Annotated in this window: 57 protein-coding genes, 1 pseudogene, 1 riboswitch and 1 other annotated feature (1 of these 60 running past the window's edge); of the genes and pseudogenes, 36 read left to right on the forward strand and 22 right to left on the reverse strand. The window is 37.4% G+C overall.

What is annotated here, in order from left to right; genetic code table 11:
* Window positions 1-61: 61 nt before the first annotated feature.
* From HMPREF2810_RS09515 to HMPREF2810_RS09535, 5 genes are all read right to left on the reverse strand, one after another.
* On the reverse strand, window positions 62-538 hold the full coding sequence (locus HMPREF2810_RS09515) for a hypothetical protein (protein ID WP_002383333.1): 477 nt from the start codon (window positions 536-538) through the stop codon (window positions 62-64).
* Window positions 539-559: 21 nt separating this feature from the next.
* The gene (locus tag HMPREF2810_RS09520) at window positions 560-1204 is read right to left on the reverse strand and encodes a hypothetical protein (protein ID WP_010715063.1); all 645 of its coding nucleotides are present in this window, start codon (window positions 1202-1204) and stop codon (window positions 560-562) included.
* A 351-nt stretch (window positions 1205-1555) separates the two neighbouring features.
* Window positions 1556-2707, reverse strand: a complete 1152-nt coding sequence (locus HMPREF2810_RS09525; protein WP_002383335.1) for a pyridoxal phosphate-dependent aminotransferase — start codon at window positions 2705-2707, stop codon at window positions 1556-1558.
* Between the two features lie 15 nt (window positions 2708-2722).
* The gene (locus tag HMPREF2810_RS09530; protein ID WP_002355769.1) at window positions 2723-3445 is read right to left on the reverse strand and encodes an amino acid ABC transporter ATP-binding protein; all 723 of its coding nucleotides are present in this window, start codon (window positions 3443-3445) and stop codon (window positions 2723-2725) included.
* Window positions 3438-4901, reverse strand: coding sequence for an ABC transporter substrate-binding protein/permease (locus tag HMPREF2810_RS09535; protein WP_002355770.1), 1464 nt, complete (start codon window positions 4899-4901; stop codon window positions 3438-3440). Before HMPREF2810_RS09535 ends, HMPREF2810_RS09530 begins: the two co-directional genes overlap by 8 nt.
* 170 nt (window positions 4902-5071) lie before the next feature.
* Between HMPREF2810_RS09535 and HMPREF2810_RS09540 the strand changes: the two genes are divergently transcribed.
* The 5 genes from HMPREF2810_RS09540 (at window position 5072) to adhE (ending at window position 11261) form a co-directional block, all read left to right on the forward strand.
* A complete protein-coding gene (locus tag HMPREF2810_RS09540; protein ID WP_002376081.1) occupies window positions 5072-6178 on the forward strand; it encodes an iron-containing alcohol dehydrogenase family protein in 1107 nt (368 codons plus the stop codon).
* Between the two features lie 158 nt (window positions 6179-6336).
* Window positions 6337-7482 (forward strand): tRNA guanosine(34) transglycosylase Tgt, encoded by a 1146-nt coding sequence (tgt, locus tag HMPREF2810_RS09545; protein ID WP_002355772.1) that lies wholly within the window; start codon window positions 6337-6339, stop codon window positions 7480-7482.
* Between the two features lie 60 nt (window positions 7483-7542).
* Window positions 7543-7941 carry a preprotein translocase subunit YajC gene (gene yajC, locus HMPREF2810_RS09550; protein ID WP_002383336.1) on the forward strand — a complete coding sequence of 133 codons (399 nt, stop codon included), beginning with the start codon at window positions 7543-7545 and terminating at the stop codon, window positions 7939-7941.
* A 261-nt stretch (window positions 7942-8202) separates the two neighbouring features.
* A complete protein-coding gene (locus HMPREF2810_RS09555; protein ID WP_002383337.1) occupies window positions 8203-8508 on the forward strand; it encodes a post-transcriptional regulator in 306 nt (101 codons plus the stop codon).
* Window positions 8509-8663: 155 nt separating this feature from the next.
* Complete coding sequence (adhE, locus tag HMPREF2810_RS09560) at window positions 8664-11261, forward strand: bifunctional acetaldehyde-CoA/alcohol dehydrogenase (protein ID WP_002388933.1); 2598 nt, start codon at window positions 8664-8666, stop codon at window positions 11259-11261.
* Window positions 11262-11305: 44 nt separating this feature from the next.
* On the opposite strand, the gene fni is transcribed toward adhE, so the two are convergent.
* The 6 genes from fni to HMPREF2810_RS09590 form a co-directional block, all read right to left on the reverse strand.
* A complete protein-coding gene (gene fni / locus HMPREF2810_RS09565; RefSeq protein ID WP_002383340.1) occupies window positions 11306-12349 on the reverse strand; it encodes a type 2 isopentenyl-diphosphate Delta-isomerase in 1044 nt (347 codons plus the stop codon).
* A complete protein-coding gene (locus HMPREF2810_RS09570; RefSeq protein ID WP_002355777.1) occupies window positions 12333-13439 on the reverse strand; it encodes a phosphomevalonate kinase in 1107 nt (368 codons plus the stop codon). The genes fni and HMPREF2810_RS09570 overlap by 17 nt, the downstream gene beginning before the upstream one ends.
* Before the next feature lie 2 nt (window positions 13440-13441).
* Entirely contained in the window at window positions 13442-14437 is a 996-nt protein-coding gene (mvaD, locus tag HMPREF2810_RS09575; protein ID WP_002355778.1) for a diphosphomevalonate decarboxylase, read from the reverse strand.
* The gene (mvk, locus tag HMPREF2810_RS09580; RefSeq protein ID WP_002383342.1) at window positions 14437-15381 is read right to left on the reverse strand and encodes a mevalonate kinase; all 945 of its coding nucleotides are present in this window, start codon (window positions 15379-15381) and stop codon (window positions 14437-14439) included. Before mvk ends, mvaD begins: the two co-directional genes overlap by 1 nt.
* A 269-nt stretch (window positions 15382-15650) precedes the next feature.
* Window positions 15651-16286, reverse strand: coding sequence for a pentapeptide repeat-containing protein (locus HMPREF2810_RS09585; RefSeq protein WP_002383343.1), 636 nt, complete (start codon window positions 16284-16286; stop codon window positions 15651-15653).
* Entirely contained in the window at window positions 16283-17356 is a 1074-nt protein-coding gene (locus HMPREF2810_RS09590) for an FUSC family protein (protein WP_002383344.1), read from the reverse strand. The genes HMPREF2810_RS09585 and HMPREF2810_RS09590 overlap by 4 nt, the downstream gene beginning before the upstream one ends.
* Window positions 17357-17599: 243 nt before the next feature.
* On the opposite strand from HMPREF2810_RS09590, the gene opp1A reads away from it, so the two are divergent.
* The gene (opp1A, locus tag HMPREF2810_RS09595; protein WP_002381303.1) at window positions 17600-19270 is read left to right on the forward strand and encodes an oligopeptide ABC transporter substrate-binding protein Opp1A; all 1671 of its coding nucleotides are present in this window, start codon (window positions 17600-17602) and stop codon (window positions 19268-19270) included.
* 78 nt (window positions 19271-19348) lie between these two features.
* On the opposite strand, the gene HMPREF2810_RS09600 is transcribed toward opp1A, so the two are convergent.
* On the reverse strand, window positions 19349-19699 hold the full coding sequence (locus HMPREF2810_RS09600; RefSeq protein WP_002355784.1) for a DUF3899 domain-containing protein: 351 nt from the start codon (window positions 19697-19699) through the stop codon (window positions 19349-19351).
* Window positions 19700-19789: 90 nt separating this feature from the next.
* Between HMPREF2810_RS09600 and opp1B the strand changes: the two genes are divergently transcribed.
* The 8 genes from opp1B (at window position 19790) to rplT (ending at window position 26572) form a co-directional block, all read left to right on the forward strand.
* Entirely contained in the window at window positions 19790-20731 is a 942-nt protein-coding gene (gene opp1B / locus HMPREF2810_RS09605; protein WP_002381304.1) for an oligopeptide ABC transporter permease Opp1B, read from the forward strand.
* The gene (opp1C, locus tag HMPREF2810_RS09610; protein ID WP_002355787.1) at window positions 20731-21783 is read left to right on the forward strand and encodes an oligopeptide ABC transporter permease Opp1C; all 1053 of its coding nucleotides are present in this window, start codon (window positions 20731-20733) and stop codon (window positions 21781-21783) included. Before opp1B ends, opp1C begins: the two co-directional genes overlap by 1 nt.
* A gap of 9 nt (window positions 21784-21792) precedes the next feature.
* Window positions 21793-22851: an oligopeptide ABC transporter ATP-binding protein Opp1D gene (gene opp1D / locus HMPREF2810_RS09615; protein ID WP_002355794.1), complete on the forward strand. Its 1059-nt coding sequence runs from the start codon at window positions 21793-21795 to the stop codon at window positions 22849-22851.
* Entirely contained in the window at window positions 22851-23807 is a 957-nt protein-coding gene (gene opp1F / locus HMPREF2810_RS09620; RefSeq protein ID WP_002355795.1) for an oligopeptide ABC transporter ATP-binding protein Opp1F, read from the forward strand. The genes opp1D and opp1F overlap by 1 nt, the downstream gene beginning before the upstream one ends.
* 40 nt (window positions 23808-23847) lie before the next feature.
* The gene (locus tag HMPREF2810_RS09625) at window positions 23848-24918 is read left to right on the forward strand and encodes an RNA-guided endonuclease TnpB family protein (RefSeq protein ID WP_002383347.1); all 1071 of its coding nucleotides are present in this window, start codon (window positions 23848-23850) and stop codon (window positions 24916-24918) included.
* A 212-nt stretch (window positions 24919-25130) separates the two neighbouring features.
* Window positions 25131-25262 (forward strand) — a sequence feature (ribosomal protein L20 leader region).
* Between the two features lie 54 nt (window positions 25263-25316).
* Complete coding sequence (infC, locus tag HMPREF2810_RS09630) at window positions 25317-25838, forward strand: translation initiation factor IF-3 (RefSeq protein ID WP_002355797.1); 522 nt, start codon at window positions 25317-25319, stop codon at window positions 25836-25838.
* Window positions 25839-25951: 113 nt separating this feature from the next.
* Entirely contained in the window at window positions 25952-26152 is a 201-nt protein-coding gene (rpmI, locus tag HMPREF2810_RS09635) for a 50S ribosomal protein L35 (RefSeq protein ID WP_002355798.1), read from the forward strand.
* Window positions 26153-26212: 60 nt separating this feature from the next.
* On the forward strand, window positions 26213-26572 hold the full coding sequence (gene rplT, locus HMPREF2810_RS09640) for a 50S ribosomal protein L20 (RefSeq protein ID WP_002355799.1): 360 nt from the start codon (window positions 26213-26215) through the stop codon (window positions 26570-26572).
* A 45-nt stretch (window positions 26573-26617) separates the two neighbouring features.
* Here the strand turns inward: rplT and HMPREF2810_RS16250 are convergent.
* A pseudogene (locus HMPREF2810_RS16250) lies at window positions 26618-26998 on the reverse strand (MmcQ/YjbR family DNA-binding protein).
* A 67-nt stretch (window positions 26999-27065) separates the two neighbouring features.
* On the opposite strand from HMPREF2810_RS16250, the gene HMPREF2810_RS09650 reads away from it, so the two are divergent.
* From HMPREF2810_RS09650 to HMPREF2810_RS09660, 3 genes are all read left to right on the forward strand, one after another.
* Window positions 27066-27425: a DUF1304 domain-containing protein gene (locus tag HMPREF2810_RS09650; protein ID WP_002370721.1), complete on the forward strand. Its 360-nt coding sequence runs from the start codon at window positions 27066-27068 to the stop codon at window positions 27423-27425.
* A 67-nt stretch (window positions 27426-27492) separates the two neighbouring features.
* Window positions 27493-27987, forward strand: coding sequence for a GNAT family N-acetyltransferase (locus tag HMPREF2810_RS09655; protein WP_048942391.1), 495 nt, complete (start codon window positions 27493-27495; stop codon window positions 27985-27987).
* A gap of 17 nt (window positions 27988-28004) precedes the next feature.
* Window positions 28005-28520: a GrpB family protein gene (locus tag HMPREF2810_RS09660; RefSeq protein ID WP_002361365.1), complete on the forward strand. Its 516-nt coding sequence runs from the start codon at window positions 28005-28007 to the stop codon at window positions 28518-28520.
* A gap of 15 nt (window positions 28521-28535) precedes the next feature.
* Here HMPREF2810_RS09660 and HMPREF2810_RS09665 read toward each other — a convergent pair whose 3' ends face one another.
* Window positions 28536-29711 carry a SulP family inorganic anion transporter gene (locus HMPREF2810_RS09665; RefSeq protein WP_002419366.1) on the reverse strand — a complete coding sequence of 392 codons (1176 nt, stop codon included), beginning with the start codon at window positions 29709-29711 and terminating at the stop codon, window positions 28536-28538.
* 93 nt (window positions 29712-29804) lie between these two features.
* Complete coding sequence (locus HMPREF2810_RS09670; protein ID WP_002383354.1) at window positions 29805-30833, reverse strand: YeiH family protein; 1029 nt, start codon at window positions 30831-30833, stop codon at window positions 29805-29807.
* A gap of 112 nt (window positions 30834-30945) precedes the next feature.
* On the opposite strand from HMPREF2810_RS09670, the gene HMPREF2810_RS09675 reads away from it, so the two are divergent.
* From HMPREF2810_RS09675 to HMPREF2810_RS09715, 9 genes are all read left to right on the forward strand, one after another.
* Window positions 30946-31776 (forward strand): LysR family transcriptional regulator, encoded by an 831-nt coding sequence (locus tag HMPREF2810_RS09675; RefSeq protein WP_002358839.1) that lies wholly within the window; start codon window positions 30946-30948, stop codon window positions 31774-31776.
* A 64-nt stretch (window positions 31777-31840) separates the two neighbouring features.
* Window positions 31841-32713 (forward strand): VOC family protein, encoded by an 873-nt coding sequence (locus HMPREF2810_RS09680; protein ID WP_002383355.1) that lies wholly within the window; start codon window positions 31841-31843, stop codon window positions 32711-32713.
* A gap of 275 nt (window positions 32714-32988) precedes the next feature.
* The gene (locus HMPREF2810_RS09685; RefSeq protein WP_002355808.1) at window positions 32989-33213 is read left to right on the forward strand and encodes a hypothetical protein; all 225 of its coding nucleotides are present in this window, start codon (window positions 32989-32991) and stop codon (window positions 33211-33213) included.
* A gap of 88 nt (window positions 33214-33301) precedes the next feature.
* Window positions 33302-33976: a two-component system response regulator SapR gene (sapR, locus tag HMPREF2810_RS09690; RefSeq protein WP_002355809.1), complete on the forward strand. Its 675-nt coding sequence runs from the start codon at window positions 33302-33304 to the stop codon at window positions 33974-33976.
* 13 nt (window positions 33977-33989) lie between these two features.
* Window positions 33990-35015: a two-component system sensor histidine kinase SapS gene (gene sapS, locus HMPREF2810_RS09695; protein ID WP_002358842.1), complete on the forward strand. Its 1026-nt coding sequence runs from the start codon at window positions 33990-33992 to the stop codon at window positions 35013-35015.
* 147 nt (window positions 35016-35162) lie between these two features.
* Window positions 35163-36026 carry a GRP family sugar transporter gene (locus tag HMPREF2810_RS09700; RefSeq protein ID WP_002383356.1) on the forward strand — a complete coding sequence of 288 codons (864 nt, stop codon included), beginning with the start codon at window positions 35163-35165 and terminating at the stop codon, window positions 36024-36026.
* Between the two features lie 40 nt (window positions 36027-36066).
* Window positions 36067-37458, forward strand: a complete 1392-nt coding sequence (locus HMPREF2810_RS09705) for an amino acid permease (protein WP_002383357.1) — start codon at window positions 36067-36069, stop codon at window positions 37456-37458.
* 187 nt (window positions 37459-37645) lie between these two features.
* Window positions 37646-39655, forward strand: a complete 2010-nt coding sequence (gene metG / locus HMPREF2810_RS09710) for a methionine--tRNA ligase (protein ID WP_002355813.1) — start codon at window positions 37646-37648, stop codon at window positions 39653-39655.
* A gap of 99 nt (window positions 39656-39754) precedes the next feature.
* On the forward strand, window positions 39755-39976 hold the full coding sequence (locus tag HMPREF2810_RS09715) for a hypothetical protein (protein WP_002366304.1): 222 nt from the start codon (window positions 39755-39757) through the stop codon (window positions 39974-39976).
* 57 nt (window positions 39977-40033) lie between these two features.
* On the opposite strand, the gene HMPREF2810_RS09720 is transcribed toward HMPREF2810_RS09715, so the two are convergent.
* A complete protein-coding gene (locus HMPREF2810_RS09720; RefSeq protein ID WP_002383359.1) occupies window positions 40034-40639 on the reverse strand; it encodes a hypothetical protein in 606 nt (201 codons plus the stop codon).
* Between the two features lie 120 nt (window positions 40640-40759).
* Complete coding sequence (locus HMPREF2810_RS09725; protein WP_002383360.1) at window positions 40760-42982, reverse strand: HelD family protein; 2223 nt, start codon at window positions 42980-42982, stop codon at window positions 40760-40762.
* Window positions 42983-43116: 134 nt separating this feature from the next.
* Here HMPREF2810_RS09725 and HMPREF2810_RS09730 point away from each other — a divergent pair, with 134 nt between their 5' ends.
* From HMPREF2810_RS09730 to HMPREF2810_RS09745, 4 genes are all read left to right on the forward strand, one after another.
* Window positions 43117-43887 carry a TatD family hydrolase gene (locus tag HMPREF2810_RS09730; protein ID WP_002358846.1) on the forward strand — a complete coding sequence of 257 codons (771 nt, stop codon included), beginning with the start codon at window positions 43117-43119 and terminating at the stop codon, window positions 43885-43887.
* The gene (gene rnmV, locus HMPREF2810_RS09735) at window positions 43884-44468 is read left to right on the forward strand and encodes a ribonuclease M5 (protein WP_002383361.1); all 585 of its coding nucleotides are present in this window, start codon (window positions 43884-43886) and stop codon (window positions 44466-44468) included. Before HMPREF2810_RS09730 ends, rnmV begins: the two co-directional genes overlap by 4 nt.
* 18 nt (window positions 44469-44486) lie before the next feature.
* Window positions 44487-45374, forward strand: a complete 888-nt coding sequence (gene rsmA, locus HMPREF2810_RS09740; protein ID WP_002358849.1) for a 16S rRNA (adenine(1518)-N(6)/adenine(1519)-N(6))-dimethyltransferase RsmA — start codon at window positions 44487-44489, stop codon at window positions 45372-45374.
* A gap of 126 nt (window positions 45375-45500) precedes the next feature.
* Entirely contained in the window at window positions 45501-46118 is a 618-nt protein-coding gene (locus HMPREF2810_RS09745; RefSeq protein ID WP_002355821.1) for a hypothetical protein, read from the forward strand.
* A 50-nt stretch (window positions 46119-46168) separates the two neighbouring features.
* Here the strand turns inward: HMPREF2810_RS09745 and HMPREF2810_RS09750 are convergent, their stop codons facing one another.
* Entirely contained in the window at window positions 46169-47272 is a 1104-nt protein-coding gene (locus tag HMPREF2810_RS09750) for an ABC transporter ATP-binding protein (RefSeq protein ID WP_002355822.1), read from the reverse strand.
* A gap of 185 nt (window positions 47273-47457) precedes the next feature.
* Between HMPREF2810_RS09750 and mgsA the strand changes: the two genes are divergently transcribed.
* Window positions 47458-47880, forward strand: coding sequence for a methylglyoxal synthase (gene mgsA, locus HMPREF2810_RS09755; RefSeq protein WP_002355823.1), 423 nt, complete (start codon window positions 47458-47460; stop codon window positions 47878-47880).
* A gap of 66 nt (window positions 47881-47946) precedes the next feature.
* A riboswitch (THF riboswitch) is annotated at window positions 47947-48114 on the forward strand.
* 30 nt (window positions 48115-48144) lie between these two features.
* Window positions 48145-48693: a folate family ECF transporter S component gene (locus tag HMPREF2810_RS09760; RefSeq protein WP_002383363.1), complete on the forward strand. Its 549-nt coding sequence runs from the start codon at window positions 48145-48147 to the stop codon at window positions 48691-48693.
* Window positions 48694-48744: 51 nt separating this feature from the next.
* Here the strand turns inward: HMPREF2810_RS09760 and HMPREF2810_RS09765 are convergent, their stop codons facing one another.
* A complete protein-coding gene (locus HMPREF2810_RS09765; RefSeq protein ID WP_002383364.1) occupies window positions 48745-50511 on the reverse strand; it encodes an ABC transporter ATP-binding protein in 1767 nt (588 codons plus the stop codon).
* On the reverse strand, window positions 50501-52228 hold the full coding sequence (locus tag HMPREF2810_RS09770) for an ABC transporter ATP-binding protein (RefSeq protein WP_002363303.1): 1728 nt from the start codon (window positions 52226-52228) through the stop codon (window positions 50501-50503). The genes HMPREF2810_RS09765 and HMPREF2810_RS09770 overlap by 11 nt, the downstream gene beginning before the upstream one ends.
* 125 nt (window positions 52229-52353) lie before the next feature.
* Here HMPREF2810_RS09770 and HMPREF2810_RS09775 point away from each other — a divergent pair, with 125 nt between their 5' ends.
* From HMPREF2810_RS09775 to HMPREF2810_RS09785, 3 genes are all read left to right on the forward strand, one after another.
* Window positions 52354-53121 carry a putative ABC transporter permease gene (locus HMPREF2810_RS09775; RefSeq protein ID WP_002383366.1) on the forward strand — a complete coding sequence of 256 codons (768 nt, stop codon included), beginning with the start codon at window positions 52354-52356 and terminating at the stop codon, window positions 53119-53121.
* A 299-nt stretch (window positions 53122-53420) separates the two neighbouring features.
* On the forward strand, window positions 53421-54590 hold the full coding sequence (locus HMPREF2810_RS09780; RefSeq protein WP_048942394.1) for a 3D domain-containing protein: 1170 nt from the start codon (window positions 53421-53423) through the stop codon (window positions 54588-54590).
* Between the two features lie 96 nt (window positions 54591-54686).
* On the forward strand, window positions 54687-55250 hold the full coding sequence (locus HMPREF2810_RS09785; protein ID WP_002383368.1) for a GNAT family N-acetyltransferase: 564 nt from the start codon (window positions 54687-54689) through the stop codon (window positions 55248-55250).
* 184 nt (window positions 55251-55434) lie between these two features.
* Here the strand turns inward: HMPREF2810_RS09785 and HMPREF2810_RS09790 are convergent, their stop codons facing one another.
* Together HMPREF2810_RS09790 and HMPREF2810_RS09795 are read right to left on the reverse strand one after the other, a co-directional pair.
* The gene (locus HMPREF2810_RS09790) at window positions 55435-55959 is read right to left on the reverse strand and encodes an LURP-one-related/scramblase family protein (RefSeq protein WP_002355833.1); all 525 of its coding nucleotides are present in this window, start codon (window positions 55957-55959) and stop codon (window positions 55435-55437) included.
* A 51-nt stretch (window positions 55960-56010) separates the two neighbouring features.
* Entirely contained in the window at window positions 56011-56880 is an 870-nt protein-coding gene (locus HMPREF2810_RS09795) for a Cof-type HAD-IIB family hydrolase (protein WP_002383369.1), read from the reverse strand.
* Between the two features lie 133 nt (window positions 56881-57013).
* On the opposite strand from HMPREF2810_RS09795, the gene HMPREF2810_RS09800 reads away from it, so the two are divergent.
* Window positions 57014-57671, forward strand: the 5' portion of a protein-coding gene (locus tag HMPREF2810_RS09800) for a uracil-DNA glycosylase (RefSeq protein ID WP_002363309.1). Its footprint extends 23 nt past the window's final position; the window shows 658 of its 681 coding nt (coding positions 1-658); its start codon is at window positions 57014-57016; its stop codon lies beyond the right edge, outside the window.

A 57671-nucleotide genomic window follows, 5' to 3' on the forward strand; every position in this document is an offset into this window, starting at 1 on the left:
ATCCACTCTATAAAAAGTCTAACTTTTTGGGGTCGCTACAATGGCTGTCGTTTTTTTATTTTCATGAATGTATTGAATTCTTAAAAGGAGAGGTTCCTTTTTCACCATAAGGATTTAAGTCGTGCTCATCTAAAGCAGTTAGTAATTCACCTAATGTTGTTGCATTTGGGTCAGTATCGCTATCCCAAGATTCGCCGGTACCTAGTTCAATTTGGCCTGATATAAAGGCTCCTTCTGGCATGACAAGAATAGTGGTTGCTTCTGTGAAATTTTCCTCTTCAAATATGGGTAACCAACATTCTGGAGATTTTTTAGCATCCTCAAGGGCAGCTTTAATGGTCGGATTTTCCTCGTTTACAGAAGGGGAGGTCCTTTCTGTTTCAGTAGTTACAATAGGCTCAGTAGCTTCAGAGATAGTAGCTGTTGTCGTGGTATCTTCTGCTAAAGCAGCTTTAGTTAATAAGCTTGAACTAATGAACAAAGTCCCTAATAGAAGAGGTACTGTCGTCGCTTTAAAAAAAGAGTGTTTTATTTTCATAATTTTGTTTCTCCTTTCTGATTACCAATTGCGGACGATATAATAAGAATTAGGCGCAGGGTTAAAAGAATAGTAGGTAGTTAGATTACCTGGCCCGGTAAAATACATCGAATAGCCAGGGGTCATGATAGTACCAAAACCAGTTCCTGTGTTGTATGTATCCCTGGCGTTGCGGGTTGTTCCTACCAAAGCTGATTCATTATAGGTTTGCCAACGTAGATAAGCACCTGTTCCACTCGCAGGCCTGAAATTGTAACCTGCAAAGCGCCAACCTCTTCCGCTAAAGTAATTGGATCTATATAATCCGTTATTTGGAACAGTGTAAGTTCCAGCCGCGGTAGTTGGAGCAGGTGAGCCTCTGCGAACTAAATCAGCACGATTGATTAAAGGTTTTGCTTCAACCATTTTTTTATATTCATTAGTAGTAATTGCTAAAGGGGAGGTCTCGGTATCAATCACAACGGGTTCTGGAAACAAGTTTGGATCATCAATTTCAAAAATTCCACCAGAGATAGCGGCACCGTCAGGTAAAACAACCACCCGTTCAGAATCGTCAAATTCCTCTGATTCTACAATTTTTCCGGGAATAAAATCAGCAGCATTTGCGTGTTCAGTAAATCCAACAACAACCAACAAAGAAAAGAATAACGATGAAGTGCTTAACAATGTTTTTTCATTTACAAAACTCCTAACTTTAAATAATATACTTGAACTCCAAGTATAATAATTATAGAATTTTAAAATAAAATAATCTAATTATTTTTATGTTATTTCATTTAAATAATTTCAATTGATTTCAATTATATTGATTTTCATGTTGTTAAATATAAATCATGAAATATAGATAGTATTCAATTGGGTTTGTTTTAATTTGAAACGTAGTATTTTTTATTTATATGTTTAAAATAGTTTTTTTAAAATATTTAATTTATATAATTAAAATGATTTTTCTTGAAAGGAATTAAAAAATAAGCATGAAAGTAATCATAATTGATCTCTTTCATGCTTATTGTCAGTTTAAAAGGTCATTCTTTCAATTCGATCGAACGCTTCCTTTAATAAATCTAAATTTTGTGTTGCGGCTAAACGAATGTACTCATCGCCTGTTGTTTCACCAAATGCTTTTCCAGGAATCACTAATACTTGTGTCTCTTTTAAAAGCTTTTCCACAAAAGGAACGGAAGTTAGTCCGGTTTTTTGAATGTTAATGAAGGCGTAAATACTTCCTTTGACTGGATGAAGCGAAAGGAAAGGAATCTTTGCTACTCGTTGTGCCACATACTCTAAACGTGTTTGGAACACTTCAACGATCGGGTCTACAAATTCGTCAAAATGTTGTAACGCATAGATTCCTGCTTGCTGTGACAACGTAGGCGCAGAATACGTAACGCCTTCATTAATTAATTTGGCTACTTCGTTAATATAGTCTGGGGCAATCATATAACCAATACGCCAGCCAGTCATTGCAAAGGCTTTTGAAAAGCTGCCAAAAGTGATAGTATTTTTTGGAGCAAACGTAGCCATGGGAGTAAACGTTTCTTGGAAACAAAAGGCTTCATAAACTTCATCTGAAAGAATGTATAAATTGTGTTCAATCGCTACCTGTGCGATTTCTCTGAAAGTTTCTTCAGAGAAAACAGCGCCTGTCGGGTTATTCGGTGAATTTAGAATAATCGCTTTGGTTTTAGGCGTGATTTTTTCTTTCAAAAGAGCTACATCAATTTGGAAACCATCTTCTTCATAGGTTGGCAAAAAGACCGGAACACCATCTGCTAAAAGGACTTGGTCTTTATAAGGAGAGAAGTAAGGTTCATGAATAATCACTTCATCTCCAGGATTTAGAATCACTTGTAAGGCAAGGTACATTCCGTGCAGAGCGCCAACTGTGGCCCGGACTTGATTCGGTTGAAAGGATAATTGATAATGTGACTGATAAAACTGAATGACCGCCTCAATGAATGCCTCGCTACCATCAGAAGCGGTATATTTTGTATGCCCATTTTTGGCATCGTTAGCTGCTTGTTCGATAATCCGCTCATCGGTAATTAAGTCAGGGTCACCAATCGATAAATCGATTAAATTTGGGGTCTTTTTCGCCAATGTTGCAATATCCATGAGTAAATTTTCAGTAGGTTGTTGGTAACGTGTTGCGATATTCTTGCGATCCATACCAGGTGCTCCTTTTTATAAAACTTTTCTTAGAAAATCTTGTGTTCTTGGGTTTTGTGGCGCATCAAAAATTTCTTCAGGTGTGCCTTCTTCTTGAATAATTCCTGCATCCATAAAAATGACACGGTCCGCAACTTCTTTTGCGAAGCCCATTTCATGGGTAACCACTACCATTGTCATCCCTTCAATAGCTAAATTTTTCATAACGGATAGCACTTCGCCCACCATTTCAGGGTCTAAGGCAGAAGTTGGTTCATCGAACAGCATCACGTCAGGACGCATGGCTAAAGCGCGAGCAATCGCTACCCGTTGTTGTTGCCCACCAGAAAGTTGAGCGGGATAATTTTCTTTTTTATCTGATAAACCAACTTGTTCCAGTAAAGAAAGAGCATGTTCTGTGGCTTCAGCAGCGGCTTCTTTTTTTACTTTAACAGGACTAATCGTTAAGTTTTCCAAGACATTTTTATGCGGGAAAAGATTGAAATTTTGGAATACCATTCCCATTTTTTGACGAAGTTGATCAATGTTGGTATTTTTATCTAATAAATTTTTTCCTTCAAATTCAACGCTGCCACCAGTTGGTGTTTCTAATAAGTTTAAGCAACGTAAAAAAGTACTTTTACCACTACCAGAAGGGCCAATAATTACGACAACTTCACCAGCTTCAATTTCTAAGTCAATTCCTTTAAGTACTTCATTTTTTCCGAATGTTTTCTGTAAGTTTTTAATGTTAATCACTAGTACTCATTCTCCTTTCAGCAACACCTAATAGACGCGAGATAGTAAAGGTTAGGACGAAATAAATCAACGATACAATTAAGTAAGGTAAGAAGGGTTTAAAACTTGCTCCTTGAACGTTGCCAGCTTGGAAAATTAGTTCCGAAACGCCAATGACTGAAACAACGGAAGATTCTTTAATTACTGTAACAAATTCATTGCCTAACGCTGGTAAAATATTTTTAATAGCTTGTGGGAAAATGATGTATCGCATTGCTTGATTTTGATTCATTCCCAAAGAACGAGCAGCTTCCAATTGTCCTTTATTAACTGCCTGAATACCAGCACGAATAATTTCTGCTACATATGCACCACTGTTTAGAGAAAGGGCAATACAACCAGCTGCTACTTTTGATAAGTCTAAACCAAGAACGCCTGTCCCGAAATAGACAATAAAAATTTGAACAAGCAAAGGAGTGCCACGAACATATTCAATATAAGCAATGGCAATGCCACGTAAAATTTTGGAATTGGCTAACTTCATTAAAGCAAGTAATGCCCCTAAAATGGCACCAAACAAAACACCAATGAAAGCTAGGAAAATGGTATAGCCTGCACCGTTAAGATAGAACTTTCCATACTTTTGTAAAAAGCTTTGATCTTTTTGGAACATTAATTGATTGGCTTCTTTTTTATAACCGTCCATTAATTTTTGATCATTAATTTGTTTAATAGAGGCATTTACTTTCTCCGTCAAAACGGGCGCATCTTTAGGAAAAGCAACGGCAGTATCTTTTGAGCCTTTTTCAAAGGTAACATCAGCAAAAGCTAAATCCTCATTTTGAGAAACATAGGCTTCGCCAACCGGTTCTTCCATAACGACTGCATCTAATTTATTATTTTTTAGATTCATAATTAAATCTGGAATTTTTTGAAGAGAAGTAGGGACAGCACCGGTTAATTCGGTTTTAATTAATTCTTCTTGTGTCGTTTGCTTTTGGGCACCTGCACGAACGCCTTCGAAATCTTTAGTGGAATGAAATTTATCTTTGTCTTCTTTCCGAACAATGACTCTTTGTTGAACGTTCATATATGGTTGAGAAAAAGCTACTTCTTTTAATCGTTCAGGCGTTGGCGACATGCCAGAGATGACCATGTCAATCTTGCCAGTTTTTAAGGCCCCTAACAGAGCATCGAAGCCTAGTTCTTCGATTTTTAATTTAACGCCTAAATCGTCGGCAATTTTTTGAGCAATAGAAATATCAAAACCGACAATTTTATCTTCACCATCTACTTTTGCATGAAATTCATAAGGGGCATAGTCTGCGGATAGGCCGACAACTAGTTCTCCCTTTTGGATGATTTTGTCATAGACTGGATCGTTTTCGGCTGCAAAAGTTTCTTTAATAGGTAATAATGAGAGCAACAAGAATAAAATTGGTAAAATCGTCTGTAGCCATTTTTTACATTTGGTCATTTGCGTAAACTCCTTTTTGTATTATTTTTATAAATATTCAAAAAAAGCGAATAAATGTATAAAAATTTATTGTGTTATGATGTGGTTTATCATATCATAGAATATGTAAAAGGAAAAGTAGTAGAGTTGAAAAAATACAACTTTTTCAAAAAAATTTTCAAAAGTCAAAAATGAAGGGGATTTTCAAGATGGAACAATCATTAATTGTGAGAGGGACACCACAAGAGTATCTTTGCGAAATTGGTTCGTGGGAATTATTAGAAGGACAACTATTATGCAGAAATATTCATCGTGTATTCATTTTACACGGGACTGAGTCATGGCAAGCGGCAAAACCGTATTTTCCGACGTTTCAAAAAGTAACAGCTGTTTTTGAAAACTATGGAGGTGTTTGTACAGATCAACGTGTGCAAGAGTTAGAAGCGCAAGTGCTGGACAATCATTTAGAGGCCATCGTCGCTGTCGGTGGAGGAAAAGTGGCCGACTTGGGCAAAGCCTTAGCACACAAAATGGCGTTACCGGTAATTATTTTGCCCACTTTAGCAGCTACTTGTGCACCGTGCACGCCATTGAGTGTAATGTATCGAGAAGATGGAGCAATGGAACGGTATGACGTTTTTCCGCAAGCAAACGCTTTGGTGTTGGTAGAACCAAGAGTGTTATTGCATTCGCCTCGGTCCTTAATGGTGGCAGGTATTGGGGATACATTAGCTAAATGGTACGAAGCAGATGCGATTATTTCGCAGTTAGACGTCCAAGTGTTACCTATTCAAGTTTCTCATTTTGCCGCGGAAAAATGCCGCGATATTTTGTTAAATGAAAGTATCAATGCTTTAAAAGCGATGGAAGAGCAACAATTAAATCAATCGTTTATTGATGTCATCGAAACAAATTTAATTATTGGTGGAATGGTGGGTGGCTTTGGCGATGATTATGGTCGGACAGCGGGTGCCCATTCCATTCATGATGCACTAACTTTGCTGCCAGCTAGCCATCAACAATTGCATGGAAACAAAGTGGCGTATGGTGTGTTTGTTCAATTAGCCATTGAAGAGAAATGGCAAGAAATCGCTGAATTGATTCCTTTCTATCACCAACTAGGTTTGCCTATTTCTTTAAAAGAAATGGACATGGACTTAACTGAAGCCGAGTATCAAGAAGTAGCAGAACGTGCTTGTATAGAAGGCGAAACGATTCATTATATGAAACAAAAAATTACCCCTGAAATTGTGAAAACAGCGATGCAAGATTTAGAAAAATATACAGCGACAAAATAAGTACCAAACAGCAACTAGTTCATTTGAATTATTTGAACTAGTTGCTGTTTTTTAAGGATCCTTTTTTGAAAAAAGAAACCTTGAGAAATCCTTGCAAATTCAATAAAAAAAAAGTATGATGATGGGAGGACAAATTATAGTAGAAAGTAGGGAAATGAATGACGGAACCAGCCATTCGTTATCGTTTAATCAAAAAAGATAAACACACAGGTGCGCGTTTAGGTGAATTAATTACTCCTCACGGCACATTTCCAACACCAATGTTTATGCCGGTAGGTACACTTGCGACAGTTAAAACAATGTCACCAGAAGAATTAAAAGAAATGGGTGCCGGTGTTATTTTAAGTAATACTTACCATTTATGGTTACGCCCAGGTGAAGATTTAGTCGAAGAAGCAGGCGGTTTACACAAATTTATGAACTGGGATCAACCTATTTTAACTGATTCAGGTGGCTTCCAAGTCTTCTCATTAAGTGATATGCGGAAAATCGAAGAAGAAGGTGTGCATTTTAGAAATCATTTAAATGGTTCAAAAATGTTCCTTTCTCCAGAAAAAGCGATCAATATTCAAAATAAATTAGGATCAGATATTATGATGAGCTTTGATGAATGTCCACCATTTGATGAAAGCTATGAGTATGTCAAACGCTCGATCGAACGGACTTCTCGTTGGGCTGAGCGTGGCTTAAAAGCCCATGCGAATCCTGATAGACAGGGATTATTCGGTATTGTTCAAGGTGCGGGATTTGAAGATTTACGTCGTCAAAGTGCTAAAGATTTAGTGAGTATGGATTTTCCTGGCTATTCGATTGGTGGCTTATCTGTTGGTGAGTCTAAGGAAGAAATGAACCGAGTCTTAGACTTTACGACACCGTTAATTCCAGAAAATAAACCACGTTACTTAATGGGTGTGGGTGCCCCTGATTCATTAATTGATGGAGTGATTCGTGGGATTGACATGTTTGATTGTGTGTTACCAACACGTATTGCGCGCAATGGTACTTGTATGACTTCACAAGGCCGCTTGGTTGTTAAAAATGCCCAATATGCAAGAGATTTTCGTCCGCTTGATGAGAAATGTGATTGTTATGTTTGTCGTAATTATACGCGGGCCTATATTCGTCATTTGATTAAATGTGATGAAACATTCGGAATCCGTTTAACATCGTATCATAATTTATACTTCTTGTTAGACTTAATGAAAAATGTCCGTCAAGCAATTATGGACGACAATTTATTAGAATTCCGACAAGCGTTTTTTGAAGAATATGGCTTTAATAAAGCGAATGCAAAAAGTTTCTAAAAATTAGAGGAAAAAACTAGTTCTTCAAGCATTTTTTTGATACAGTTAGTAGTGTGAATAATGCAGAGTGAGGTGAAACAAATGGGTGGCGGATTTACAATGATTTTTACATTAGTCCTTCTAGGAGGAATGATGTTTTTCATGACACGTTCTCAAAAGAAACAACAGCAAGAACGTCAAAAACAACTAAACGCAATGAAAACTGGCGATAGTGTTGTCACAATTGGTGGTTTACATGGTGTTTTAAGTGAAATCAACGAAAAAACAGTTTTAATCGATTGCGAAGGTATTGTCTTAGAATTTGACCGTGCAGCAATTCGAACTGTAACACCTGGAACTGCTGTTACAAATGATTCAGCAGTAACTAGTGTACCAGTCACAGAAGTTGAAGAGACAGTCACAGAAGAAGTAACTGAAGTTCCTGAAACATCAGATCCTTCAAAAGAAAAGAAAGACTAAACGAATCAACTGATTCATTTAATGGTTAAAGAGAGCGGAACAGGCTTTTCAAAGGCGAAACTGTGACCAGTAGTCACGCGAGAAAGCCAATAAGAAGAGATAATTCCTATTCCGCTCGTGTCGTTTATCTTAAAATGTAGGACTAGGAAGGTAGGTCATTTGGACTTACGTCCTAAGTCCTTTTTAACTATTAAGTTTACAAAAAAGGTTCCTTTTTATAATGTTGGAAGATAGTTAAATAGTGAGCAATCTTTCGCTTGGTTGGAAGGAGAAGAGCCCATGACAAAGGAAAAATTAAGTTGGTTACAACAAAAAATGCTCAATAAAAGTATTAAAAAGAAGTGCCAAAATTTTCGTGAACTAGGTTATTCTTCCATCAACGAAGAAGATTTATTGACTTATTTACTCACCTATCGTTGGAAAAAACAAACCCATTTATCTGTCAAAGACTGTCGTAAAGACATTCAGAAGGTTAAGCCAAATGAATTTTTTGACTATCAACAATTATTGGCACAGACATCAAAAAAACCTTTAAGGGACTGGCATGATATTGAAGACTTATTCTAGAAAAAAGAATAGGTCTTTTTTTTGAGATAAAAAAATTATAAATAGTTGTGAAAAATATCACAAAAACTATTTACAAGATCCATTTTATGTTGTATGATGTGAATGTGAAATAGTTAACAAAGTTTTTTTAAAATGAAACTCTTAGGAGGATGAACATGGTTAAAACAGTAAAAAAAGAAAAGACAGAAACAGTTGATGTTTCATCAATGATTGATGAATTAGCAACAAAAGCGAATGTCGCTTTAAAAGCAATGGAAGATTTTACACAAGAACAAGTAGATCACATTGTCCATCAAATGGCAATGGCGGCGTTAGACCAACATATGCCTTTAGCAAAAATGGCTGTCGAAGAAACTGGCCGTGGAATCTATGAAGATAAAGCAATCAAAAATATGTATGCATCTGAATACATTTGGAATAATATTAAACATGATAAAACAGTGGGTGTAATTAACAAAGACGAACAAACCGGTTTAATGGAAATTGCTGAGCCAGTTGGCGTGGTATGTGGGGTCACACCAACAACAAACCCAACGTCAACAACTATTTTTAAATCACTAATTGCCTTAAAAACAAGAAATCCAATTGTTTTTGCTTTCCATCCTAGCGCACAAAAATGTTCGGCAGAAGCGGCACGTATTGTACGGGATGCGGCGATTGCAGCAGGTGCACCAGAAAATTGTATTCAATGGATTGAACAACCATCGATTGATGCAACATCTGCTTTGATGAATCATCCAGGGATTGCCATTGTTTTAGCAACTGGTGGCGCAGGTATGGTAAAATCTGCATACTCAACAGGTAAACCAGCACTAGGCGTTGGTCCTGGGAACGTACCAGCTTATATTGAAAAAACGGCTAAAGTAAAACGTGCTGTTAATGATTTAATTGTTTCAAAATCATTTGATAATGGAATGATTTGTGCTTCTGAGCAAGCGGTCATTGTGGATAAAGAAATTTATGCTTCTGTCAAAGCTGAGTTTGAAGCACACAATGTTTACTTCGTGAAACCGAATGAATTACAAAAACTAGAAGATGCAGTGATGAATGAAGGCAAATACGCAGTAAATCCAGCGATTGTCGGTAACTCTGCAGAAAAAATTGCTGAATTAGCAGGAATTAGCGTACCAAAAGGCACAAAAATTTTAGTCGCTGAATTAGAAGGTGCAGGTCCAGAATATCCATTATCAAGAGAAAAATTATCGCCAGTTTTAGCAATGATGAAATCAAACAATGCAGAGCATGCTTTTGAACTATGTGAAGCGATGTTAAACTTAGGTGGTTTAGGACATACAGCAGTAATTCATACAGAAGATGAAGAGTTACAAGTTGCTTTTGGTTTACGTATGAAAGCTTGTCGTATTTTAGTGAATACTCCATCAGCAGAAGGCGGTATCGGTAACATTTATAACGAAATGATTCCATCCTTAACACTTGGTTGTGGTTCATACGGGAAAAACTCTGTTTCTAAAAACGTATCAGCCATTAACTTAATTAATATTAAAACGGTAGCGAAACGGAGAAATAATATGCAATGGTTTAAATTACCTCCAAAAATTTTCTTTGAAAAAAATTCTTTACAATATCTACAAAAAATGGAAAATGTTGAACGTGTCATGTTAGTTTGTGACCCAGGTATGGTTCAATTTGGCTATGCAGATATCGTACGTAAAGAGCTACAAAAACGTAAAAATGATGTGAAAATCGAAGTATTTTCTGATGTTGAACCAAACCCATCAACAAATACTGTTTATGCAGGTACCAAAATGATGGTTGATTTCCAACCAGATACAGTGATTGCCTTGGGTGGCGGTTCTGCAATGGATGCGGCGAAAGGCATGTGGATGTTCTATGAACACCCAGATACAGAGTTCTTTGGTGCAAAACAAAAATTCTTAGATATCCGCAAACGGACATATAAAATTGCCAAACCAGAAAAAACACAATTTGTTTGTATCCCAACTACTTCAGGAACTGGTTCAGAAGTTACACCATTTGCCGTTATTACTGATAGTGAAACACACGTGAAATATCCGTTAGCAGACTATGCGTTAACACCAGATGTAGCGATTGTTGATCCACAGTTCGTAATGTCTGTGCCAGCTTCAGTCACTGCAGATACAGGTATGGATGTTTTAACACATGCTATTGAATCTTATGTTTCCGTGATGGCTTCAGATTACACACGTGGTTTAAGTTTACAAGCAATCAAGTTAGTTTTCGATCATTTAGAAAATTCAGTGAAACGTCCAGATATGGAATCTCGCGAAAAAATGCATAATGCATCAACCATGGCAGGGATGGCATTTGCCAATGCATTCTTAGGTATTTGTCACTCTATTGCTCATAAAATTGGTGGGGAATATGGCATTCCACATGGTCGTACAAATGCGATTTTATTACCACATATTATTCGTTACAATGCGAAAGATCCATCAAAACACGCAATGTTCCCTAAATATGATTACTTCCGCGCCGATACTGATTATGCAGACATTGCAAAATTCTTAGGCTTAAAAGGAAATACTACCGCAGAATTAGTAGAAGCTTTAGCAACAGCAGTAGCAGACTTAGGTAAATCAGTCGGAATTGACATGAACTTGAAAGCCCAAGGTGTCTCACAAGAAACATTAGACACAACGGTTGATCGTATGGCAGAACTTGCATATGAAGACCAATGTACAACTGCAAATCCGAAAGAACCATTAATTAGTGAACTAAAACAAATTATCTTAGATGCTTATGTAGGATAAAAGAACTCAAATAAAGAGACCAGAACATTAATGTTCTGGTCTCTTTAACGTTTTGCGAAAACAGTGCTGTCGATACCACGGTTATGACACCAATTAACTAAAACTGGATCGAGGATAAGTGCGGTACTCGTCAATTCTTCTGTCGTCTTTTTTCCTAAAAGAGTATAAAGCATTTTCACTTCTTCTTGCCATTGCTGTACAAGGGCTAAGGTATTTTCTAAACCATTTTTACTCATAAGGGAAGCTAAGATAGTCCCAGCAACTCCCATGCTTTTGGCACCTAAAGCGAGTCCTTTGACAATATCAAGAGAGTTACGCACACCGCCAGAGCCGAGAATAGTTAGTTTCTTTTGCCAATTTTGTGATTCCAGAAGAGAGATAACCGTTGATTGCCCCCAATCATCTAAGAAAGAAAGTTCGCGTTTTTTCCGCCGGGCATTTTCAATTTGTGTAAAACTCGTTCCGCCTTGGCCGCTCACATCCGCTGCTTGAACGCCGATAGAGGTGAGTTTTTCTAAGGTTTCTTGGCTCATGCCAAAGCCAACCTCTTTGACAATGACAGGCACTTCAACGGCCTGTACGATAGCTTCAATCTTGGTTAGCCAATTAGTGAAATCACGATCTCCTTCAGGCATGACCAATTCTTGGGGCACATTTACATGGATTTGTAAGGCATTCGCTTGAAATAAATCAAGCGCTCGCTTTGCTTCTTCCACACCCAAACCTGCACCAATATTGGCAAAAATGAGTCCATCTGGGTTTTCTTTTCGCATAATTTGATACGTATCCGCTAAACTAGCATCTTTTAACGCTGCCGAGACAGATCCTGTCGCAACTAAAAGGCCAGTTTCTTTGCCAATAATGCCTAATTGCTGATTAATTTCTTTTGCACGCTGACTACCACCTGTCATTGCATTGACATAAAAAGGTTGGGGAAGCTGAAAAGAAAGAAACGAAGTGGAAATATCCACTTCGTTAACAGCGGATTCAGCAAACGATTGGTGAACAAAACGCACACGATCAAAGTCATTACTTTTTTCTTTGTGGAACGCTTTAGCTAATGATAGATGTTCATCTTTTCGATTCATGCTTCTCCTTACACTCCTTTTGACCATAGGTATAGACGTGAAGTGGCAGTGGGGTAATTCCGTCTTTTTCCCAAGCAGTCATTAATGGTAAAATCCCAGATTTTTGGCGGAAAATTACAATCCCACAATCGCCCCCGCCAGCGCCAGAAGATTTCGCAGCTCCTGTATAAGATTCAGCCAAATCACAAAGATTTTTCAAGGCTTCTGTTTCGATTACCACACCAGTTAGTGAAGATAATTCGGCGAGCAATTGGCGATTTTTAGTAATTTGTTTTTGAATAACAGAAATTTTTCCTGTGTTAAAGCCATTAATCATTGTTTCGACACAAAGCCGACTTTTCATTAAGAACTGCTCATAAGCCGCTTGTTTTTCTTCTTTTGATTGATGGACTCGATCAACTAAGTCAGAAGTGGACGCAGGGCTACCTGTCCAACCAATTAGTAAACGTAGTTGTTTCGGTACTTTTAACGGAAAAATCATTAATTCAGGCCAGTCCATTGCTAACAAATCAGTTAATGTTTCAGTGGCTACTTTTTGGTTGACCCAATCATGATCGAAGGTTGAAAAGGCAATCCAGCCCCCGTAACAGCTGGCAGCGATATCTCCACAGGAACCATTTCCTTGAACGGCTAAGTGAGCTAATGCTGATAATTTGAAAATTTCCTCATTTTCCAAACCTAAATCATAAAAAATATTCAAGGCTTTGACAGTTCCAACGGTTACCGCACCGCTTGAACCAAGACCATATTTTCGTCCATTTGAACTATCTAATTCACTCGTCACTTTTAAATGATAAAATGACAATTCTTTGTTTTGCTCTTGCGCATATTTTTCAGTTAGATGAATCGCCGCTAAAACATAATGAAAAGGATTTTCGCGAATATCTAATACAAGCTCACCATTTCGGCGTGTCCAACGAATAGGTAACGAGCTGTATTGTGCAGATTGAATACTGCCTTCATCTGTTGTTTCTTCGACAGTTACAGTTACGAATTGATCCACAGCAACGATAATGGCAGGGTGGCCAGGTTCAACAACGGCATATTCTCCTGCAATAAATAACTTTCCTGGCGTAGTAACTTCAATCATGCTTATTTATCCATTCCTTTCGTTTCAAACAATTCAATTCCGGGACCAGCAAAAGCTGGGACTAACTGCTCTTTTGAAAAATGTTCACTTAAAAATGTTTTTAATGCTTCTAAGTTTTTCTTTTCGACTAAGACCTTGACATTCGGACCTGCATCCATTGTAAAGTAGCAAGGAATTCCTTTGGCCCGTGCTTGGCGAACTAAAGCCATCGCTTGTAAGCTGCCTGGGGACCAGTAAGTAAATGGCGGGACAGCGCCTAAGGTTGTTCCATGCATCCTTAACCCATTGGCTTCAATGATTTCTCCTAAACGAGGGAAGTCTTTTGTTTTAATTGCTTCATGAACTTGGGATAAATCTTTTTCCACATTGTCCAACCAACCTTGATAAAAGCTAGAAGTTTCTACTGTTCGTTTCATTCCATCACGGCTGGAAACATCTTTTTCGCCATCGTTAATTAAGATAAAGAGCATGGCCAATTCGTTTTCCCAATTATTGGCTGGAATATTTTCAGCAAATGAAGTTTCATCAGAGTGGCCTTTGTTCCATTGAGCAAAACCACCAAAAATGCTGCGACAAGCAGAACCTGAACCACGTCGCGCTAAACGTGATAAGTCTTTTGCTGAAAGATTTAATCCTAAGGCTACGTTACAGGCCCCTGCTAAAGCAGCTAGACCACTCGCTGAAGAAGCCAAACCAGCTGCAGTAGGCACAAAATTTTGACTTTCTACTTTTGCAAACCAAGTACAATCGGCTTGTTGACGAACAAGGTTCAAAAATTCTTTGACTTTTTTTGTTTGTTTTTCGTTTTGCAAGATACCATCTAAAATAAATACATCTTCTGAATAATGGGCATCAAATGTCACAGTTGTTTCTGTGTAAAAGGCATCTAATGTTAATGATAAACTACTATTCATTGGTAAAATGTATTCTTCATTGGCTTTTCCCCAATATTTAATCAGAGCAATATTTGTATGCGCTCGTGCTTTTCCTGAAAGCATTACTTTTTCACCTCTAATGATTGAATCCATGTAGCAACAGCTCCATTTTCTTCTAAAGTCTGTGCAATGGTTTGTGCGGTCTTTTTATTATCTGTTAAGGCAATCATACAGCCACCGCGACCGCCGCCGGTTAATTTTGCTCCTAGAGCGCCATGTTCTAAAGAGAGAGCCACTAGTCGATCCAGCATATCGTTGCTGACGGATAATTGCTGGAGTTGCTCTTGCGCTAACGTCATTAGCTGACCTAATTTTTGTTTATCATCTTGTAAAATCGCTTGCTTTGCTTCTTTAGTAAAAGAACCTAATTGTTTCATTGTTTCAGCGATTGCGGTGGGATTATTTTGAGCTAGCTGCGCAATGTCTTTCACGGCTTCACGTGTTTGACCTTTAATTCCCGTATCAGCTACTACTAAGTAGGCATTAGATAAATTCATCGAGAAATGTGTGGGCGGAAATCCTCTAGTAAAAAATAATGGATCAGCGCCGCTTGTTGCTGCGGCATCGATACCACTAGGATTGCCATGAGCAATTTTCTCACTTAAAGAAACAAGCTCAAACAATTCTTGATATGTATAAGCGTAATCAAAATAATCAAAAAGGCTTCGAACGATGGCCACAGCGGTTGCTGCGCTTGAACCCATTCCTCGTTCAGCGGGAATCGTACTTGTTAAGGTCAAAGTGCCTTTAACTGTATCTTCCTTTAAAAAATGTAAGGTTTGCTGAACAACTTCCTTGATATTTGCTAGCTCTTGGGGCACGTCTTCAAGCAATCCTGTAAAATATGCACAATCAATCTGCATAGTTTTTGCCGGGGTAAAGACGGCTGTGATTTCTGTCGCTTGAAAAGGAAAGGCGATTGCTGGTTCGCCGTAAACAACGGCGTGTTCTCCCATTAAAATGATTTTTCCCGTCGCTTGACCGAGGCCTTGTTTTTTTATATTCATTCACTGACATTCCTTTTGAGTAGAATCGAGTATAGGACAAAAGACGTTCTTGGATTAGAAGAACGTTTGTCATAATCTCTTCATGATTTATAGGAAATGATTCCAAAAGTTTCTCTTGTTCCAAAAAAAGAGATTGCTTAACCTAAGATAGTTTACCTAAAAATAAGGCACAAGTAAAATGGTTCCGTTGGTTTTTCCAAAAAATTAATAACAATTTAATAAGAAAGAACCGACAGAACCAGTTATTCGGCTATTTTTTTAAAATTTTCTTAGGTAATCACCAAACCAAGGGCACTTGCTAAATAAATGGCTTGTTCAGGGGTGACTTTAAGACCTGATAAATAGTTTGGCGAGAAAGTCAAGCGTTCAAAGGTGTTTTGGGAAAAATCCAATCCTTTTAAAGAAGTATTTAGCCAATTACTTTCGGTTAAATCGCAAGCTTCTAGAAGGAGTTTCTTCCAGGTGACCTCGAAAAATTCACTTTCGACTAAACGAGTCTGATTAAAGTGAACAAGATTAAAATTTGCAAAACGAAAAGAAGCATAATCGGCTTTGCAATCCTCAAACAGACAATCTTTTAAATAGCTATCTGCAAAATTCGTTCCTGTCAAATTGCAACGAAGGAAAGTCACTCGATGAAAACTGCCAGACAGCCATTCGACGTTAGAAAAATCGCAAGCTTCAAAACGAACATTACTACAATCAAAAGAAGCAAACTGGCCATTTGCTAATGAAAGATGATCGAAAACAGCATCCCGAAAGACTAAGTTACGAACTTCTTGATTCGGTAAATCAATCTGCTGATACAAATGACTTTCTAAGATTGCCTCATCTTCTAATTGACAGTTCGTTAATAGAGGAAGTTGTTCTGGTAGATTTGGTGGCAAGGGATAAGTTATTTTCATAAAACGCCTCTTTCTTCTTGTTGATTTTCAAAGGTTTCATCAATTGAGTAGGCCCGATTATAGAAACGTAGCGCAGTTGTGAAAACATAAGCGCCGGCAAAACCAAGTAAACTACCTAACACAATCCCGACTAATCGATAGTTTAAAAGATTACTAATGACTTGCTGTCGTGCAAGATTTGATAATAATAAGGACATCGGGGTAATAAAAAAGCTGGCAATCGCATAGTTTCTGTTAATGAATCCTTCAAAAGCTGCATATAGAATACTAATGATACCGATTGTTTGTAAAGGTGTAAAGGGAATCATTAATAAAATTGCAGAAAGCAACAAACCAAGACTCGTACCTAGAATCCGTTGAACATTTCGCTGCATCACAGAATGTAAATTTTCCCCTTGTAAAATGGCTGCGCAAGTAAACGTCATCCAATAAGCGTTGACTAAATGAAGCGATTGACTTAAATAAGCCGCTAAAAATAAAATGGCCGCATAATGCAAAGCATCTAATAAAGAAGCGGGATCAATATAAAGTCGTTCTTGAAGAGACATCCGTTTTTGAAAAACGTAGGGGCGCTTGTCGATGAAATGAAGCACAATGCCCATGATAATGCCGGTCACTACTCCTAAAAGAACAAAACTGGCCATGATGGGAATCTTATGTAAAGGAAAATTGTTGCTTGTTCCCATTGCGGTTGACATGATAACTAACAAAGCACCAGGCTTCTCAATGCCATACAATCTAAAAAGTAAGCGTGCAAAAAAAGCGACGATGGCAATTGTAATAGGAATCAACCAAGGTACATGGTGACTTAGCATTCCTAAGCTGTTGCCCAGAACAATAAAAAAGCCAACAATATTCAGTCTGCGCAATAATTGAGGCAAAGGAAGCGGCTGATAATAAATAAACGTATAAATGCCCATCGAGCCAAAGGTCCCAATGAGTAAATTATTGGAAAAATAACCAATTAATAATGGAATTGCCATACAAATTGCGACACCAACTAACCGAAATAATTCGTCATTTGCTTTATCAATAGCAAACAAATCCTTTAAAAACGTAGAATTTTTCATATTTTGTCACTCCTTTACTTCCTAATTTACCATAATGTTTAGAAAACTGACAAAAGAATTGCAATAAAAGACAGGAAGAAAAAGAGTGGTTTCTGATAGGAAGAGAAGAAAAATTAAAAAAAGTTAACATTTTGACTTGCAATTTTAATATGAAAAATGTAAGATATATTCCATAGCAATAAATAATTATTAAATTCTGATTTTTCAGAAAATACAGATTGTATTATTTTAGGAGGCAACACTATGAAATTGAAAAAGTCATTAACATTCGGTGTGATTACATTATTTAGCGTAACAACTTTAGCGGCTTGTGGAGGCGGCGGAACGTCAGATAGCTCAAGCGCGTCTGGTGGCGGTAAGGCAAGTGGCGAACAAGTTTTACGTGTCACAGAACAACAAGAAATGCCAACAGCTGATTTATCACTAGCAACAGACAGAATTAGTTTTATTGCATTAAATAATGTATATGAAGGAATTTATCGTTTAGACAAAGATAACAAAGTCCAACCTGCAGGTGCAGCGGAAAAAGCAGAAGTTTCTGAAGATGGACTAACATACAAAATTAAATTAAATAAAGATGCAAAATGGTCAGACGGTAAACCAGTGACTGCTAATGACTATGTTTACGGATGGCAACGAACAGTTGATCCAGCGACAGCTTCTGAATATGCTTATCTGTATGCCTCTGTAAAAAATGGTGATGCCATTGCTAAAGGGGAAAAAGATAAATCAGAATTAGGAATTAAAGCAGTCAGTGATACAGAATTAGAAATCACTTTAGAAAAAGCAACACCATACTTTGATTACTTATTAGCTTTCCCATCATTCTTCCCGCAACGTCAAGATATTGTGGAAAAATATGGTAAAAATTATGCATCAAACAGCGAAAGTGCTGTCTACAATGGTCCATTCGTCTTAGACGGCTTTGATGGTCCTGGTACAGATACAAAATGGTCATTCAAGAAAAACGATCAATATTGGGATAAAGACACAGTGAAACTGGACTCAGTAGATGTGAATGTCGTGAAAGAATCACCAACCGCGTTGAACTTGTTCCAAGATGGTCAAACAGACGATGTCGTTCTTTCTGGTGAATTAGCCCAACAAATGGCCAATGACCCAGCTTTTGTTAGTCAAAAAGAAGCATCAACACAATATATGGAACTAAATCAACGTGATGAAAAATCACCATTTAGAAATGCGAACTTACGTAAAGCAATTTCTTACTCAATCGACCGTAAAGCGTTAGTTGAATCAATCTTAGGGGATGGTTCTATCGAGCCAAACGGTTTAGTACCAGCAGATATGGCAAAAGACCCAAGTGGCGGCAAAGACTTTGCTAAAGAAGCAGGTAGTCAAATTGAATATGATACGAAAAAAGCTAAAGAATACTGGGAAAAAGCGAAAAAAGAATTGGGGATTTCAACCTTAACAATGGATATTCTTTCTTCAGATGCAGATTCTTCTAAGAAAACAGTTGAATTTGTTCAAGGGTCAATTCAAGATGCTTTAGATGGTGTGAAGGTAACGGTTAGTCCGGTTCCATTCTCTGTTCGTTTAGATCGTTCAAACAAAGGCGACTTTGATGCAGTAATCGGTGGTTGGAGTGCTGACTATGCTGATCCAAGTAGTTTCTTAGACTTATTTGCTTCAGATAACTCATATAACCGTGGACGTTATAACAATCCAGAGTTTGACAAGTTCGTGAAAGCTGCAAGTAGTGCAGATGCGACAGATCCTGAAAAACGTTGGGATGATATGTTAAATGCAGAGAAAACGATTATGGGAGACATGGGTGTGGTACCATTATTCCAAAAATCAGAAGCGCATTTACGTGCTGAAAAAGTCAAAGATGTCGCAGTTCATCCTGCTGGCGCAACGTATGACTACAAATGGGCATACATTTCAGAATAACCTGACAAAAGATCGATAGCAAACAAAAAAGGACCTTTGCCATGGAATAAAAGGCAACGGTCCTCTTGCTATCTTGTCTTAGACCAAGTAAAATAGTAGAAAGCCTAAAGACAGAATCAGTAAGATTCCCCCAGTTTTTAGCCAGAAAGAGCGATGTGCATCGCCAATGACTGAAAGCGGGATAAACTCTTTCGGTTCATTTTTCTTTTTAAAACGAAACGCGTTTTTCATTGAGCGCTGAAAGTTATCGAAAAAGCCAGAGGACATAATCCATAAAGCAATGCCGATAATTAAAAAGAAAAGCGAAACGATAAAGAAGGTATCTGATAATGAGGAGGTAGTGATAGGTTCTTTACTTATTAATAAGTAAAGAAAAATGCCGATACTGGAAATAACGGCTGTAATAATTGGCCATTTAAAAGTTTTCATGTGTTCACCCTATCTATTATTGTGGTCTATCTAGTCATTACTTTAACGAAAATAACTGAGGAAGTCAAAAAAATCTCGGAGGTGTCATTATTGAATAGTTTTGGAAAATATTTTCTTAAACGGATCTTTTTCATGATTATCACTTTGTGGTTAATCGCAACGATTACGTTTTTCTTAATGCAATTATTACCAGGTACGCCTTATACCAACCAAGAAAAACTTAGTCCAGAAACAATCGCTATGTTGAATAAACAATCTGGCTTAGATAAACCAGTGATTGTTCAATACGGAATTTACTTAAAGAACCTGGTAACGGGAGACTTTGGTATTTCATTCCAATTTAAAAACCAACCTGTTGCTAAGTTATTAGCTGGTCGAATTGGGCCGTCCCTTCAACTGGGAGGACAAGCGATTATCTTTGGTACGTTAGTCGGTATTTTATTGGGGATTATCGCAGCGATGCGTCAAAATACTTGGGTAGATACGTTGGCAACATTGTTAGCCATTTTAGGTCGTTCTATTCCAAACTTTGTTTTCGCGGTATTATTACAATACATTTTTGCAATGAAATTAAGAATCTTACCAATTGCTATGTGGAATGGTTTTGCCTACACAATTTTACCAACTATTGCCTTGGCAATGAGTCCAATGGCCGATTCGGCTAGGTTTATTCGAACCGAGATGGTAGAGGTCTTGCATAGTGATTATGTCGAATTAGCCAAAGCAAAAGGCTTGAGTCGCTGGCAAGTTGCATTCCGCCACGGGTTAAGAAACAGTTTAATTCCATTGATTACCTTATTAGGACCTTTAGCCGTTGGTTTAATGACAGGTTCTTTAGTAGTAGAAAATATTTTTGCCATCCCTGGAATTGGGGAACAGTTTGTAAAATCAATTATGACAAACGACTATCCAACAATTATGGCAGTAACTATTTTGTATTCAACAATGTTAGTTGTTGTAATTCTGATTGTTGACTTACTTTATGGTTTAATTGATCCAAGAATTCGCGTATCAGGAGGTGCAAAAGGCTAATGGAAACAGTCAATAAAAATAATCTACCACAAGCGATTAAAGATATTCCGGCAGATGAGTTTCAGCCTCTAAACACTTCAACTCTAAAAGAAAGAGAACGTATTGCCACACCGTCTTTAAGTTTCTTACAAGACTCATGGCGTCGTTTGAAAAAGAATAAAGCTGCAGTTATCTCAATGAGTTTCTTAGCAGTTATTATCTTTATCTCTATTATTACCATTTGGGTTTCACCACATAACCCAACGAAACAAAATGTTTCTTACATTAACTTACCACCACGAATTCCTGGCTTGGAAAGCGTGAATGGTTTAAATGGTAAAACAACAGTTGCTGGTCAATTAGTTGATAAATATGCACAAGCAAACGTTCCAGATAATGTAAACTTTTATCTAGGAACAGATGGTTTAGGTCGTGATGTCCTAAGTCGTTTATTTATGGGAACACGTATTTCCTTATTAATTGCGTTTATTGCGGCAATTCTAGATATTACGATTGGGGTAACGTATGGACTGATTTCCGGGTTAGTCGGCGGTCGTGTCGATACAGTAATGCAACGTATTTTAGAAGTTCTTTCTGGTATTCCTAACTTAGTTGTTATGATCTTGATGCTAACAGTCTTTGATCCAGGGATTGTTTCGATTGTTTTAGCCATGGTTATTACAAACTGGATATCAATGGCCAGGATTGTGCGAGCCCAGACCATGAAACTAAAAGACCAAGAGTTTGTCATGGCAGCAGAAACATTGGGCGAATCTCGTTGGAAAATTGCTATTAAACATATTTTACCGAATATCTCAAGTGTTATTATTGTCCAAATGATGTTCAGTATCCCATCGGCAATTTTCTTTGAAGCGTTCCTAAGTTTTATTGGGTTAGGCTTACGTCCACCAACCGCATCTTTAGGAACCTTGTTAAACGAAGGATACAAAACTTTCCGTTTCCTTCCATATTTAATGTGGATTCCAGCGGCAACACTTTCAGTTATCATGATTTGTTTCAACTTGTTAGCTGATGGTTTACGTGACGCATTTGATCCTAAGATGAAAGAGTAAGAGTGGTGAATGACTATGGAAAAAGTATTAGAAGTTAAAGACTTAAGAATCTCCTTTGATACATTTGCAGGTAAAGTCAACGCCATTCGTGGTGTGAGTTTTGATCTTTATAAAGGTGAAACGTTAGCCATCGTAGGTGAATCAGGGAGTGGTAAATCTGTTACAACCCGCAGTATTATGCGTTTGTTGAGCAGTAATGCCAATATTGATAACGGGGAAATTTTGTTTAAAGGGCAAGATATTGTTCATAAAACAGAAAAACAAATGCAAGCCATTCGTGGTAAAGAAATCGCAATGATTTTCCAAGATCCGATGACTTCATTAGACCCAACGATGCCAATTGGCAAACAAGTGGCGGAATCATTAATCAAACATAATAAAGTCTCAAAAAAAGAAGGCTTAGCGCAAGCATTAGAATTACTAAAATTAGTCGGCATTCCTAATGCTGAAAAACGTTTGAAAAACTATCCACACCAATTTTCTGGTGGACAACGTCAACGGATTGTCATTGCAATTGCTTTAATTTGTTATCCAGAAGTTCTAATTGCAGATGAACCAACTACAGCGTTGGATGTAACCATCCAAGCACAAATTTTAGAGTTATTAAAAGATTTACAAGAAAAAATTAGCACTTCGATTATTTTCATTACCCATGATTTAGGGGTAGTAGCGAACGTGGCTGACCGTGTTGCTGTCATGTACGGTGGACGTCTGGTTGAAGTGGGAACAGCAGAAGAAATTTTCTATAATCCACAACATCCATATACTTGGGGACTTTTAGGGTCAATGCCAACGATGGAAGGAACAGAAGACAAACTTTATGCGATTCCAGGTTCACCTCCAGATTTATTAGATCCACCAACTGGAGATGCCTTCTATCCACGGAATGAGTTTGCTTTAAAAATTGATACAGAAAAAGAACCACCTTATTTTGAAGTATCACCGACACACAAAGCAGCAACGTGGTTATTAGCACCACAAGCACCAAAAGTTACGCCTCCAGCAGAGATTGTTCGTCGTTGGGCAATTTATGCAGAGCGTCAAAAAAATCCAGGAGGTAGTAATTAATGGCAGAAGAGAAAAAAGTCCTATTAGAAGTCACTGGTTTGAAACAGTATTTCAATGTTGGTCGTAAAGACGAAGTAAAAGCCATTGATGACATTAGTTTTCATATTTATGAAGGCGAAACCTTTGGATTAGTTGGCGAATCAGGAAGTGGAAAATCAACAACTGGTCGCAGTGTCATTCGTTTATATGATCCAACTGCTGGTGAAATTCTTTTCGATGGAAAAGACATTAGCAAAATTAAATCAAAAGCGGACATGCAAGCATTCCGCCGCGATGTTCAAATGATCTTCCAAGATCCATATGCTTCATTGAATCCAAGAATGAAAGTCAATGATATTATTGCTGAAGGAATCGATGTCAATGGATTAGCTAAAACACCAAAAGAGCGGGAAGAAAAAGTCAATGAACTTTTAAAAACGGTGGGCTTAAATCCAAGTCACAGTACGCGTTATCCTCATGAGTTTTCTGGTGGGCAACGTCAACGGATCGGGATTGCTCGTGCTTTAGCGGTTAATCCACGTTTCATTATCTGTGATGAGCCGATTTCGGCTTTGGATGTGTCGATTCAAGCCCAAGTAGTAAACTTATTACAAGATTTACAAAAAGAACAAGGCTTAACTTACTTGTTTATCGCACATGACTTATCGATGGTAAAACATATCAGTGACCGAATTGGCGTAATGCACAGTGGGAAATTATTGGAAATGGGCACAAGTGATGATGTCTATAATTTTGGCGTTCATCCTTATACAGAAAGTTTGCTTTCTGCGATTCCATTACCAGATCCAGACTATGAACGCACACGTAAACGGATCGTTTACCAGCCTGCAGCGGCAGATGGGAAAGATCGTGAGCTCCGTGAAATTCTCAATGGACACTATGTTTATTGTGCTGAAGACGAAGTTGCAATGTACCGTGAAAAAATTGAAGAGAAGAAAAGAAAAGCTGGTTTATAACCAGCTTCTTTTCTAACTATCTTGGTAGGGTGGTTATGAGATGAAGGCTCTGAAAGCTTATAAATACAGACTTTATCCAACCTCAAAACAAGAAGAGTTTATTCAAAAAACATTTTCTTGTGTTCGCTTGGTGTATAATTTAATGTTACAAGACCGGATTGATATCTACAAAGAGATGCGAAAAAATCCTCAACAAACGTTTAAAATGCCAACGCCAGCTCAATATAAGAAACAATACCCTGTCCTCAGAGAAGTTGATAGTTTAGCCTTGGCAAATGCACAAGTTTATTTGGATCGAGCCTTTAAAAATTTTTATCGGGAAAAAGGGATGGGCTTTCCAAAAAAGAAAAAGAAAGAAACGGTGCATTCCTACACTACGAACAATCAACATGGCACGGTCAAAATTTTGGATAATCGTTATTTGAAAGTACCTAAATTGAAATCTTTAATTAAAATGAAGGTACACCGCCAACCACTGGGGGAGATAAAATCTGTAACTATTTCTATGAGTGCGAGTCACAATTATTATGTTTCCATTTTGTGTGAAGCGCCGGTTGAAACAAAAACAAAGCAACAAAAAATGGTGGGAATTTGTAGCAGTAGGGAAAAATTTGCGCTGCTTTCGAATGGTGAAAGCTTCGAAAAAAGCTATTGTTCAAAGCATTTAAAGCAAAAACTACGTCAAGAAGAACGAAAATTAAACAAGCGTAAGATGATTGCTTTAGAAAAAGGTGTCGATCTTTCACAAGCAAAAAATTATCAAAAACAAAAAATAAAAGTCGCAAAAATTCGCGAAAAAATAGCCAACCAACGAACGGATATTTTAAACAAAATTACAACGGAATTGGTTTCAAGTTACGATGTTATTTGTATTGAAAAAGCCCATCACAGTAATGAGCGGCCGCCAAAACATGATCGTTCTGAACTGGCTTGGTCTTTATTTTTAGCTAAACTGTTGTATAAAGCACAATGGTATGGCAAAGAACTCATTTGTATTGAGTCAGAGGAGATCGAAACAGAGTTGTCTTTTTCTGAAAGTACAGAAAATTCAGAGTATCTTAGAAGCCAAAAAATCTTAGAACGTGGCTTGTCTAAACGAGAAACCTTATAAATAGAAGAACTGTAGGGACTACAGGGATCGCCTAGGGGATAGAAAATGTACACCATGTGTTGAACCATTTGTTTCTAGGAAGTCACATTGAGACAGTCCACTAATTATTAATAATCAAAATACGAGTTCAAACGAATCTAATGCTAGATTCGTTTTTTTTGAGGAAATATATTGACAACTAGGATAAACTAAGGTAAACTAGTGAAGTTGAGAAATGAAAGCAGAAGCACCCGCTTCTCGCCTTAGTTGAGTATATCGCTGGGCTAGATAAAGTATTCCTTATTTTTTTAAGTAAGGCAGACTGTTGGCGGGTTCTGGATAGGAACCTGTTTTTTTATTGCATTTAGCAAACAAAGCAGACTTCCGTTAGGATTTTCTCTTAAAAATTTTGGAGGTGAATGACCATAGCAAAGGATATGATGGTTAACGACGGCATTCGTGCACGCGAGTTACGTTTGATCGGACAAGATGGTGAACAATTAGGTGTAAAAACCAAAGCAGAAGCATTACAAATCGCTGAATCTGCAAACTTGGATTTAGTACTTGTAGCGCCAGGAGCGAAACCACCAGTTGCGCGAATTATGGATTATGGAAAATTCCGTTTCGAACAACAAAAGAAAGAGCGTGAAGCTCGCAAGAAACAAAAAGTGATCAACGTCAAAGAAGTTCGTTTAAGTCCAACAATTGACGTAAATGACTTCAATACAAAACTTCGTAATGCGCGTAAGTTCTTAGAAAAAGGAGACAAAGTGAAAGCTTCTATCCGTTTCAAAGGCCGTGCCATTACCCATAAAGAGATTGGTCAGAAAGTTCTTGATCGCTTAGCTGAAGAAACTGCGGACATCGCCACAGTGGAACAAAAAGCGAAAATGGACGGACGCAGCATGTTTCTAACGCTGGCACCGAAAAACGACAAGTAAACGAAGAGACCGAGCATTCGGACTTTTGGTAATTTCTACAAGAAGGATATTCGACAGTTGTGACTGTTAGAGTCTTTCACTTGAAGCAAAGATTTTGAGGAGGAAAATTAGTCATGCCAAAACAAAAAACACACCGCGGATTAGCAAAACGTGTAAAACGTACTGGTGGAGGCGGCTTAAAACGTGGCCGTGCCTTTACATCTCACCGTTTCCACGGTAAAACTAAAAAACAACGCCGTCAATTGCGTAAAGCAAGCATGGTTGCAAAAGGCGATTACAAACGTATCCGCCAACAATTAGCAAGAATGAAATAAAACAACTCGGTGACTTTTAGATTACCGTCAAGAGAAACAAGATATTAGGAGGAATTCAACATGGCACGTGTTAAAGGTGGAACAGTAACCCGTAAACGTCGTAAAAAAGTCCTTAAGTTAGCGAAAGGCTACTACGGATCAAAACATACTTTATTTAAATCAGCAAAAGAACAAGTAATGAACTCTTATTACTATGCATTCAGAGACCGTCGTCAAAAGAAACGTGACTTCCGTAAATTATGGATTGCACGTATCAACGCGGCAGCTCGTATGAATGGCTTAAGCTATTCTAAATTAATGCACGGTTTGAAATTGGCAGAGATTGATATCAACCGCAAAATGTTAGCTGACTTAGCCGTTAACGATGCAGCAGCATTTACAGCGTTAGCTGAACAAGCAAAAGACGCTTTAAGCAAATAAGCTTAAATAATCTTTCACACCCTACTCCTTGAGTAGGGTGTTTTTTTAATAACTCCGTTGGTAACTTTCATCTATAAATGAAAAAACTTGTGAGAGCGGAATTTCTTCAGAAAGACTTAACCAATGTTCTTTGTTCATATGATAGGCAGGAAAATAGCCAGGTTGGTTCTTTAATAAGGCAATCAATTCAGGCGCAAGTTTAACGGTTAAAATAGTGAGCTACTTATTCTCGGTAGCGCCGAGCAGTTGTGCATCCAGTGGCATAATTAAAGCAAACCATTTCGCATTTCTAGGATGACGAAAGACGAGATAGTCTGGGTGTTTTTTAAAAGGAAAATCGGGCGTTATCTGATAACGTTCTTGGATATAGGCGCTAATAGTTTCTTGAAAAGTCATAGGTTTCTTCCTTTCGTTAAGGCTAGGCATATCTATTTACATCATAGCAAAAATTACATAAAATTACTTCGTTCAAAGGAATGGGAGGAGGGAGCAGATGACATTAATTTCAACAATTTTAGTAACCTTGGTGGCGGTAGAATTTTTCTACATTATGTATTTAGAAACGATTGTACCAACATCTGAGACAACAAGCCGTGTTTTTAAAATGGATAAGCAAGAGTTACAAAGAAAATCAGTCACTACATTGTTTAAAAATCAAGGAATCTATAATGGACTAATCGGTGCAGGACTTATTTATAGTGTCTATTTTGCGCAAGCAACGATGGAGATGACAAAATTTTTATTGATTTATATTATTTTAGTGGCGGCGTACGGTAGCTTAACTAGTGATAAAAAAATTATTTTAACACAAGGCGGTTTAGCCATCGTGGCTTTGCTTAGTTTACTCGTTTAGCCATCAGAGTTAATAGAGAGAGACAGTCAAATCGACAGAAAAAACACGGTTGATTTGACTATTTTTTATGGAATTGAGAGAGACAAAATGTGGTATACTTTGTTTATTAGATAGGGAGGAATTAAAAATGCTGAACCAAAAAGAAGTAAAAAAAAACTATTATCCTCAATTAATTTCTCTATGGCGTTCTTCAGTAGAAGCTACCCATTTGTTTTTGAGTCAGGCAGATATTGATAAAATCGAAGTAGTTTTACCTGATTATTTTCAACAAGTTCAATTAAGTATGTGGTTAAATGAAGAACAGAAATGTGTGGGCTTTAGTGGAACAAATCAACAAACGTTGGAAATGTTATTTATTGACCCAGTCTATTTTCGTAAAGGCTATGGTGGAGAAATTATCAAAAAGTTAATAGAGCAAGAATCAATTGTCTTTGTTGATGCCAATAAACAAAATGAAGGGGCTGTGAAGTTCTATCAATCTCAAGGGTTTCAAGTAATTGGTGAATCAAAGGAAGATCCTCAAGGAAATCCGTTTCCTATTTTACATATGAAACGGATATAGAAAAGAGGGAAGAAATCATGCGGGTAATCGTTACTGAATACCAACCAGCCTGGGTGGAACAGTTTGAAGAAGAAGCCCAAGCGTTGAAACAGATTCTAAAGGAAAATTGTCTTAAAGTTGAACATATCGGTAGCACATCTGTGCCTAATTTAGCAGCCAAACCAATTATTGATTTTTTGGTCATTGTTGAAGAAATTGAAAAAGTAGACCTGTTACAAGGGGAATTTGAAAGAATCGGTTATGAATATATGGGGGAATTTGGGCTATCAGGACGTCGTTATTTACGAAAAGGCCCGATAAAAAGAACACATCATGTGCATATTTATCAGTTTGACAATACGCAAGAAATTTTGCGCCATCTTGCTTTTCGAAATTATTTACGAGAAAATCCGGCAATTGCTACAACCTATGGTACATTAAAAAAGCAATTGGCCCAAGCACACCCCGATAGCATTGATAAATATATGGATGGCAAAGATGCGTTCATTAAGAAAATAGAAAAAGAAGCGTTGAAGAAATATTGGGAAAAATAAAAAAAGTTGCTAAAGCTAGCAACTTTTTTTTGGTTCTTTTTTGAAAAAATGATAAAGAAGACCACTTAAAAGAACACCTAGAATAATTCCAATCGCTAAATTATGCGTATAGACGATCACACCCACTGTCACGAGTAAAATAACAATTTCAGTAATTTCAAAAGTTCGGAAAAGCTGTAAACTTTCCCAATCAAAGGTGTCGACTGCCACTGTCATCATGATCCCAATCAATGCAGCTGTAGGAATGGCTACCATCACGGATTTAAAAACAAAAATGAATAGAAGGAGGGTAATACCTGAAATCAAAGTAGAAAGCCGTTTTCGTCCCCCTGATTTAACATTAATGACCGCTTGCCCGATCATCGCACAGCCAGCTTGGCCACCAAAAAAGCCGGTAATTATATTAGCGAATCCTTGCGCCTTAACTTCTCGTTGGCTATCACTTTGGCTCGTTGTCATTTTGTCCACAATGGGGATCGTCAATAAAGATTCAATTAACCCGACCATTGCTAAGGCAACAGAACTAGGTAAAATAATCCACAACGTTTCTAAGTTGACGGGTACATTAGGCCAACGGATCGCTGGATGAAACTGACTCATTTCACCAAGATCACCTACCGTTTGCAAATGACCTTTTAAAAAATAGGACAGGATAGTCATGAATAAAATAACAATTAAAGCAGGAGGCACGATTGTAATAAACTTAGGTAATAGATAAATAAGTAAGATACTACAGATAATCATGCCGTAGGACCACAGTGTTTGATGAGGCAATTGTTGTACTTGCGCCATGAAAATTAAAATGGCTAACGCATTGACGAATCCGTACATCACTGTCTTGGGAATAAAGCGCATTAATTTATGGATACCTAAATAACCTAAAATAAATTGTAGAAAGCCTGTTAAAATAGTCGCAGCAAGCATGTATGACAAACCATGTGCTTGAATTAAGCCTGCAAGGACTAAGGCCATTGAGCCAGCAGACGCCGAAACCATTGCCGGACGGCCGCCCGTAAAAGTAATCACAAGTAAAGTAACAGCTGAAGCAAACACTGCAGAAAGCGGGTGAACACCAGCAATAATCGCAAACCCGATTACTTCTGGTAAAATGGCGACAGAAGAAACGAGACCGGCAAAGAGATCATTTTGTTCATTGCCTAACCATTCGCTTTTTTTAATACTAAATAACATCGAAAAACTCCTTTAAGTTAATAAAACCTTATTCATAATAGCATGAATAAGCTGAAATAAAAAAGTTTGACGTGTTAACGTCAAACTTTTTTATTAGAACTGTAGCAGTGCCAACAACAAAATGGCTAGGACGACTTGAACAGTTCCTACTGATAAACCATAGATTAAGAAACGTTTGCCTTCTTGGAAAAACTTTTTAAAATCGAGTCGTAACCCGATTGCTGCCAAGGCAGTAATTTCAAACCAAGAACTAAAGAAATGAGCAGTCTCACTGATCACAACGGGGAAATGAATCAAACTATTAAAGACACAGGCAATGAAAAAGCCAACTACATACCAAGGTAGGGCACTGCTTTTTTTGGTGACTTCTACCAACTCAGCTTCTGATTCTGCCGTCTTACTTTGCTTGAAACGTCCAAATAAATAGACAACTGCTACGAGTAGGACAATCCGCATAATTTTAAAGAGCATCGCTAGTTGAACTGCGTTCTCATTGACCATATTGGCACTGGCGACAACCTGACCAACTGATTGTAAAGTCCCTCCGATTAGTGCGCTACGAGCTAACAAATTGGTACCATAGAGAATCCCACTTAAAATGGGTAAGGTCAACATTAAAACGGTTCCTAATAAGTTTACTAAAGTAATGATTTGGCCTTTTTCTTCCTCATCTGCTTGAATTGCTGGAGCAATCGAAGCAATGGCAGAGGATCCACAAACGGCATTACCACCAGCCATCAATAAAGACATATTATCAGAAAAAGCCAGTTTTTTACCGATCAAATAGGCAAAAATAATGGTCAGCGACATTTGAATGAGAATAAATGCGACACCTTGTAAGCCAATTTGGGCAATCGTTTGAAAGGTCACGGTGGTTCCCAATAAAACAACAGAAAATTCTAGTAATTTACTTTCGGCTACTTTGGTTCCGCGATTTAAATTGGCACCGCGAACAAAGGTATTTCCCAAAAAGATTCCTAGTAAAATAGCTATCGTTGCGGCGCCTAAGCTAGGTAACCAGATGGCAAAAAACTTGCTAAGGCAGGCGACAAGGAAAGCTGTTAGCAAGCCGGGAAGAATTTGTAATAAAGATTGGATATAATCATTTTCTGAATTTTTCATTGAAAAAATCTCTCTTTCTTGTTCATTACTTCCAGTATAACGAAATTTTTTACATTTGAGAAATAAATAGTTAAAATAATATTTATAATAGAAAGTTATCGAAAGGATACCTATGTTTAAATTATTAAAGACTTTTCAAATTGTGTATGAGCAAATGAACTTTTCCAAAGCAGCTACCTGCCTATATATATCACAACCAGCCGTTTCTAATCAAATCAAACAATTAGAAGAAGAATTAGGCTGTTCATTGTTTTTAAGAAATGGTCGACAAGATGTAGTCCCTACTAGGCAAGCGGAAGTCTTGTATAATCGTTTGCTAAATTTAGCTGATGATTGGCAAGAAACATTAACAGCTCTTCATCAGGCGAGATTACCTAAAGAAACTTGCCGAATTGCTGCGTCTAATACTTTTGCAGTTTATTATTTGCCGCAACTGATGCAGCATTTACAGACACAGTATGCAACGATCAATTTTGTTTTAGAAATGAACAATTCAGAAGAAGTAGTGGAAAAAGTTGAAAAACATCAAGTTGATTTTGGCTTTATCGAAAAACCATTAATTACGAAAGGCGCCTCTCGTGAAGAAATTATTCAGGATCAATTGGTTTTAGCTGGGGACCCTGCCAATCAGAATTGGTTGGTACGTGAAAAGGATTCTGGGGTCTTTCATTATACCCAACAGTATTTAGAAGAAAGTAATCAAAGCCCAACACTCATGACGGTTAAAAATAATGAAATGATTGTTAAAATGTTGGAATTGGGCATGGGGCAATCGTTGCTTTCAAGAAAGGCGATTACTGAAAAAATTCCTTTCCAAACGTTAGGTGAAAAGTATTGGCGTTCCTTTTATTTTTTGACACGGGGACATTTAAAATCCTCCTTGCTTCAAGAAGTAAAACAAGCAATTTATCGATTCTATCAGACGGAAATGAATAAATACTAAAACGTTCTCTTTGTTTATTTATCAATCTTTGACTACACTAAAGAAAACGAAGGAGGGAACCACAATGCCTAAATTTTCACCATGTTTATGGTTTGACACACAAGCGGAAGAAGCTGCTAACTTCTATATAACAATCTTTGAAAAAGGTGCGATTCTAAGTAAAACGAACTACGTTAATGAAGAGCATCAACCTCAAGGAACATCATTAATGACCATTGAATTTACCTTGGCGAACCAAACAATCATTGGTTTAAATGGCGGACCAGAATTTTCCTTTACACCAGCTAGTTCATTTTTTGTTGAATGTAAAACGTTATCACAAACAGAAACGTTGTGGAAAAATTTAACAGCAGACGGACAGATTTTGATGCCTTTTGGGGAATATCCTTTTAGTCCTTTATATGGTTGGGTAGTGGACAAATTTGGTGTCTCTTGGCAAGTGTCTTTTTCAGGAAAAGAACAAACAATTGTACCAACCTTTATGTTTGCTAATGAAAAATATGGCGAAGCAGCCAAAGCTCTATCAGAATGGTTGGCGATTTTCGGTCCAGGCGAAATAATTGAAAAAGTTGAATATGAAGATGGGAACATTGCGCAAGCACTTTTCACATTACAGGAGCAACCGTTTCGAGTAATGGATGCACGAGATAAACATGATTTTGATTTTACCATGGCCTTCTCCATTTATATTGATTGTGAAAATCAGGAGGAAATAGATCGGCTATGGCAACAAGTGACTGCTAAAGGGAAAGAATGGCCGTGTGGCTGGATGGAAGATCAATTTGGGGTCAGTTGGCAAACAGGCAATCCTGAACTGAAACGTTATTTATCTGACTCAAATCCAGCTAGAGCAAATGAAGTGACCAAAAAATTGTACCAAATGAAAAAAATAGATTTAAACCAGTTAAAAGAAGTGTATGACAAATATAATCATTAGAAAAACTGAGGTTGTCTGATCGACTACACTTCGTTACGTTGGTATCAATTCCTATGCATGGAACATACTAGAGTTGAAGGACTTGTCTTTTAAGGATCAAGACCTTCAACTCTTAAAAAAAGGCTCGATTCTTGCGAGTTCCAAAGAGGCTACTTCTATTTTGTTTTTTATCTTAAGGGTTAGGACTCTGCCGATTTTTTTATAAGATTATGCTATAATCAAGAGTAGTAAATTATTGAAGGAAAAATGAAAAGTCCAAAATAGGAAGTGGTAAAATGATTGAGTTAATTGTGTTGTTAACAGTTTTTACTTATGGAACGAACTTTGTTTTATATCTTATTTTGAAAAATAAAAAGTCCATGCCAATTGTCGAAAAAGCTTCTATTGTATTAGGAATTAATATGTCTGTGTTATTATTAGATGGTATTTTTGCTTTTGTTGGTAAATTCATCATGTTATCAGAATGGGAATTATTAGCGCCTATTTTTGAAATAGTGTAAAAATCATCATAAAGTCCTATATCCAAAAAGAATGAAGTTTGTTAGGATAAGAAAGATGAAAATTTAGAAATAAAAGAGGTGGGATTGCATGGCTAAAATCATGATTGTCGAAGATGAAACAACCATTCGAGAGTTAATTAGCGAGGAATTACAAAAATGGCAATTTGAAACGATTGGAACAACCGATTTTAATGATGTATTGGATGATTTTCAAGAGGAGAATCCTCAATTAGTCTTGATGGATATTAATTTACCTGTGTACGACGGGTACTATTGGTGTCAAAAAATTCGTGAAGTTTCTAAAGTACCAATTATTTTTATTTCGAGTCGTAGTACCAATATGGATATGATTATGGCGATGAACATGGGCGCGGATGATTTTGTTACAAAACCGTTCCAGATAGATGTTTTAATTGCTAAAATCAATGCTTTGTTGCGCCGCTCTTATAACTATTCCGATACAGATAGTGAAGTGCTTTCACATAATGGCATTACTTTAAATGTGGACAATGGACGAATGGAAATCAAAGGCGAAATGATCGATTTAAGTAAAAATGAATACCGATTACTGTATCTTTTAATGAAAAAGCACGGAAAAATTTTAACACGTGAAAAACTATTGCGCGCTTTATGGGACGATGAACGTTTTGTGGATGACAATACGTTGACGGTAAATATCAATCGTTTACGAAAAAAAATTGAGCAAGCAGGGATTGCTGGCTATATTGAAACCAAAGTGGGCGTCGGTTATATGGTGCCCTAGATAGGAGTAGACAATGACCATTCTAAAGTATTTAAAAGATCGCTGGTTATTACTAATTGGTTGGTTATTTTTTCTGTTCTTAACTTGTTTTATTTTATGGTTGGCTCCTAATGTCCGCTTAGATTGGACAGTGGTTGGCTATATCTTTTTACTGCAAAGTGTGTTTTTATCGCTATTTTTAACAATTGATTATTATTTAAAACGTAAGTGGTGGCTTTCGTTGGCAACGGAAAAAGAGCCGCCTTCTTTACAAGAATATTTGAATACAGCAGAAAAAGAAGAAGAGCTACTTGTCCAAACGTATATTAACGGTTTATTGCAAGAGCACCAACAAACCATGCAGCAAGCAATTAACAACCAACAGGACCAAAAAGATTACATTGACTCTTGGGTTCATGAAATCAAAGTCCCCCTAGCGGCTATCACTTTACTGGTACAATCTGTCGAAGATGATATTCCAGAGAAAAAATATTATCTATTGGAAAATGAGTTAGGGAAAATTGATGAATATGTCGAGCAAGTCCTATATTATGCTAGACTGGACAGCTTTTCTCGAGATTATTTACTCCAAGAATATTCTTTAAAAGAAATTGTGCAATCTGTTGTTCGTACGCAGGCAAATTATTTTATCCAAAAAAGATTGCAATTCTCAATTGAAGGAGAAGATGAAGCGGTTTTAACCGACCGAAAATGGGTCATTTTTATTTTCCGCCAATTATTAAGTAATGCAGTCAAGTATACGCCAGAAGGCGGCACAATTACGGTTCTAATTTCCAAAAATAAACAAGGTATTTATTTATCTTTAAAAGATTCTGGGATTGGCATTCCGATGCAAGATCAACGACGCATTTTTGATAAAGGATTTACTGGAGAAAACGGGCGGAAAAGTGAACAGCATTCGACTGGTCTTGGCCTGTATTTGGCCCATAGCTTAGCGAAAAAGTTAGGTCATGATTTAACAGTCGAATCGACAGAAGGGCAAGGTACGACGATGACATTGTTTTTCCCTTCCCTCAGTTATTATAATGAAGTGAAATAAAAAGTAGGTCTATCAGCAAATTAAAGAGGTGATAGGCCTTTTTTTATTTATTAAAACTTTCTTGCTAACTTCTCTTACTCTTCTTAGTTGTTTAGAAAACGTTTTTATTGTTAGAATGAAATGAAATAAATTTGTTAGGAGAATATTATGAGTTTACTTATCGCTTTAGTGCCCATGATTGCGTGGGGCAGTATTGGTTTAGTCAGCGGTAAAATTGGTGGAAGCGCCAATCAACAAACGTTAGGTATGACAATCGGCGCATTACTATTTTCAATTGTTATCTTTTTTGTTATCCAGCCTACGTTGACGACAGCCACATTAATTGTTGGATTTATATCTGGTTTATTCTGGAGTTTGGGACAGAATCAACAATTTCATAGCATGAAATATATGGGCGTTTCAGTTGGCTTACCAATTTCAACTGGGATGCAGTTAGTTGTTAATACCGTTGCAGGGGCTGTTTTTTTCCATGAATGGACAAAAACAAAAGACTTTGTTGTAGGCTTTATCGCTTTAGCCTTTTTAGTTTTTGGGGTGTATTTAACAGCTCGACAAGATGATGACAGTCAACCGAAAACCTCAAACAGTATGTTAGATTTTAATAAAGGGATTCGGGCCTTGATTTTCTCAACAGTTGGGTATGGTGTCTATACCATCATTATTAATGCCACTGGTTTAGATCCGTGGGGAATTATTTTGCCACAAAGTATTGGTATGTTAGTGGGGGCTAGTTTCTTTGCCTTCAAAAAAGTCAAAGTTGATCGTTTTGTTTGGATGAATATGACGACGGGTCTGCTTTGGGGCTTAGGAAATATTTGTATGTTATTAACCATGCGTGAAATTGGCTTAGCTATTAGCTTCTCTTTATCACAAATGGGGATTATTATTTCGACTCTTGGGGGCATCTTCCTTTTAGGCGAAAGAAAATCAAAAAAAGAAATGTTTTATGTTATTTTTGGTTGCATTTTTGTTATTCTAGGTGGTATTCTTTTAGGGTATATGAAAGCGTAAATAGTTTATTTACGCTTATTTTTTTTACGGGGGTAAACACATGTCTATTTTCAGAAAAAAAGAAATCACTGTGCCTGTCAATGACAGTGGTGGGATGAAAAAAAATCTTAAGACGATGGACTTAATTTTTCTAGGAATTGGGGCTGTAGTAGGAACAGGGATTTTTGTTGTGACAGGTGTCGCAGCGGAACGCTATGCAGGTCCAGGGCTCGTCTTATCATTTCTGGTAGCAGCAGCCGCGATTATTTTATCTGGTTTATGCTATGCAGAATTTGCATCACGTATTCCGGTCATTGGTGGGCCGTATGCCTACATGTATGTGGTCTTTGGAGAAATTGTGGCTTGGATGACTGGTTGGATGATTATTTGTGAATTTTTCTTGGCGGTTTCATCCGTTGCTTCAGGTTGGTCAGGCTATGTCCATGGCTTTTTGGATAGCTTAGGTTTTTCTTTGCCGCAAGCGTTAAGTGGCGCTTATAATCCAACAAATGGTACATATATTGATTTGATTGCCATGTTGGTCGTTGTAGCCGTAACTTTTTGGGTATCTTTAGAAGCGAAAACAGCGTTACGTTTAAATAACTTAATGGTTTTCGTGAAGTTTGGGATTATTTTATTATTTGTTCTCGTTGGGATCTTTTATGTGAAACCAACGAACTGGCAACCATTTATTCCTTATGGTTTTTCAGGCGTTTTCAGTGGTGCTGCCTTAGTTTTCTTTGCCTTTCTAGGGTTTGATGCGGTTAGCATGGCCGCGGAGGAAGTGAAGAATCCGAAAAAAGATATTCCAAAAGGGATTATTGGTTCCATTATTATTTCAACATTGTTATATATTGTTGTTACGTTAGTTTTAACTGGGATTGTTCCATTTACGGATTTAGGGGTCAAGGATCCGGTGGCTTTTGCGATGCGCTTCATTAATCATGGCGCAATTGCGACAATCATTTCAGTTGGTGCTATTTTAACCTTATTAACAGTGACGATTGCGATGATGTACAGTTTAGCCCGTGTGATTTATGCGATTAGTAAAGATGGATTATTGCCGAAGTTTATGAGCAAAATCGATGAGAAGCGGCACACACCTAAGAATGCAACCTATGTAGCTGGATTTTTAGCAATGGTTTTTGCTGGTGTTGTTCCAATGGAGATGTTGGCTGAACTTACAAATATCGTGACACTCTTTTATCTGATGTTTCTCGCTTTAGGAATTATCAAATTACGAACAATGAAAGGAGAACCGCAAGCAGGTGAATTTAAAGTACCACTTGTGCCGGTTCTACCATTAATTTCAATCGTGGTTTGCGCGGCTTTGATGTTCCAATTGTCTTTAGCTACTTGGCAAGTATTTGGCATAGCCGTAGTGATTGGTTTGGCTATTTATTTCTTTTATGGACGACACCATAGTATCGTTCGTTTCGAGACAAAAGAATAAAAGTGAACGAAAAAAGAGAGGAATACTTGTCAAATAGACAGGTGTTTCTCTCTTTTCTTTCTGGCATTTTCTTCATTTTCAAGAGAAAACCGACAAGAAATATAGTTTAATAATGTCTAATTATGGTATACTGTTTAGGAGTAAATCCTGAGGGTTTAGGAAAATGACTAAAGGAGGTTTTTTCTGTATGTCACAGAAAGAAACATTTTATATTACCACCCCAATTTATTACCCAAGTGGGAAGTTACATATTGGGAATTCATATACAACAATCGCCTGCGATGCAATGGCCCGTTACAAGCGTTTAATGGGTTTTGATGTATTTTATTTAACAGGTGTGGATGAACATGGCCAAAAAATTGAAAAAAAAGCTGCTGAGTTGAATGTGACACCAAAAGAGTACGTTGATAAAATGGCAGCAGATGTTCAAAAATTATGGAAAACATTAGATATCAGCTATGATAAATTTATTCGGACAACGGATGATTATCACATGGCAGCCGTGCAACAAATTTTTGATCGTTTAGTAGAACAAGGAGATATCTACCTTGGAGAATATGAAGGTTGGTATTCAGTTTCTGATGAAGAATTTTTCACTGAAACACAATTAGCTGAAGTATATCGTGACGATGAAGGCAATGTCATTGGTGGGAAAGCACCAAGTGGTCACGAAGTCGAATTAGTTAAAGAAGAATCCTATTTCTTCCGCATGAGTAAATATGCGGATCGCTTGGTACAATATTACGAAGAACATCCAGAATTTATTCAACCAGAATCTCGTAAAAATGAGATGCTAAATAACTTCATCAAACCAGGATTAGAAGATTTAGCCGTTTCAAGAACGACTTTCTCTTGGGGAATTCCATTAAAAAATGATCCAAAACATGTGGTTTACGTATGGATTGATGCGTTATCAAACTATATTACAGCACTAGGTTATGGCTCAGAAGATGATTCATTATTCCAAAAATATTGGCCTGCGAACGTACAAATGGTTGGGAAAGAAATCGTGCGTTTCCATACGATTTATTGGCCAATTATGTTAATGGCCTTGGATTTACCATTACCGAAAAAAGTCTTTGGACATGGTTGGTTATTGATGAAAGACGGAAAAATGTCTAAATCTAAAGGAAATGTTGTTTACCCTGAAATGTTAGTAGAACGCTACGGTCTAGATGCGTTACGTTATTATTTATTACGAGCAATTCCATTTGGTAGTGATGGCGTCTTTACACCAGAAGATTTCGTTTCTCGCTTAAATTATGATTTAGCTAATGACTTAGGAAACTTGTTGAATCGAACAATTGCGATGATTAATAAATATTGTGATGGCAAAGTACCAGCCTATGCTTCAAAAGTTACCCCATTTGATAGTGAACTATCGACAACTGCGGCGAATGTTATTGGAAAATATCATGAAGCAATGGAAAAAATGGAATTTAATACGGCCATTGCAGAAATCTGGACGCTAGTTTCTCGTGCAAATAAATATATTGATGAAACAGCGCCTTGGGTATTGGCTAAAGAAGAAGAGAAACGCAACGAATTAGAAAGTGTCATGATCCATTTAGCGGAAAGCTTACGAATTGTGGCAATTTTATTGCAACCAGTCATGACAGAAACACCAGGGAAAATTTTCGAACAATTAGGCTTAGATCCAGAAACAATGAACATGGAAAATATTCATTTTGGTGAGTTCCCAACAGACGTAACAGTAACAAGTAAAGGAACACCTATTTTCCCACGTTTAGAAATTGAAACAGAAGTAACGTATATTCAAAAGAAAATGTCCCAAAGCGAAAGTGCTACAGAAGAGGATATTAAATGGAATCCAGAAGAAACAACGTTAGTTTCAACGAAAGAAAAACAAATTAAGTACGATGATTTCGATAAAGTGGAATTAAAAGTTGCCGAAGTTATTGACTGCAAAAAAGTCAAAGGAGCAGATAAATTATTGCAATTCCGTTTAGATGCTGGAGATGAAAACCATCGTCAAATTCTTTCAGGTATTGCTGAATTTTATCCAGATCCAGCTGCGCTAATTGGCAAAAAAGTAGTTATTGTGGCTAACTTAAAACCAAGAAAAATGCGTGGTCAAATTAGCCAAGGAATGATTCTTTCAGCTGAATCACCAGAAGGGAAACTTCAAATTGTTGAAGCACCAAAAGAAATGCCAAATGGTGCAGGAATCGCATAAAAGCATAAGTAGTAAAGATAAAAGGTGAATTGTAACCTTTTATCTTTACTACTTTTTTTGTATACTAGAAGAAAAGTGATTTGATGTGGGGGAAGTTTGATGGCTTATCATACTTATGAATTTTTAAAAAGACGTAAAAATGATCCAAAATGGAGAAAGGCCTATACATCTGCTAGGAATAAACGTATTATTGGTGCTTTAGTTACGATAAATATAATTATTTGGGGCTTTGTTTTGTGGAAAAAAATAGAAAGTGGCGATATAGAAGTAAATAATATTATCGACGTCCTAAAATCAAAAATCAACGAATTTTTAAATTAAAAGAATCGAAGAAAAGCCTAGAAAAATCATTTGCGATTTTTCCTAGGCTTTTCTATTTTAGAGTTTCACTTTTTTAGGTATTCGTTTTTTACCAAAACGGCCTTTCGTTAGGCGACTTGGTAAAATGATCAGTAAGAGTGAAAAAGGGACACTGATAATTTGCCACGTGAGTAAACGGCCTAAGCTATTATTTTTATAGAGCCACTCTAATATAAAATGCAGTCCTAAAATACTTAACAAAGCCAAGCCTGTCAGGAAATAAGGCGTTGATACCCAGTCGGTCGTTTTCAAGAGACTAAAACCTAAAGGAATTAGATAAAAGTAAGCACTTGTTAAAGTAATACGCCAACTTTTCATAACGGTGCCTAAATTAATTATAAAAAAAAGTAAAGATAGGACTAAAGCAAAAGGTGGAAACAAAGCCACTAACGCCGAATAGATGGTTCCCCAGACGAGCATTAAGGGACCTTTAACAATAGCGGCAATAAGTGTAAACAAGCCAATTAGGAGTAACTGCTGTGTCAGTGAGCCAAAAGTTAGTAAGCCAAATAAAATAAGCAGTAGCCAGTGCCAAATGGTTTGGTTTTGTTGTTTTCGCTCAATAGTTACATTTTTTTGGATAGAGGTTTTTAAAAAATTTTCTAAATCAGGTGATTGTTTCACCTTATCACGCTCCTCTCAACTTAAGAGACAACAAACGAGTAGGTCTGCTAATTAAAAAGCAGTGCCTACTCGTCTATTATAAGTGGTTTTTCTAAAAATAAAATCCGCCTTAAGTCTCAGTTACTGGGATGCCAAGTAAGGTGTAAACCATTCAGAAAGTGTGCCGGTATAAGGTAAAACGACCCGTTTCATTCCACGAGAAATAGCAGTATACAGGATTTTTTTATCTCGTTTATTGTCGGAATAACGATTAACATTTGGGTTATGAAGAATTACATTATCAAATTCTAGACCTTTTGCCATATCAATTGATAAAACTTGCAGTGACGGATGCTCTTCCAATGAAAGAGAAGCACTGAGTTCTTTTGTTAATTGTTCTTTTTCTGCAAAAGTTTTAGTAATGATGGCGGTGCTTTCTTTCGGATCAAAAGTTGCAATGGAAGTGACGATTGCTTTAAGATAGTCAGACGCAGAGTCACAAGGAATAAATGTCGGCTTTTCTCCATCATGCCGGATGGGCACAATGGTTAATTGCTCTGGTTGAGTGCCTAATGTTTGGAAGAGTCGTGTAATTTCTTTACTTGAACGGTAACTGTTTAATAATTGATACGTTCCAACAGAACGGCTGGTTTCGTTAACCAATAAATCATGAGCTTCAGAAAATTCAATGGCTGTATTAAAAATGGCTTGATTTTCATCACCAGCTAAAGTAAAACTAGCTTTAGGGAAAAGTGTCAGCAGTAATAATAATTGGGCTTCTGTATAATCTTGGACTTCATCGACTAGGATAAAAGCCATTTGTTGGTTGGCGAGGTTTTCAATAAATGCATGTTTCACCAAAATAAGGGCCACAATTTCATCGGCTGTGAAAACAGCTGTCTCTTTTTGATACGATTTTCCAGTGAATAAAGAATAAAACGTTTCAAAAAAGGCCCATTGATCTAGCCAAGCATCATTTTTGATAGCGGCAGTGATAGAGCGATATTTTTTCTTCAAACGTTTTAAAGCAAAATCAGCCAGATGTTTTTCATTATCTTCGGTAATCACTGTGCCAAAATAACGAACTTGTTCAGCTTCTGTTAAATCTTGGAATTGATCCAACATTTTTTTAGAATGGGCTTGTTTTAATAAGTACCGTGTCCAAAGACTGGTTAATTTTTCTTTTGTGGCTGAAATTCGTTGGCGAATACTCAAGTCAGCTGGTGTTTCTTGATAAAGTTTAAAAATTGTTTCTGAAGTAAATAAGGTCTGCTTTTTAAAAGTTAAAGGACGGAAAAAATGTGGCTGCACAACTGCTTTTTCAGGATTGCTTAAAAGAAACGTTGCAAATTCTTTTGAACGAATAACGTGCTCTTGCTCCGTTACCTCAGAGCGAGTAATGCGTTCGAAATAGTCCTTTTCTTCTTCCATTGGCCATGCTTCTTTGGTAGTGAAGCGCAAAAATTGTAAAAGAGTCAAATTCAAGGGATTTCGTTCGCCTAAATTCGGTAAAACTTGAGAAATATAATCAATAAATGTTGAATTTGGTGAAAGTAATAAAATATTATCCGCTGTAATTTCTGCTCGATGTTGATAAAGTAAATAAGCAATCCGTTGCATAATCGCAGACGTTTTCCCACTACCAGCAATCCCGTTGACTAGTAGGAGTGGCTGCGTTTCGTCACGAATTATTTGATTTTGTTCTTGTTGAATGGTTGTCGTAATGTCCTTCATGTAAGGAGAAGCATCTTCTTCTAAAGAATGCAATAACACATCATCTTGAATCGCAATGGTTGTGTCAAAATAGTTGATTAATTGATCTTTTTCAATAATTAACTGTCTTTTCAAATCAAGTTGTACAGGAATGGTTTGTTGATGTGCAATGTAGGCTGTTTTCCCTAAAACATTGTCATAAAATAACGAAGCAATCGGTGAGCGCCAATCGTGAATGCGCGTTTCTTCTTCTAAAGAAGTAAAATCGTTTACGCCAATATAAAAATTTTCTGGCTCTTCAGGGCTGTCTTCAAAAGTCACGCCAATTTTGCCAAAATAAGGAACTTGTAATAGGCGTTTCACTTTGTCTAAATTTTTAGCCGTTGCTTCATTTTTTAAGTTCCATTGATCAATTTCACGGTTCTTCATTTCCAACATGGCAAACGTTTCTAGATTATCGGCATAACTATCAAAATTCAGCTTAGAATCGCGACCAAATTCTTCTAGCATATGTTTGCCATCTTTCATTGTGTTCGCCAATTGTTCTTCGTAAACTTTTTTAGCCGCTTGCAGCTCATGATAAACCGTTGTTAAATGCTGTTGTTCATAAATTTTTTCATCGGTCATGGAGATTCCTCCTTTTAATAACATGACTGAATAGTATACGTTACTTTTAGCATAAATGCAAGCGCTGTTTATGAGGAAATGGCGAATCTTGTCGCCTAGTCATTCAGATTTTTCAAGAAATATGATAAAGTAGAGAGGAGATAAAGGAGGCAATCATAATGATTTTTGATACACATACACATTTGAATGCAGAACAATTTAATGATGATATTCCAGAAACGATTGCACATGCCCAAGAATTGGGTGTTACAGAGATGGCCGTGGTCGGTTTTGATGAACCAACGATTGAAAAATCTCTTTTACTTAGTCAGGAATATGCCAATATTTATAGTATCATTGGTTGGCATCCAACAGAAGCGGGTAGCTATACGCCAGAGGTTGAACGACGATTACAAGAACAATTAACGTTGCCAAAAATTGTCGCATTAGGTGAAATCGGTCTTGATTATTACTGGATGGAGGATCCTAAAGAGGTGCAAGAAAAAGTCTTTCGCCGTCAAATTGCGATTGCTCGGGAAATGAATTTACCGTTTAGTGTGCATACGAGAGAGGCATTAGAAGATACCTATCGAATTTTAAAAGATGAAAAAATTTCAGATATTGGTGGAATCATGCATAGTTTCAGTGGCGATGCTGAGTGGATGAAGAAATTTTTAGATTTAGGTTTGCATATTTCTTTTAGTGGAGTCGTAACGTTTAAAAAGGCATTGGATGTTCAAGAAGCGGCGATGGCGGTACCACTAGAAAGAATGTTGGTGGAAACAGATGCACCCTATTTAGCCCCTGTTCCTTATCGTGGTAAACGGAATGAACCAGGCTATACACGATACGTAGTGGAAAAAATTGCTGAATTGCGTCAACTAACCTTTGAAGAAGTGGCAGAACAAACGAGAGTCAACGCTCATCGCTTGTTTCGGATAGATAAATGAAGGAAAAAATGAAAGTTGCAGAAATCATTGTCGTTGAAGGAAAAGACGACACACGCCGCATTCAAGAGGTAGTTACAGCAGATACGATTGAAACGATTGGCTCTGCTATCAATGATGAAATTTTGACACAAATTGAACACGCACAAGAAACGAGAGGCGTGATTATTTTTACAGATCCAGACTATTCGGGCGAAAAAATTCGTAAAACAATAATGGAAGTTGTCCCTGATGCAAAGCATGCTTTTTTATCAAGAAAAGTCGCAGTGCCTAAAAAAAATGGCGGTAGCCTAGGGGTTGAACATGCTAGTGATGAAGCAATTATTGAAGCATTAAAAAAAGTCGTAACACCTGTTCAAGCTGATGAAGACTATCAAGAAATTCCTAGACAAACACTAGTTGAATATGGTTTAATAGCGGGAGCAAATGCCAAAAAATACCGTGAATTATTAGGAGATGACCTAAGAATTGGCTATACAAATAGCAAACAGTTAGTCAAACGGTTAAGCATGTTTCGGATTACAGAAGCAGAATTGAAAGAAAGCATGACACGTATTTTAAAAGAACTTGCAAACGAAGAATAACTACATGGAGGAACAAGCGTGACGGACTATAAAGAAATTGCCACACCATCCAGAACCAAAGAAATACTAAAAAAACATGGATTTTCATTTAAAAAGAGTTTAGGTCAAAATTTTTTGACAGAGCCTAATATTTTAAGAAAAATTGTAGAAACAGCGGGAATTAATCAGCAGACAAATGTTGTCGAAGTCGGGCCTGGAATTGGTGCATTAACAGAGCAATTAGCGATGAACGCGGCACAAGTTGTGGCTTTTGAGATTGATGATCGCTTGATTCCTGTCTTAGCGGATACCTTAAGTCGCTATGATAATGTGACAGTGGTTCATCAGGATGTTTTAAAAGCTGATTTGGTCGAGACAACCAACCAAGTTTTTCAAGAGAAGTATCCGATTAAAGTGGTAGCTAACCTACCTTACTATATTACTACGCCAATTATGATGCATTTTTTAGAATCTTCTTTAGATGTAGCCGAAATGGTTGTGATGATGCAAAAAGAGGTCGCTGATCGAATTGCTGCTAAACCAGGAACGAAAGCTTATGGCTCATTATCAATTGCTGTCCAATATTTTATGGAAGCAAGTGTCGCCTTTATTGTGCCAAAAACAGTTTTTGTGCCGCAACCCAATGTTGACTCGGCGATTATTAAATTGACGCGCCGTGCTACACCAGCGGTGACAGTGACCAATGAAAAAGAATTTTTCAAATTAACCAAAGCCAGTTTCCAATTAAGACGTAAAACATTGTGGAATAACTTAACGCATTTTTATGGGAAAGATGAACAAACGGTGGCTTGGCTAAAAGAGAGCCTAGCTGAAGCAGAAATTGATCCTTCTAGACGTGGTGAAACATTGTCTTTAGAAGAATTCGCTCGTCTAAGTAATGCTTTAGAAAAAAATAAACCAGTATAAAAAAGAACTTTCTGTTATTTATGAGAAATAACAGAAAGTTCTTTTATGTGTCTTGACACATTGCGGCTGTTCAGCTACACTTGAGAAAAACAAAAGGTGTCATGACACCTTCAGGAGGCAGTTTTAATGAAAACAAACTCAGTAAAACGTTTAACAATTTCAGCACTTTTAATTGCAATGGGGATTATCATTCCAATGGTTATGCCAAGAATTACCATTGGTCCAGCCAGTTTTACATTAGCAAGTCACGTCCCAGTTTTTATTGCCATGTTTATTTCTCCAGTGGTGGCAATTGCGGTTAGTCTAGGAACAGGTTTTGGTTTTTTCTTATCCGCAACACCGATTATTGCTTTGCGGGCCTTATCTCATTTGATTTTTGCAGTCATTGGCGCAGTGATTTTACAAAAGCATCCAGAAATTTTAATCAATAAAGAGGGGAAATTCACTTTATTAAATGGGAAATTACAGTTGTTTAACGTGGGAATTGGAGTGATTCATTCCGCTGCCGAGCTAGTGGTTGTTTCTGTATTTTACACAATGGGCAACTTGCCAGGAACCTATTATACAGCCGGCTTCATGTATTCTATTTTTCTTTTGATGGGCGTTGGTGGATTAATTCATAGTTTGGTGGATTTCAGTATTGCCTACTTTTTAGCAAGTACCTTAAGTAAACATGTAGATATTCCAACTTTTACAGAAGCAAAACAACCCAAAGTGATAAAGAAGAAGGTTAAATTAGCATAAAGAGAAACAATCGAGGCATCCGTCATTGCGACGGATGCCTCGAGATTTTTTTATTTAATGACTTCTTCTGTTTGAGGGTCGAAGAAATGTCCTTTGTTAATATCAAAAGCTAAGTCAATCATTTCACCAGGATGGTGGAAGTCACGAGCATCTACTTTTGAGATAAACTCTGTATCACCAATTTTTGTATAAAGCATGGATTCAGCCCCTAATAATTCAGAAACGACGACTTCAGATTTAATCACCGCATCTTTCATTGCCGTTAAAGCCACTTGTTCGCTATGAATATCTTCTGGACGAATACCGAAAATTAATTCTTTGCCTTCATAACCATGTTCAACAAGCTCTTTGTTTCTTCCTTCAGGAATTGCTAGTTTTAAGCCATGTTGGTTAGAAATAACCCCATTGTTTAAGGTAACTTTGAAGAAATTCATGGCAGGTGAGCCGATGAACCCAGCTACGAACATATTTTTTGGTGTATTGTAAACTTCTTTTGGTGAACCAATTTGTTGAATAAAGCCATCTTTCATAATTACGATTCGATCAGCCATGGTCATCGCTTCGGTTTGGTCATGTGTCACATAAATTGTCGTAGTTTCTAAACGTTGGTGTAGTTTAGCGATTTCAGCACGCATGGCTACACGTAATTTTGCATCCAAGTTTGATAAAGGTTCATCCATTAAAAAGACTTTGGCATCACGGACAATTGCCCGGCCAAGTGCAACACGTTGGCGTTGTCCACCAGAAAGCGCCGCAGGTTTACGTTGTAAGTACTCTGTTAAGCCCAGAATATCCGCAGCATTTTCCACCCGTTTTTTAATTTCAGCTTTATCATATTTTCTTAGTTTTAAACCAAAAGCCATGTTATCAAAAACAGTCATATGCGGATAAAGCGCATAGTTTTGGAAAACCATGGCAATATCACGATCTTTCGGTGCAACGTCATTCATGACTTTGTCCCCAATTGATAATTCACCTTCAGTAATATCTTCTAAGCCAGCAATCATTCGCAATGTTGTTGATTTACCGCAACCAGAAGGTCCGACAAAGACGATAAATTCACGGTCTGTAATTTCTAAGTTAAAATCTGTAACAGAATAATGTTCTGCATTGTCATATTTTTTATACACATTTCTAAGCGCCATTTCCACCATTTGATACGTCACTCTTTTCTTTTTGATTTGTTACTCATAGTTTAAATGAAAACGCTATCTTTCAGCAAGGGAGAGTTGCACAAGAAAAAGAAGACTTTTTCGTCAAGGTGACAAAGGACAAACACTCTCAGCGGATTTATCGCTAAACTTTTGTTATAATATAACAAAGACAGGAGTTGGATAACATGAAAATCGCTTTAATCGCTCATGATCGTAAAAAAACATTAATGATCAAACTAGCAACCGCTTATAAACATATTTTAGAAAAACATGAATTGTATGCAACGGGAACGACAGGCATGAAAGTGATGGAAGCAACTGGCTTACCCGTGCATTGCTTTAAATCGGGGCCATTAGGTGGGGATCAACAGATTGGCGCAATGATATCAGAAGACAACATTGATTTAGTTATTTTTTTAAGAGATCCTCTTTCCGCACAACCACATGAACCAGATGTGACAGCTTTGATTCGTCTAAGTGATGTCTATGAAATTCCTTTAGCGACCAATATCGGCAGTGCTGAAATTCTTTTGAGAGGTGTCGAGGCGGGGTTTGCGGACTTCCGTGAGGTTATCCATGAAGGGGATCGTCGACCGTTAGCTTTTTAGAGAACCTTAATGGTTATTTTGACTATTTTGTGGTATATTTTATGAGGACTTTTGTCCAAATAAAATAACAGAGTAGGAGACAAAGCGTTAAGTGCTAAAAGGATGGGATGTTGCCTTTTGGACGAAGAACATAAATAGTGTGTTGCTAGAAAGCAAAGGTTCTTACTTTGCTTATCATCAGAACAACACGTTCAGCTTTTTAATGTTCGCGGTTTTGTTTTCGCATTCGCTGCATGGTTCGTCATGTAGCAGCTCTTAGAGGAGATGCTAAAAATGACAAAGAAAAAATTTGGCACAAAATCCATTGCGTTAATGGGCGTACTCATTGCGGTGGTCGTTGTCTTTTCACGCTTTTTTGCGTATGAAACAACGTTTTTAAAAATCAGTTTCACGTTTATCCCAGAATCATTGATTGGGATGATTTTCGGACCTTTTTGGGCTGGAATCGGCACGGCGTTGGCTGATGTAGTAGGAATGCTGCTTTTTCCAAAGGCAGGCTATTTTCCTGGGTTTACTTTAAATGCCTTTTTGGCTGGTGCTATTTATGGTTATTTCTATTATAAGAAAGAAATGACATGGCAACGAGTGATTTTGGCGACATTGTTGGTCACCGTTTTAATTAATATCATTTTAACTCCTTTGTGGTTAAGTTTAATGTATGGCGTCAATCTAGCAAATTTTGCTTGGTGGGTGCCACGCTTAATTAAAACAGTTATTTTCTTTCCTATTCAAGTAATTGCCACTTATTATTTAGGCAATAAAATTCCCTTTAAACGTTTATTTGGAAAGCCATTATCTGAATTAGATCAATAAATTTAAAATTAAAAGAGTCACTTTTCATCATCCCAGAAAAGTGACTCTTTTTTATTGTGCTTTTTGATTAAACTGTGCTTCGTAAAGGTCACGATAATAACCCTGTTCTTTTTGCAATAATTCGTCATGGGTGCCAATTTCAACTACTTGACCATTGTCCATAACTAGAATTTTTTCAGCACTTTTGATTGTTGCTAAGCGATGGGCAATAACAAAACTGGTCCGGCCAGTCATCATTTGTAAAAAAGCATCCTGAATTTTTTGCTCAGTCAACGTATCAACTGAACTGGTCGCTTCATCTAAAATAAGCATCGGCGGATTACTAATCATCGTGCGTGCAATAGTCATTAGTTGTCGTTGTCCTTCAGAAATTTTAACGCCTTGGGAACCAATCTGAGTATCTAGTCCTTGAGGTAAACGCATGACGAAATCAAAAATATGGGCTTTTTTCATGGCTTCTATAATTTCTTCGTCAGAGGCTTCAGGATTTCCGTACGTTAAATTTTCCCGAATGGAGCTATCGAATAGCCAAGTATCTTGGAGAACCATGCCAAAACTTTTTCGCAAGCTATCCCGAGTAATTTGAGTAATGTCGTGAGTATCAACCGTAATTTGGCCACGGTCGACCTCGTAAAAGCGCATTAACAAATTCACTAATGTTGATTTACCCGCACCAGTTCGCCCAACAATGGCAATTGTTTCTCCTGGTTCAGCAATTAAATTAAAGTTTTCGATTAAAGGTCGCGTCGGCGTGTAAGAAAAATCAACGTCTTTAAATTCAACACGGCCTCGCGCTTCTTTCAAAACAATTGCGTTCGGGGCATCAGGACGTTCAACTGGTTGATCCATCATATCAAAAGTACGTTCCAATCCAGCTAAGGCTGCTTGGATTTGGTTGGTGATTCCTGAGAGTTCAATAAAAGGTTTAGAAAATTGACTAGAGTAAATGGTGAAACTGGAAATAACACCAACTGTGACTAAAGGATTGCCACTTAAAACTAACAAGCCACCGACTAATCCAATCGATAAATAAGATAAATGGTCAATAAATCGAGAAAGCGGATTGGTTAAGGAAGAAGAAAACTGAGCCTTCTGTCCTTTTTCATACAACGTTTGATTCAATGCTTCAAATGTTTCTTGCGTAGCTTGTTCTTGTTGAAAGGCTTTAACAATTTTTTGGTTGCCAACCATTTCTGAAACGAAGCCGGAAATTTCACCAACAATCGTTTGTTGTGCAGCAAAGTTTTTTTGTGAAGCTTTTGCAACAAGCCAGTTTACAATAAAAATAATCGGCGTACTGATAAGAACCACTAATGTGAGCAGGGGACTTAGCCGAATCATAAAGAGCAAAGCAACAACGACGGTGGCCATGCCGGAAAATAATTGGTTGAAGACAGCCGAGCAAGCCATTGAAATATTGTCAATATCGTTGGTAAAGCGACTGACGATATTTCCGTGTGACGTTTGGTCATAATAACTTAACGGTAGTTGATTTAAATGGGCAAAGGCATCTTTTCTCAGCTGTGTGGTCGATAAATAAGACACGCGATTACCGAGACGTTGAATCAGCCATTGACTTAGAACGGTTACGAGTAAAATCCCTGCTAATAAACCTAAAATTTTGATGAGTTGCGCAGCATTGACTTGTCCTTTACCAACCATTGTATCAACGGATTTACCTATATAATAAGTCATGAGGACAGTCGAAAAACCACTGAGAATTCCTAGGATTAAGGCGCCGATAATTTCTTTTGGATAGCGTAGTAAATACGGCTTAAAACGTGAGAAGGCGCCAAAATGAATTTTTTTAGTTTGCATGGGTATCCTCCTCCTGTGACGCAACGATTTCTTGATACTCTTTAGAAGAAGTAAGTAATTCTTCGTGGGTGCCAAGGCCAGCGACTTTTCCACTATCTAGGACTAAAATTTGATTCGCCGTTGCAATCGAACTCACGCGTTGTGAAATTAAAATAACGGTTGTCTCTGCTCGTTCTTTTTGTAAAGCACGGCGCAGATTCAAATCTGTTTGATAGTCGAGGGCGCTCAAGGAATCATCTAAAATAAGTAAATGTGGTTTCCTAATCAAGGCACGGGCAATGGTCAACCGTTGTCTTTGTCCACCAGAAAAGTTTTTTCCGCCTTCGTTAACAGGCGTGTCTAACCCTTGGTCTAATTGTTCAACAAATTCTTTACATTGGGCGATAGCTAATGCTTCCCAACAGTCTTCATCAGTTGCATTTGGTTTGCCCCATTGTAAGTTTTCTCGAATAGTCCCTGTAAATAAGACGGCAGTTTGTGGGACACTTGCCACTTGTTGGCGTAAAGTAAAGAGTGGCCAATCGCGCACATTTATACCATTAATAAAAAGGTTTCCTGCACTCACATCATAAAATCTGGGAATGAGTTGGGTTAAGGTACTTTTCCCGCTGCCGGTAGGTCCTGTGATGCCGAGAATTGAGCCTTTAGGAATCGTAAAATTGATATTTTCCAAAGCCAAACCGGCCTCTGGTTCATAGCGAAAATCTACATGGTCAAAGGTAATATCACCAAATTGTGGCGATGTTTTTGCTGATTCTGGTGTATCTGTTAACTGACTTTCTACAGTTAAAACCTCATTGACACGGTTTGCGGAAGCGGCGGCTCGCGTAAAAATTACCACGAGATTAGAAGCAACAATTAAAGCGAGCATCATTTGATTCATATAATTGATCAAGGCTAAAACTTCCCCTTGTTGCAGAGAACCAAAAGAAACTTTTAAGCCACTAAAATAAAGTAAAAATAAAATTCCAACATTCATAATCAAAGTGGTTAAAGGCGTTAATAAAGCAGAGACATTCGATACACGAATGTAAATATCGCCTAAATCATCTGAAGCTTTATCAACATGTCGTTGCTCTGTTTCCTTTCTAGCAAACGCACGGATCACACGGACACCGCTTAAGTTTTGGCTGATTTGACGGTTTAACCGATCCAAATATTCTTGGACTTTTTGATATAAAGGCACAGTCACTTTAATGATAATAAAGAGAATAAGGCTAAAAATTGGTAAAAGTAATAGGAAAAGAAAGCCCATCTGCACGTCAATGTAAAAAGCCATGACCACAGAACCGATACTTAAAAAAGGTGTCCGAATGACCAACCGAATAAACATCGCTAAAGCCAATTGAAGCTGGTTGATATCGTTTGTGATCCGAGTGATGAGGGTATCTGTACCAAAACTATTCAATTCTTTGTGTGAAAGCTGATTAATTTTCTTCATTAATTGATTTCTTAGCTCTGTTCCAAAACCTTGCGAAGCGACTGAAGCATAATATTGACAAATCATGACAAAAAATAAACCAACTAACGACATAACAAGCATCCAGAGGGCCATTTCTATGACAGTCTGTCGGTCGTTTTGACGAATACCGACATCGACTAAGTGAGCCATGAATAAGGGCAAGACTAACTCGAAACAAGCTTCTAAAAATTTGAAGACTGGACCGAGGATAATTTGTTTTCGATAATTTTTTGCGTATTTCAATAAACCAAACATAAGATTCCTCCCTTTGCTGCTCTCATTGTAGCCTAATCTTTCAATGAAAGAAAGTTGTTCGCTACATTTTCTTAACTTCTGGTAAAATAGAAGAAAAGAGTAAAGAAGTGGAGAGTGGTAGAAACATGGAAAAAATGAGTCAGATTATTTTGTTATTTTTTATTTATTCCTTTATCGGTTGGTTATGGGAAACGGTGTATTGTTCATTAAAAGCTAAAAAATTTGTTTATCGAGGATTTTTGGTAGGGCCCTATTGTCCTATTTATGGATTTGGGGTCTTAAGCGTTCTCTATTTTGTGGAACCCTTTGAAAACAATCTCTTGGTATTGTATATCGGATCGGCTGTTTTAGTGACAATTTTAGAATATGTCACTAGTTATGGCTTGGAAAAACTGTTCCATGCCTCTTGGTGGGATTATCATGATGTACCTTTTAATTTAAACGGTCGCGTGGCTTTACCGGTTTCTCTTTTTTGGGGATTGGGGTGTGTCTTGATTGTCAAAGTTATTCAACCAGAAATCGCTAAAGTTGTCAGCTTTTTACAAGTAACCTTTGGCAACTACTTAGCCCTTTGCATAGTGATTGTAATGGGGCTTGACTTAATTTATACGTTGCTGAACATGCAAGGTTTCAAAAAACTTATTACCGAGATGGGACAAACGTTGGAAACGAACCAACAAGAATTTAAGCAACGGTTGAACACAAAAATGGAAATTGCTACAGCTGATTGGCAGAAGTTAAAAGAGCGAACCAAAAAAGAGCATTTCCAAAATCGATTAAATTTCCAACAACGTCGTTTTATTAACAATTACCCAAAACTAACTTTAAAAAACATTAAAAATTCCAAAGAAGTGCGGCATCTCTTAGAAGATTTGAAGAAGAAAGGCCAATAATTAACAAAAAATATTACAAAATATTTCAATCAATGGTCTAATGGGATGAAAAAAAGAAAAATCGTCAAAAGCTAGTTTTTAAGGCGTCTTAAGAAATTCTTAAAGAATTGAGATAGAAATGGACTAATGAATAAACGCAGGATAAAAAAAGAGTTGCATTTAAATTGTAACAAATTGTAACACGATTGAAATAAAACAAGCCCTCCTGACTAGTATAATGAGTAGGTGTTTTAGATAAGTTAGGAAAGGTGTTGGATTTAGTGAAGGTTAAAAAGTTGATACCATTTTTAACAACAATGATGCTTATCAATTTTGGACTTCCAGTCGCTGCGGCAGCAGAATCACTTGATTCGTTGCAAGAAAAAGAAGCGCAAGCGAAACAATCTGGGGAGTTAATTAGTAAAGAAATCAATTCAGCCTTAGATGATGTAAATGCTAAATATGCGGAAATCGAACGTTTAAAAACGCAAATTTCAAAAGCGGAAGAGACGTTGAAAACTTCGAAAGAGGAAATAGAAAAAACAGAAAAAAATATTTCTCGTCGTAAAGAAGCTGTTGGCGATCGTATGAAGGATATTCAATTAAATGGCGACCAACGTACTTGGCAAGCCTTATTAGATGCAGAAAATTTATCAGATTTCTTTAATCGGGCCTACGCCATGACCGTTTTACAAAACTTTGAACGGGAAAAGATTGAAAGCTTAACTAGCGAAAAAGAAAAGTTAGCTGCATTACAAGAAAAAGTTGAAAATACGCAAACAACTTTAAAACAAAATGAAGAGAAATTACAAGTTGAAGCTTCTTCAATGAATAATAAAGTCTCTGAGTTAAAAGAAAAAATGGCGAATAATGAAGAATTATTGGCTCAAATTTCGACAGACAAACAAAAAGAGCAACAACGCTTAGTCAGCGAAAAAGCAGCAGCTGAGGCACAGAAAAAACGTGCGGCAGAAACTGCCAAAGCAGAAGCAGCGAAGAAACAAGCAGCTGCCGACAAACAAGCGCAAGCAGATGCGGCGGCTAAACTAGAAGCCGAAGCTGCTGAAGAGTCAAGCAGTCAAGCATCAAGCTCTTCTACAAGTACAGAAAGCAGTAGCACTGAATCTTCAAGTTCTGCTAGTTCATCCGAATCGTCATCAACGACAGAATCAACGACAGACGAATCATCAACACCAGGAACTGGCTCTGGTCGTGTGCTTCAGATGGAATCAACTGCTTATTCTTGGCGCGAAGCTGGTGCAAGTAATCTAAGTGCTACTGGCATTGACTTAAGTAAACAAAGCAATGTGATTGCAGTTGATCCGAGCGTAATTCCTCTGGGGTCATTAGTGAAAGTCTCTGGTTATGGCTTTGCTATTGCTGGAGATACAGGTGGCGCTATTCAAGGGAATATTATTGATGTTCATTTTGATTCGGTAGAGCAATGCATTGCTTGGGGACGACGTCAGGTTACAGTAGAAATTCAATAATAAATTTGTTATACTAAAGACAAGATAAAAGGAATTGGCTAAGTCAGTAATGATAGTAGCCAGTTTTTTTTTAGTTAAATGTAAAGGAGAATTACAATGATTCGCTCGGCAACAAAAGAAGACGGTCAAGCGATTGCTCGGCTGGTCCTAGTTATTTTAAAAGATATGGAGTTACCAATTTTAGAAGAAGTCTCAGAAGAACAAATGATTGACCTATTAGCAGAGGCAACGGCGTATCCAACCTATCGCTATGGCTATCAACGAATTTTAGTTTATGAACATGCAGGTGAAGTTGCAGGGATTGCTGTCGGCTATCCTGCGGAAGATGAAAAGATTATTGATGAACCTTTAAGAGAAGTCTTTAAAAAACATGGCTTAGCAGAAGATGTTCGGCTATTTATTGAAGAAGAAACTTTGCCTAATGAATGGTATTTAGACACGATTTCAGTGGATGAACGTTTCCGTGGAATGGGCATTGGTTCTAAGTTATTAGATGCTTTACCTGAAGTAGCTAAAGCTAGCGGGAAGCGAGCTTTAGGTCTAAATGTTGATTTTGACAATCCAGGGGCGAGAAAGTTATACGCAAGCAAAGGCTTTAAAGATGTCACAACAATGACTATTAGTGGTCACTTATACAATCATATGCAAAAAGAAGTGTAAAAATAGAGGTCGGGACAGAAGCGTTTAACTCCGAGAAATAAGAAGGAATTTCCGAAAATTGTTCTATAATTTTTGGATAATTTCGGCTTATTTCCGAAGGAGTTGCTTCTGTTCCCGCCGTTTATCAATTTTTAAGCCTGGGACAAAAATCCAAAGTGATTTTTGTCCCAGGCTCTATTTTTCATTAATCCGTTAAAGGATCAAAATCTAATCCAAAATCATCGGAAGTTTTTTGTTTTTTCTTATTATATAACCAGTAGTCAAGGACAGCTGCTATGCAGATGCACAACGGTGCGTCCTCATCATTGGCAACAGTTAAAACAAAATAGTCGCCTGTACAAAGCATGGTTTTATCCATTGACATGATTTTTTTATGGACTTGATAAATTGAATATTGGTGCGCTTTGATATCCCCAACAACTGCCCAGTGAAGGCCTTGAACATAATAGAAATCAGCATTCAAATTGAACAGTTTCCGTAGAGTACCCACTTTTTCAAAACGCTGATATAACTCAAATCGTGTGCCAAAAGTCCAAGAAACTTGTTTAATACTGGCTAAAATTTCTCCGTTCATTGCATATAAAGAAAGCGCATCTCCTCGTGTGCCCCAGCGCCCCACCAATAGAAAAAGTGAACGGCCTGCTTGGTCTTTCACGATGGTTCGCGTAACTTTTCCTAACTGTTGTTCTTGAATAAAAAATTCAGACACGACACGATCTCCTTTCTATATATAAATGAGTGCTGTAACTGGTAGTGCTTATTACAAATCTTCTCTTATTGCACGCAGGATGGCTTCGCCAACACCATTTTCTAAATTAGTGGCTGTTTCATATTTAGCATATTCTTTTAATTCCAGTTCGGCATTGCCCATTGCAAAACTTACCCCAGCCCATTGAATCATGCTGACGTCATTTAAATTATCACCAATAGTCATGACTTGTTCAGCGGGAATCCCACGTTCTTTAGCGACGCGCGCAACCGCAATCCCTTTTTGTGCTAGGCGGTGGTTAATTTCAATATTATTAAGCGCAGAAGAGGTAACAACCAAATCATCTAGTTCTTCTACTTCCATCCCAGCAGGACCTAATACTTTCGGCCCATCCATACTGAAGCCAATAATTTTAAGGACTTCAATCGAATCATCTTTTAAAATGTCGTCTAAACGATCGACATAGGTAATATGCAATAAAGATAGGTGTGCTGAAGCCATGGCAATCGCCACTTTATAAGTTAAATGGGGCATGGATTCTGCAATATGAGCGGCAAAGTTTTCAATTCTTTTTTCTTGATGTTCAGAAAAAATACCTTTATTTGTAGAGATTTCATAGTAAACATTGTGTTGACTCAAAATAGTTAGTACTTCTGTTACTGTTTCTTTTTCGATCCCAGCCGTGAAAAGTGAGTGTCCATCTTTGTCGAATACTTGGGCGCCGTTTAAAGTAATCATGGCGCAGTCAATTCCGGCTTCTTCTAACGCGGGTTTCGCTTCGGTATATGCGCGGCCAGTAGCAACCATAAATTCGATTCCTAAACGTTCCGCTTCGCGAATTGCTGAAGCGTTATCATTTGTGATGCTCATTTTTGCATCTAAAAGTGTTCCATCCATATCTGAAGCAATTAATTTAATCATCGATTCTCTACACCTCATTATCTATTTAAAGCTTACCTATAGTTTACCACGTTTTTCCAAGAGAAAGTACCCAGAAATTTCTTGTCAGGTTTGGAGAAATTCGTTATGCTTAGAGAGCGAAGGAGTGAGCATTATGAAAGAAATTATTCACAATAGTTGGCAAACCGTTTTATCTGCTGAATTTGAAAAACCATATTATCAAGAATTGCGGGAATTTTTGAAAAAAGAATATCAGACACAAACGATTTATCCAGATATGTATCATTTATTTTCAGCGTTAGAACTAACCCCTTTTGAAGAAGTAAAAGTAGTGATTTTGGGACAAGACCCATATCATGGACCCAATCAAGCACACGGACTAAGTTTCTCTGTCCAGCCAGGTGTGAAAGTGCCGCCATCTCTTGCGAATATTTACAAAGAATTACAAGCTGATTTAGGGTACCAACCCGTCAACCATGGCTTTTTAGAAAGCTGGGCCAAACAAGGCGTGTTATTATTAAATACTGTGTTGACCGTTCGGGCAGGTCAAGCTTATTCCCATCGAGGTAAAGGGTGGGAGCAACTGACAGATGTCATTATCGAAAAGTTGAATGAGCGTGAAAAACCCGTTGTTTTCATTTTATGGGGACGTCCAGCTCAAGAAAAAATTAAAATGATTGATACGACTCGGCATGTGATTATCAAATCGCCACATCCAAGTCCATTGTCAGCGCATCGTGGTTTTTTTGGCTCACGTCCGTTTTCTCAAGCGAATGCTGCTCTAGAACGTTTAGGGGAAACGCCGATTGATT

Source organism: Enterococcus sp. HMSC078F03, from assembly GCF_001811595.1.
GTDB classification, from domain to species: domain Bacteria; phylum Bacillota; class Bacilli; order Lactobacillales; family Enterococcaceae; genus Enterococcus; species Enterococcus faecalis.

What these genes read in the sequence shown, in the direction of transcription:
- HMPREF2810_RS09760 (WP_002383363.1), top strand. Translation starts at nt 48,145, where the DNA reads ATGCTAAAAATGACAAAGAAAAAATTTGGCACAAAATCCATTGCGTTA.
- rnmV (WP_002383361.1), top strand. Translation starts at nt 43,884, where the DNA reads ATGAAGGAAAAAATGAAAGTTGCAGAAATCATTGTCGTTGAAGGAAAA.
- HMPREF2810_RS09535 (WP_002355770.1), bottom strand. Translation starts at nt 4,901, where the DNA reads ATGACCAAATGTAAAAAATGGCTACAGACGATTTTACCAATTTTATTC.
- mvk (WP_002383342.1), bottom strand. Translation starts at nt 15,381, where the DNA reads ATGAATATAAAAAAACAAGGCCTCGGTCAAGCGACGGGAAAAATCATT.
- HMPREF2810_RS09570 (WP_002355777.1), bottom strand. Translation starts at nt 13,439, where the DNA reads ATGATTGAAGTTACTACGCCAGGAAAGTTATTTATTGCAGGAGAATAT.
- HMPREF2810_RS09600 (WP_002355784.1), bottom strand. Translation starts at nt 19,699, where the DNA reads ATGAAAACTTTTAAATGGCCAATTATTACAGCCGTTATTTCCAGTATC.
- HMPREF2810_RS09705 (WP_002383357.1), top strand. Translation starts at nt 36,067, where the DNA reads ATGTCTATTTTCAGAAAAAAAGAAATCACTGTGCCTGTCAATGACAGT.
- HMPREF2810_RS09540 (WP_002376081.1), top strand. Translation starts at nt 5,072, where the DNA reads ATGAAGGGGATTTTCAAGATGGAACAATCATTAATTGTGAGAGGGACA.
- HMPREF2810_RS09770 (WP_002363303.1), bottom strand. Translation starts at nt 52,228, where the DNA reads ATGTTTGGTTTATTGAAATACGCAAAAAATTATCGAAAACAAATTATC.
- mvaD (WP_002355778.1), bottom strand. Translation starts at nt 14,437, where the DNA reads ATGCTTTCAGGAAAAGCACGAGCGCATACAAATATTGCTCTGATTAAA.
- mgsA (WP_002355823.1), top strand. Translation starts at nt 47,458, where the DNA reads ATGAAAATCGCTTTAATCGCTCATGATCGTAAAAAAACATTAATGATC.
- HMPREF2810_RS09655 (WP_048942391.1), top strand. Translation starts at nt 27,493, where the DNA reads ATGGAATTGAGAGAGACAAAATGTGGTATACTTTGTTTATTAGATAGG.
- HMPREF2810_RS09785 (WP_002383368.1), top strand. Translation starts at nt 54,687, where the DNA reads ATGATTCGCTCGGCAACAAAAGAAGACGGTCAAGCGATTGCTCGGCTG.
- opp1F (WP_002355795.1), top strand. Translation starts at nt 22,851, where the DNA reads ATGGCAGAAGAGAAAAAAGTCCTATTAGAAGTCACTGGTTTGAAACAG.
- HMPREF2810_RS09625 (WP_002383347.1), top strand. Translation starts at nt 23,848, where the DNA reads ATGAAGGCTCTGAAAGCTTATAAATACAGACTTTATCCAACCTCAAAA.
- HMPREF2810_RS09775 (WP_002383366.1), top strand. Translation starts at nt 52,354, where the DNA reads ATGGAAAAAATGAGTCAGATTATTTTGTTATTTTTTATTTATTCCTTT.
- opp1A (WP_002381303.1), top strand. Translation starts at nt 17,600, where the DNA reads ATGAAATTGAAAAAGTCATTAACATTCGGTGTGATTACATTATTTAGC.
- HMPREF2810_RS09685 (WP_002355808.1), top strand. Translation starts at nt 32,989, where the DNA reads ATGATTGAGTTAATTGTGTTGTTAACAGTTTTTACTTATGGAACGAAC.
- HMPREF2810_RS09715 (WP_002366304.1), top strand. Translation starts at nt 39,755, where the DNA reads ATGGCTTATCATACTTATGAATTTTTAAAAAGACGTAAAAATGATCCA.
- HMPREF2810_RS09700 (WP_002383356.1), top strand. Translation starts at nt 35,163, where the DNA reads ATGAGTTTACTTATCGCTTTAGTGCCCATGATTGCGTGGGGCAGTATT.
- sapR (WP_002355809.1), top strand. Translation starts at nt 33,302, where the DNA reads ATGGCTAAAATCATGATTGTCGAAGATGAAACAACCATTCGAGAGTTA.
- HMPREF2810_RS09725 (WP_002383360.1), bottom strand. Translation starts at nt 42,982, where the DNA reads ATGTTATTAAAAGGAGGAATCTCCATGACCGATGAAAAAATTTATGAA.
- HMPREF2810_RS09730 (WP_002358846.1), top strand. Translation starts at nt 43,117, where the DNA reads ATGATTTTTGATACACATACACATTTGAATGCAGAACAATTTAATGAT.
- rpmI (WP_002355798.1), top strand. Translation starts at nt 25,952, where the DNA reads ATGCCAAAACAAAAAACACACCGCGGATTAGCAAAACGTGTAAAACGT.
- HMPREF2810_RS09590 (WP_002383344.1), bottom strand. Translation starts at nt 17,356, where the DNA reads ATGAAAAATTCTACGTTTTTAAAGGATTTGTTTGCTATTGATAAAGCA.
- HMPREF2810_RS09660 (WP_002361365.1), top strand. Translation starts at nt 28,005, where the DNA reads ATGCGGGTAATCGTTACTGAATACCAACCAGCCTGGGTGGAACAGTTT.
- fni (WP_002383340.1), bottom strand. Translation starts at nt 12,349, where the DNA reads ATGAATCGAAAAGATGAACATCTATCATTAGCTAAAGCGTTCCACAAA.
- rplT (WP_002355799.1), top strand. Translation starts at nt 26,213, where the DNA reads ATGGCACGTGTTAAAGGTGGAACAGTAACCCGTAAACGTCGTAAAAAA.
- HMPREF2810_RS09765 (WP_002383364.1), bottom strand. Translation starts at nt 50,511, where the DNA reads ATGCAAACTAAAAAAATTCATTTTGGCGCCTTCTCACGTTTTAAGCCG.
- yajC (WP_002383336.1), top strand. Translation starts at nt 7,543, where the DNA reads ATGCAGAGTGAGGTGAAACAAATGGGTGGCGGATTTACAATGATTTTT.
- HMPREF2810_RS09745 (WP_002355821.1), top strand. Translation starts at nt 45,501, where the DNA reads ATGAAAACAAACTCAGTAAAACGTTTAACAATTTCAGCACTTTTAATT.
- HMPREF2810_RS09750 (WP_002355822.1), bottom strand. Translation starts at nt 47,272, where the DNA reads ATGGTGGAAATGGCGCTTAGAAATGTGTATAAAAAATATGACAATGCA.
- HMPREF2810_RS09665 (WP_002419366.1), bottom strand. Translation starts at nt 29,711, where the DNA reads ATGTTATTTAGTATTAAAAAAAGCGAATGGTTAGGCAATGAACAAAAT.
- HMPREF2810_RS09515 (WP_002383333.1), bottom strand. Translation starts at nt 538, where the DNA reads ATGAAAATAAAACACTCTTTTTTTAAAGCGACGACAGTACCTCTTCTA.
- HMPREF2810_RS09670 (WP_002383354.1), bottom strand. Translation starts at nt 30,833, where the DNA reads ATGAAAAATTCAGAAAATGATTATATCCAATCTTTATTACAAATTCTT.
- infC (WP_002355797.1), top strand. Translation starts at nt 25,317, where the DNA reads ATGACCATAGCAAAGGATATGATGGTTAACGACGGCATTCGTGCACGC.
- HMPREF2810_RS09780 (WP_048942394.1), top strand. Translation starts at nt 53,421, where the DNA reads ATGCTTATCAATTTTGGACTTCCAGTCGCTGCGGCAGCAGAATCACTT.
- opp1D (WP_002355794.1), top strand. Translation starts at nt 21,793, where the DNA reads ATGACTATGGAAAAAGTATTAGAAGTTAAAGACTTAAGAATCTCCTTT.
- tgt (WP_002355772.1), top strand. Translation starts at nt 6,337, where the DNA reads ATGACGGAACCAGCCATTCGTTATCGTTTAATCAAAAAAGATAAACAC.
- HMPREF2810_RS09795 (WP_002383369.1), bottom strand. Translation starts at nt 56,880, where the DNA reads ATGATTAAATTAATTGCTTCAGATATGGATGGAACACTTTTAGATGCA.
- HMPREF2810_RS09525 (WP_002383335.1), bottom strand. Translation starts at nt 2,707, where the DNA reads ATGGATCGCAAGAATATCGCAACACGTTACCAACAACCTACTGAAAAT.
- sapS (WP_002358842.1), top strand. Translation starts at nt 33,990, where the DNA reads ATGACCATTCTAAAGTATTTAAAAGATCGCTGGTTATTACTAATTGGT.
- metG (WP_002355813.1), top strand. Translation starts at nt 37,646, where the DNA reads ATGTCACAGAAAGAAACATTTTATATTACCACCCCAATTTATTACCCA.
- HMPREF2810_RS09585 (WP_002383343.1), bottom strand. Translation starts at nt 16,286, where the DNA reads ATGAAAATAACTTATCCCTTGCCACCAAATCTACCAGAACAACTTCCT.
- HMPREF2810_RS09680 (WP_002383355.1), top strand. Translation starts at nt 31,841, where the DNA reads ATGCCTAAATTTTCACCATGTTTATGGTTTGACACACAAGCGGAAGAA.
- opp1C (WP_002355787.1), top strand. Translation starts at nt 20,731, where the DNA reads ATGGAAACAGTCAATAAAAATAATCTACCACAAGCGATTAAAGATATT.
- HMPREF2810_RS09650 (WP_002370721.1), top strand. Translation starts at nt 27,066, where the DNA reads ATGACATTAATTTCAACAATTTTAGTAACCTTGGTGGCGGTAGAATTT.
- adhE (WP_002388933.1), top strand. Translation starts at nt 8,664, where the DNA reads ATGGTTAAAACAGTAAAAAAAGAAAAGACAGAAACAGTTGATGTTTCA.
- HMPREF2810_RS09675 (WP_002358839.1), top strand. Translation starts at nt 30,946, where the DNA reads ATGTTTAAATTATTAAAGACTTTTCAAATTGTGTATGAGCAAATGAAC.